This window comes from Ruegeria sp. CL6, from assembly GCF_056536465.1.
This window is the reverse complement of the sequence record NZ_JBQFPR010000006.1, coordinates 56,122-110,757: the sequence shown is the minus strand read 5'-3', so window position 1 is coordinate 110,757 and position 54,636 is coordinate 56,122. Positions and strand designations below refer to the sequence as shown.

The 54,636-nt window shown below is 58.3% G+C and carries 58 protein-coding genes (2 of these 58 cut by a window edge); 23 read left to right on the top strand and 35 right to left on the bottom strand.

Annotated features, from left to right (window positions below; translation table 11 throughout):
• From ACR0LH_RS16790 to ACR0LH_RS16770, 5 genes are all read right to left on the bottom strand, one after another.
• Positions 1-885, bottom strand: partial view of a thioredoxin family protein gene (locus ACR0LH_RS16790; RefSeq protein WP_170485766.1) — the 5' portion only. It extends 33 nt beyond the left edge of the window; only the first 885 of its 918 coding nucleotides appear in the window; the start codon lies at positions 883-885; its stop codon lies beyond the left edge, outside the window.
• Between the two features lie 76 nt (positions 886-961).
• Positions 962-1,750 carry an exodeoxyribonuclease III gene (locus ACR0LH_RS16785; protein WP_170559952.1) on the bottom strand — a complete coding sequence of 263 codons (789 nt, stop codon included), beginning with the start codon at positions 1,748-1,750 and terminating at the stop codon, positions 962-964.
• Between the two features lie 198 nt (positions 1,751-1,948).
• Positions 1,949-2,410, bottom strand: coding sequence for a hypothetical protein (locus ACR0LH_RS16780; RefSeq protein ID WP_480721766.1), 462 nt, complete (start codon positions 2,408-2,410; stop codon positions 1,949-1,951).
• Entirely contained in the window at positions 2,410-2,745 is a 336-nt protein-coding gene (locus tag ACR0LH_RS16775) for a hypothetical protein (protein WP_170485769.1), read from the bottom strand. The genes ACR0LH_RS16780 and ACR0LH_RS16775 overlap by 1 nt, the downstream gene beginning before the upstream one ends.
• A 358-nt stretch (positions 2,746-3,103) precedes the next feature.
• A complete protein-coding gene (locus ACR0LH_RS16770; RefSeq protein WP_170415695.1) occupies positions 3,104-3,790 on the bottom strand; it encodes a response regulator transcription factor in 687 nt (228 codons plus the stop codon).
• A gap of 161 nt (positions 3,791-3,951) precedes the next feature.
• Between ACR0LH_RS16770 and ribA the strand changes: the two genes are divergently transcribed.
• Entirely contained in the window at positions 3,952-5,046 is a 1,095-nt protein-coding gene (gene ribA, locus ACR0LH_RS16765; protein WP_480721764.1) for a GTP cyclohydrolase II, read from the top strand.
• The gene (locus ACR0LH_RS16760; protein WP_480721763.1) at positions 5,043-5,543 is read left to right on the top strand and encodes a L,D-transpeptidase family protein; all 501 of its coding nucleotides are present in this window, start codon (positions 5,043-5,045) and stop codon (positions 5,541-5,543) included. The genes ribA and ACR0LH_RS16760 overlap by 4 nt, the downstream gene beginning before the upstream one ends.
• On the opposite strand, the gene ACR0LH_RS16755 is transcribed toward ACR0LH_RS16760, so the two are convergent.
• Positions 5,527-6,186: a YggS family pyridoxal phosphate-dependent enzyme gene (locus ACR0LH_RS16755; RefSeq protein WP_480721762.1), complete on the bottom strand. Its 660-nt coding sequence runs from the start codon at positions 6,184-6,186 to the stop codon at positions 5,527-5,529. The genes ACR0LH_RS16760 and ACR0LH_RS16755 overlap by 17 nt on opposite strands.
• Positions 6,187-6,286: 100 nt before the next feature.
• Positions 6,287-7,348: a porin gene (locus tag ACR0LH_RS16750; protein WP_480721761.1), complete on the bottom strand. Its 1,062-nt coding sequence runs from the start codon at positions 7,346-7,348 to the stop codon at positions 6,287-6,289.
• Between the two features lie 282 nt (positions 7,349-7,630).
• On the opposite strand from ACR0LH_RS16750, the gene ACR0LH_RS16745 reads away from it, so the two are divergent.
• The 4 genes from ACR0LH_RS16745 (at position 7,631) to holA (ending at position 12,229) form a co-directional block, all read left to right on the top strand.
• Entirely contained in the window at positions 7,631-8,119 is a 489-nt protein-coding gene (locus ACR0LH_RS16745; RefSeq protein WP_170388778.1) for a DUF3576 domain-containing protein, read from the top strand.
• 72 nt (positions 8,120-8,191) lie between these two features.
• Complete coding sequence (gene leuS / locus ACR0LH_RS16740) at positions 8,192-10,726, top strand: leucine--tRNA ligase (protein ID WP_480721760.1); 2,535 nt, start codon at positions 8,192-8,194, stop codon at positions 10,724-10,726.
• Positions 10,713-11,204 (top strand): LPS assembly lipoprotein LptE, encoded by a 492-nt coding sequence (gene lptE, locus ACR0LH_RS16735; protein ID WP_480721759.1) that lies wholly within the window; start codon positions 10,713-10,715, stop codon positions 11,202-11,204. The genes leuS and lptE overlap by 14 nt, the downstream gene beginning before the upstream one ends.
• Positions 11,201-12,229, top strand: coding sequence for a DNA polymerase III subunit delta (gene holA, locus ACR0LH_RS16730; protein ID WP_480721758.1), 1,029 nt, complete (start codon positions 11,201-11,203; stop codon positions 12,227-12,229). Before lptE ends, holA begins: the two co-directional genes overlap by 4 nt.
• Here holA and ACR0LH_RS16725 read toward each other — a convergent pair.
• A complete protein-coding gene (locus ACR0LH_RS16725; RefSeq protein ID WP_480721757.1) occupies positions 12,226-13,410 on the bottom strand; it encodes a TIGR03862 family flavoprotein in 1,185 nt (394 codons plus the stop codon). The genes holA and ACR0LH_RS16725 overlap by 4 nt on opposite strands.
• Before the next feature lie 48 nt (positions 13,411-13,458).
• Here ACR0LH_RS16725 and ACR0LH_RS16720 point away from each other — a divergent pair, with 48 nt between their 5' ends.
• Entirely contained in the window at positions 13,459-13,755 is a 297-nt protein-coding gene (locus ACR0LH_RS16720; protein WP_170415711.1) for an HNH endonuclease, read from the top strand.
• Here ACR0LH_RS16720 and ACR0LH_RS16715 read toward each other — a convergent pair whose 3' ends face one another.
• The 4 genes from ACR0LH_RS16715 to ACR0LH_RS16700 are packed head-to-tail and all read right to left on the bottom strand — an operon-like array spanning position 13,756 to position 15,839.
• Positions 13,756-14,199 carry a VOC family protein gene (locus ACR0LH_RS16715; protein ID WP_480721754.1) on the bottom strand — a complete coding sequence of 148 codons (444 nt, stop codon included), beginning with the start codon at positions 14,197-14,199 and terminating at the stop codon, positions 13,756-13,758. It lies immediately after the preceding gene.
• On the bottom strand, positions 14,162-14,494 hold the full coding sequence (locus ACR0LH_RS16710) for a VOC family protein (protein WP_480721753.1): 333 nt from the start codon (positions 14,492-14,494) through the stop codon (positions 14,162-14,164). The genes ACR0LH_RS16715 and ACR0LH_RS16710 overlap by 38 nt, the downstream gene beginning before the upstream one ends.
• Entirely contained in the window at positions 14,491-15,099 is a 609-nt protein-coding gene (locus tag ACR0LH_RS16705; protein ID WP_480721751.1) for an enoyl-CoA hydratase/isomerase family protein, read from the bottom strand. Before ACR0LH_RS16705 ends, ACR0LH_RS16710 begins: the two co-directional genes overlap by 4 nt.
• Entirely contained in the window at positions 15,096-15,839 is a 744-nt protein-coding gene (locus tag ACR0LH_RS16700) for an SDR family oxidoreductase (protein ID WP_480721851.1), read from the bottom strand. Before ACR0LH_RS16700 ends, ACR0LH_RS16705 begins: the two co-directional genes overlap by 4 nt.
• Positions 15,840-15,978: 139 nt before the next feature.
• On the opposite strand from ACR0LH_RS16700, the gene ACR0LH_RS16695 reads away from it, so the two are divergent.
• Entirely contained in the window at positions 15,979-17,502 is a 1,524-nt protein-coding gene (locus ACR0LH_RS16695) for a DUF2125 domain-containing protein (RefSeq protein ID WP_480721750.1), read from the top strand.
• A 50-nt stretch (positions 17,503-17,552) separates the two neighbouring features.
• Here the strand turns inward: ACR0LH_RS16695 and ACR0LH_RS16690 are convergent, their stop codons facing one another.
• Entirely contained in the window at positions 17,553-18,479 is a 927-nt protein-coding gene (locus ACR0LH_RS16690; protein ID WP_480721749.1) for a hypothetical protein, read from the bottom strand.
• A 199-nt stretch (positions 18,480-18,678) separates the two neighbouring features.
• Here ACR0LH_RS16690 and ACR0LH_RS16685 point away from each other — a divergent pair, with 199 nt between their 5' ends.
• Genes ACR0LH_RS16685 through lpxK form a run of 4 tightly spaced genes read left to right on the top strand, consistent with a single transcriptional unit; the run spans position 18,679 to position 23,029 of the window.
• A complete protein-coding gene (locus ACR0LH_RS16685) occupies positions 18,679-20,025 on the top strand; it encodes a TldD/PmbA family protein (RefSeq protein WP_170644932.1) in 1,347 nt (448 codons plus the stop codon).
• Positions 20,012-20,812, top strand: coding sequence for an inositol monophosphatase family protein (locus ACR0LH_RS16680; RefSeq protein ID WP_480721748.1), 801 nt, complete (start codon positions 20,012-20,014; stop codon positions 20,810-20,812). Before ACR0LH_RS16685 ends, ACR0LH_RS16680 begins: the two co-directional genes overlap by 14 nt.
• Positions 20,809-22,026 carry a glycosyltransferase N-terminal domain-containing protein gene (locus tag ACR0LH_RS16675; protein ID WP_170559984.1) on the top strand — a complete coding sequence of 406 codons (1,218 nt, stop codon included), beginning with the start codon at positions 20,809-20,811 and terminating at the stop codon, positions 22,024-22,026. Before ACR0LH_RS16680 ends, ACR0LH_RS16675 begins: the two co-directional genes overlap by 4 nt.
• A 4-nt stretch (positions 22,027-22,030) precedes the next feature.
• Positions 22,031-23,029 (top strand): tetraacyldisaccharide 4'-kinase, encoded by a 999-nt coding sequence (gene lpxK, locus ACR0LH_RS16670; protein WP_480721747.1) that lies wholly within the window; start codon positions 22,031-22,033, stop codon positions 23,027-23,029.
• Between the two features lie 36 nt (positions 23,030-23,065).
• Here lpxK and ACR0LH_RS16665 read toward each other — a convergent pair whose 3' ends face one another.
• Together ACR0LH_RS16665 and ACR0LH_RS16660 are read right to left on the bottom strand one after the other, a co-directional pair.
• Complete coding sequence (locus ACR0LH_RS16665; RefSeq protein ID WP_170570905.1) at positions 23,066-23,728, bottom strand: DsbA family protein; 663 nt, start codon at positions 23,726-23,728, stop codon at positions 23,066-23,068.
• A 14-nt stretch (positions 23,729-23,742) separates the two neighbouring features.
• A complete protein-coding gene (locus tag ACR0LH_RS16660; RefSeq protein WP_480721746.1) occupies positions 23,743-24,249 on the bottom strand; it encodes a DUF721 domain-containing protein in 507 nt (168 codons plus the stop codon).
• Between the two features lie 81 nt (positions 24,250-24,330).
• On the opposite strand from ACR0LH_RS16660, the gene mutY reads away from it, so the two are divergent.
• Positions 24,331-25,386 (top strand): A/G-specific adenine glycosylase, encoded by a 1,056-nt coding sequence (gene mutY / locus ACR0LH_RS16655; RefSeq protein WP_480721745.1) that lies wholly within the window; start codon positions 24,331-24,333, stop codon positions 25,384-25,386.
• A 59-nt stretch (positions 25,387-25,445) separates the two neighbouring features.
• Positions 25,446-26,582 (top strand): alkane 1-monooxygenase, encoded by a 1,137-nt coding sequence (locus tag ACR0LH_RS16650; RefSeq protein ID WP_480721743.1) that lies wholly within the window; start codon positions 25,446-25,448, stop codon positions 26,580-26,582.
• A 72-nt stretch (positions 26,583-26,654) separates the two neighbouring features.
• On the opposite strand, the gene ACR0LH_RS16645 is transcribed toward ACR0LH_RS16650, so the two are convergent.
• The 4 genes from ACR0LH_RS16645 to ACR0LH_RS16630 all read right to left on the bottom strand — a co-directional run bounded on the left by ACR0LH_RS16645 (position 26,655) and on the right by ACR0LH_RS16630 (position 30,589).
• The gene (locus ACR0LH_RS16645) at positions 26,655-28,037 is read right to left on the bottom strand and encodes an adenylate/guanylate cyclase domain-containing protein (RefSeq protein WP_480721741.1); all 1,383 of its coding nucleotides are present in this window, start codon (positions 28,035-28,037) and stop codon (positions 26,655-26,657) included.
• Between the two features lie 145 nt (positions 28,038-28,182).
• Entirely contained in the window at positions 28,183-29,286 is a 1,104-nt protein-coding gene (locus ACR0LH_RS16640) for a site-specific DNA-methyltransferase (protein WP_170388796.1), read from the bottom strand.
• A 108-nt stretch (positions 29,287-29,394) separates the two neighbouring features.
• Positions 29,395-30,012, bottom strand: coding sequence for a ribonuclease HII (locus ACR0LH_RS16635; RefSeq protein ID WP_480721740.1), 618 nt, complete (start codon positions 30,010-30,012; stop codon positions 29,395-29,397).
• 109 nt (positions 30,013-30,121) lie between these two features.
• Complete coding sequence (locus ACR0LH_RS16630; RefSeq protein ID WP_170567255.1) at positions 30,122-30,589, bottom strand: hypothetical protein; 468 nt, start codon at positions 30,587-30,589, stop codon at positions 30,122-30,124.
• Between the two features lie 177 nt (positions 30,590-30,766).
• On the opposite strand from ACR0LH_RS16630, the gene ACR0LH_RS16625 reads away from it, so the two are divergent.
• The 3 genes from ACR0LH_RS16625 (at position 30,767) to ACR0LH_RS16615 (ending at position 33,405) form a co-directional block, all read left to right on the top strand.
• Positions 30,767-31,054, top strand: coding sequence for a hypothetical protein (locus ACR0LH_RS16625; RefSeq protein ID WP_170415737.1), 288 nt, complete (start codon positions 30,767-30,769; stop codon positions 31,052-31,054).
• Positions 31,026-31,727 (top strand): helix-turn-helix domain-containing protein, encoded by a 702-nt coding sequence (locus tag ACR0LH_RS16620; protein ID WP_170415739.1) that lies wholly within the window; start codon positions 31,026-31,028, stop codon positions 31,725-31,727. Before ACR0LH_RS16625 ends, ACR0LH_RS16620 begins: the two co-directional genes overlap by 29 nt.
• A gap of 106 nt (positions 31,728-31,833) precedes the next feature.
• Positions 31,834-33,405 carry a DUF427 domain-containing protein gene (locus tag ACR0LH_RS16615; protein ID WP_480721739.1) on the top strand — a complete coding sequence of 524 codons (1,572 nt, stop codon included), beginning with the start codon at positions 31,834-31,836 and terminating at the stop codon, positions 33,403-33,405.
• Between the two features lie 45 nt (positions 33,406-33,450).
• On the opposite strand, the gene ACR0LH_RS16610 is transcribed toward ACR0LH_RS16615, so the two are convergent.
• The 6 genes from ACR0LH_RS16610 to ACR0LH_RS16585 form a co-directional block, all read right to left on the bottom strand.
• Positions 33,451-34,242: a DUF1217 domain-containing protein gene (locus ACR0LH_RS16610; protein ID WP_480721738.1), complete on the bottom strand. Its 792-nt coding sequence runs from the start codon at positions 34,240-34,242 to the stop codon at positions 33,451-33,453.
• Positions 34,239-34,640: a flagellar biosynthesis repressor FlbT gene (flbT, locus tag ACR0LH_RS16605; RefSeq protein ID WP_170415745.1), complete on the bottom strand. Its 402-nt coding sequence runs from the start codon at positions 34,638-34,640 to the stop codon at positions 34,239-34,241. Before flbT ends, ACR0LH_RS16610 begins: the two co-directional genes overlap by 4 nt.
• Positions 34,640-35,014, bottom strand: a complete 375-nt coding sequence (gene flaF, locus ACR0LH_RS16600; RefSeq protein ID WP_480721737.1) for a flagellar biosynthesis regulator FlaF — start codon at positions 35,012-35,014, stop codon at positions 34,640-34,642. The genes flbT and flaF overlap by 1 nt, the downstream gene beginning before the upstream one ends.
• Positions 35,015-35,091: 77 nt before the next feature.
• A complete protein-coding gene (locus tag ACR0LH_RS16595) occupies positions 35,092-36,303 on the bottom strand; it encodes a flagellin (protein ID WP_170570885.1) in 1,212 nt (403 codons plus the stop codon).
• A gap of 210 nt (positions 36,304-36,513) precedes the next feature.
• The gene (locus tag ACR0LH_RS16590) at positions 36,514-36,873 is read right to left on the bottom strand and encodes a flagellar biosynthesis protein FlgN (protein ID WP_170485798.1); all 360 of its coding nucleotides are present in this window, start codon (positions 36,871-36,873) and stop codon (positions 36,514-36,516) included.
• Positions 36,857-37,138 (bottom strand): rod-binding protein, encoded by a 282-nt coding sequence (locus ACR0LH_RS16585; protein WP_480721736.1) that lies wholly within the window; start codon positions 37,136-37,138, stop codon positions 36,857-36,859. The genes ACR0LH_RS16590 and ACR0LH_RS16585 overlap by 17 nt, the downstream gene beginning before the upstream one ends.
• A 111-nt stretch (positions 37,139-37,249) precedes the next feature.
• Between ACR0LH_RS16585 and ACR0LH_RS16580 the strand changes: the two genes are divergently transcribed.
• Genes ACR0LH_RS16580 through ACR0LH_RS16570 form a run of 3 tightly spaced genes read left to right on the top strand, consistent with a single transcriptional unit; the run spans position 37,250 to position 40,036 of the window.
• Complete coding sequence (locus ACR0LH_RS16580) at positions 37,250-38,449, top strand: flagellar hook-length control protein FliK (RefSeq protein WP_480721735.1); 1,200 nt, start codon at positions 37,250-37,252, stop codon at positions 38,447-38,449.
• A 1-nt stretch (position 38,450) separates the two neighbouring features.
• Positions 38,451-39,113 carry a flagellar hook capping FlgD N-terminal domain-containing protein gene (locus ACR0LH_RS16575; RefSeq protein ID WP_480721734.1) on the top strand — a complete coding sequence of 221 codons (663 nt, stop codon included), beginning with the start codon at positions 38,451-38,453 and terminating at the stop codon, positions 39,111-39,113.
• Positions 39,114-39,166: 53 nt separating this feature from the next.
• Entirely contained in the window at positions 39,167-40,036 is an 870-nt protein-coding gene (locus ACR0LH_RS16570; protein ID WP_480721733.1) for a phosphotransferase family protein, read from the top strand.
• Positions 40,037-40,038: 2 nt separating this feature from the next.
• Here the strand turns inward: ACR0LH_RS16570 and ACR0LH_RS16565 are convergent, their stop codons facing one another.
• From ACR0LH_RS16565 to ACR0LH_RS16545, 5 genes are read right to left on the bottom strand one after another with little or no spacing between them, the layout of a single operon-like run.
• Positions 40,039-41,340 carry an NAD(P)/FAD-dependent oxidoreductase gene (locus ACR0LH_RS16565; protein WP_480721732.1) on the bottom strand — a complete coding sequence of 434 codons (1,302 nt, stop codon included), beginning with the start codon at positions 41,338-41,340 and terminating at the stop codon, positions 40,039-40,041.
• Positions 41,337-42,155: an ABC transporter permease gene (locus tag ACR0LH_RS16560; protein ID WP_170388811.1), complete on the bottom strand. Its 819-nt coding sequence runs from the start codon at positions 42,153-42,155 to the stop codon at positions 41,337-41,339. The genes ACR0LH_RS16565 and ACR0LH_RS16560 overlap by 4 nt, the downstream gene beginning before the upstream one ends.
• Positions 42,152-43,042 carry an ABC transporter permease subunit gene (locus ACR0LH_RS16555; RefSeq protein ID WP_480721730.1) on the bottom strand — a complete coding sequence of 297 codons (891 nt, stop codon included), beginning with the start codon at positions 43,040-43,042 and terminating at the stop codon, positions 42,152-42,154. The genes ACR0LH_RS16560 and ACR0LH_RS16555 overlap by 4 nt, the downstream gene beginning before the upstream one ends.
• On the bottom strand, positions 43,042-44,214 hold the full coding sequence (locus ACR0LH_RS16550; RefSeq protein WP_480682066.1) for an ABC transporter ATP-binding protein: 1,173 nt from the start codon (positions 44,212-44,214) through the stop codon (positions 43,042-43,044). The genes ACR0LH_RS16555 and ACR0LH_RS16550 overlap by 1 nt, the downstream gene beginning before the upstream one ends.
• 24 nt (positions 44,215-44,238) lie before the next feature.
• The gene (locus ACR0LH_RS16545) at positions 44,239-45,324 is read right to left on the bottom strand and encodes a polyamine ABC transporter substrate-binding protein (RefSeq protein WP_480721728.1); all 1,086 of its coding nucleotides are present in this window, start codon (positions 45,322-45,324) and stop codon (positions 44,239-44,241) included.
• Between the two features lie 140 nt (positions 45,325-45,464).
• On the opposite strand from ACR0LH_RS16545, the gene ACR0LH_RS16540 reads away from it, so the two are divergent.
• Together ACR0LH_RS16540 and ACR0LH_RS16535 are read left to right on the top strand one after the other, a co-directional pair.
• Positions 45,465-46,148, top strand: a complete 684-nt coding sequence (locus ACR0LH_RS16540; RefSeq protein WP_480721727.1) for a GntR family transcriptional regulator — start codon at positions 45,465-45,467, stop codon at positions 46,146-46,148.
• Positions 46,149-46,223: 75 nt separating this feature from the next.
• The gene (locus tag ACR0LH_RS16535; RefSeq protein ID WP_480721726.1) at positions 46,224-47,621 is read left to right on the top strand and encodes an aspartate aminotransferase family protein; all 1,398 of its coding nucleotides are present in this window, start codon (positions 46,224-46,226) and stop codon (positions 47,619-47,621) included.
• A gap of 57 nt (positions 47,622-47,678) precedes the next feature.
• On the opposite strand, the gene ACR0LH_RS16530 is transcribed toward ACR0LH_RS16535, so the two are convergent.
• The 4 genes from ACR0LH_RS16530 to dapE all read right to left on the bottom strand — a co-directional run bounded on the left by ACR0LH_RS16530 (position 47,679) and on the right by dapE (position 53,200).
• On the bottom strand, positions 47,679-48,977 hold the full coding sequence (locus ACR0LH_RS16530; RefSeq protein WP_480721724.1) for a lytic murein transglycosylase: 1,299 nt from the start codon (positions 48,975-48,977) through the stop codon (positions 47,679-47,681).
• 197 nt (positions 48,978-49,174) lie between these two features.
• Positions 49,175-51,433: a ribonuclease R gene (gene rnr / locus ACR0LH_RS16525; RefSeq protein WP_480721722.1), complete on the bottom strand. Its 2,259-nt coding sequence runs from the start codon at positions 51,431-51,433 to the stop codon at positions 49,175-49,177.
• Positions 51,434-51,483: 50 nt separating this feature from the next.
• Positions 51,484-52,059 (bottom strand): TIGR04282 family arsenosugar biosynthesis glycosyltransferase, encoded by a 576-nt coding sequence (locus tag ACR0LH_RS16520; protein ID WP_480721721.1) that lies wholly within the window; start codon positions 52,057-52,059, stop codon positions 51,484-51,486.
• A gap of 1 nt (position 52,060) precedes the next feature.
• A complete protein-coding gene (dapE, locus tag ACR0LH_RS16515; protein ID WP_480721720.1) occupies positions 52,061-53,200 on the bottom strand; it encodes a succinyl-diaminopimelate desuccinylase in 1,140 nt (379 codons plus the stop codon).
• A gap of 208 nt (positions 53,201-53,408) precedes the next feature.
• On the opposite strand from dapE, the gene ACR0LH_RS16510 reads away from it, so the two are divergent.
• On the top strand, positions 53,409-54,467 hold the full coding sequence (locus ACR0LH_RS16510) for a transporter substrate-binding domain-containing protein (protein ID WP_170485809.1): 1,059 nt from the start codon (positions 53,409-53,411) through the stop codon (positions 54,465-54,467).
• Here ACR0LH_RS16510 and ACR0LH_RS16505 read toward each other — a convergent pair.
• On the bottom strand, positions 54,464-54,636 hold the 3' portion of the coding sequence (locus tag ACR0LH_RS16505; RefSeq protein WP_170388822.1) for a hypothetical protein. It continues 172 nt past the right edge of the window; 173 of the gene's 345 nt are visible here — the last part of the coding sequence; the start codon falls outside the window, past its right edge; the stop codon is at positions 54,464-54,466. The genes ACR0LH_RS16510 and ACR0LH_RS16505 overlap by 4 nt on opposite strands.

Here is a 54,636-nt window from a genome sequence, read left to right as displayed (position 1 = left end):
CCCGTTCAGAACAATCGGGTCATTTGGCTTGAGCGCATCGAAGATCGTGAACAACTGCGCCTTGGCTGCGCCGTCGTTCCATTCGCGATCCCGACGGAACAGTTCAAGCAACTGGCTGACGGCCTCTTCCACGTCACCATTGGCGTGCAAGGCCTGCGCCAGATCGAACCGGGCCTGATGGTTGTCCGCGTCGGCCTGAACCGCCGCAGTCAGTTCGGCCACAGGACCCGCATCTGCGGCTTGTTTGGCAAGCTCCAGTTGCGCATGCGCAGCCTCTACTTCGGCAGAGGTGGAAATTTCGGCAGGGGCACCGTTCAAAATGGCCTCGGCCTGTTCCAGATCACCGGCTGCGATATGGGCACGCACCAGACCTCCATAGGCGGCCGCATGGTTCGGATCCTCACCCAGAATGGCGGCAAAGGTCTGCGCCGCGTCCGCAGCGGCCCCTTCGGACAGCATTTCTTCGGCCGCTTGAACGGCGTCATCCAGTTGCCCGCCCGGGCTTTCGCCGCCTGCCGCTTCGATGACACGGTCGACAAATGCCTTGATTTCGGACCCCGGCAACGCGCCTTGAAACCCGTCAACCGGCTGACCTTTGAAGAAGGCATAGACAGTCGGAATAGACTGGACACGCATTTGCGAGGCGATCATCTGCGCCTCGTCCACGTTGATCTTGACCATTTTCACCGCGCCCTTGGCGGCGGTCACAGCGTCTTCCAGCAGAGGGCCCAGAGTCTTACACGGCCCGCACCACGGCGCCCAGAAATCCACGATGATAGGGGTTTCTTGCGAAGCCTCTACAACGTCGGCCATGAACGTGGCCTCGGACCCGTCCTTGATCAGATCCGCGGTATCGGGGCTGGCTGCACTGTTCAAAAGGTCCATGACACTCACTCTTTCGTTCAAACTTGCGCCCTATATGCAACTGCATAGGGCAGAAACCAAGGGCTGAATTGCCAAATTAGAGATCGAAACTAGCAAAGACCGGAGCGTGGTCACTTGGCTTTTCCCACCCGCGTGCATCGCGCAGGACGCGGCTGGAATGCCCTGCGTTCGAGATATCGGGCGTGGCCCAGACGTGATCCAGCCGCCGACCCTTGTCCGCCGCATCCCAATCGCGCGCACGGTAGGACCACCAGCTATAAAGCTGCCCTTCGGGGATATCCTGCCGGGTGATATCGACCCAGCCACCAGCATCTTGCGTCTCAGCCAGCGCCTCGACCTCGATCGGCGTGTGCGAAACGACCTTGAGCAGTTGTTTATGCGACCAGACATCATCCTCGCGCGGAGCGATGTTCAGGTCGCCCACCAGAATGGATTTTTCGGGCTTTTCAGCATGGAACCAGTCGCGCATGTCGGTGAGGTAGTCGAGTTTCTGCCCGAACTTCTCATTCACCTCACGGTCGGGCACATCTCCGCCTGCGGGGACGTAGAAGTTTTGGATGGTCACGCCATTCTCCAACCGCGCGGCGATGTGACGGGCGTGTCCGAGGCTGGCGAAGTCCTTGTCGCCCACCTCCTCCATCGGGATGCGCGACAGGATCGCGACGCCGTTATACCCCTTCTGCCCGCGCGCAACCATGTGGGTATAGCCCAGTTCCGCGAAACCTTCTGTGGGGATTTTCTCGACCGGAGATTTACACTCTTGCAGGCACAGCACATCGGGGGCTTCTTCCTGCAGCAATTTCAGCACGATTGGCTCGCGCAGGCGGACCGAGTTGATGTTCCAGGTGGCAAGAGTGAAGGGCATTGGGGAATCCTCTGTCGCGGGTTGGGCAGAGGTTAGCGTGGGTTGGGATGGGGTGCCATGGGGAAAGAGACTGAACGGCAGTTATGCGGACGAAGTGTAGTTTCCTTAAGGCTGCGCGACCGAAACGCTTTCGATCCACCGCCAAAATCGGTAGTTTTGAAACGCAAAAGCACCCAATCAAAGCGCATTTTCCGTGGTTTATGTTTCGAAAGTCAATCGCAGCCGTGCGGCATCCAAAACTTCTCGAGCAAACCTCTTGGGATAACGCAGCACAACCGCTTCGGCGCTCAGATCGAGCATACCTCTCGCTTTGAGAAGGTGGTAGCCGTCGGACGGCTGACCCTGAAGAGCCAAGTCGGCCAGAGTCTTCTCCACACCAACTCTGGCGATCTTTTGCCGGGTCCGGCTCAGTCTAGTTGTCTTACCCCGCTCTTCACTAAGCTCGTTTTCCAATGCGGTGATACTTTTCCAGAAGTCCAGGACAATTGGATCATTAGGATCGTCAATGTCTTTTAAAGCTCGAACTTCGATAAGACGTCTTCGAGCCGCGTCTTCGACTTCTTTGACCTTTTCCCTGTTCGCATTGGAAATCCAATTCCGTAGCTTTTTTTCATCGTCGCAAATTGCAATGATATTGGGGAGTTTCTGACTTTTTGACATCATGAAGTCCCGTTACTCAAGGCGTAGCGAGATGCTCTGGAAAAGATGCTGTTCGCGCTGCTTATCTTCACATTGCCCTGCTGAAGAACGTATCCTCTACTCTCCATTATTTGCCTAACCATATGACCCATCATCTGCTTCATTCGATCCTGTTTCGCGAGGTCGCCAAATCGCTCAAGAAGAAAGGGCGATAGCGGCTCAATCGCGGGACGGGAAAGATATGTTGCTGTTTCCATACGGATAAGGTTCTCAGGATTGACCAAGAACTCCCAAATCTCTTTGCCGCCCTCGTTGGCAAACGTTGTACTGTAGCGTCCAGCGTTGTAGTTTATCATTTTCTCCCCCACACAAGACCCTTCTTAAATAACGCGTCTTAGGAGGTGTGTCTATAGCGATCTGTGATTTCACATCGACGATCCAACAAAACCATTGAAAAATCTTGTGCCACAAGCCTTTGACAAAACTCCCTTTTGTTTTGCCCCGTTTTTTGCCCTTGATTGATGAGCGGACATTCATGCAATCCGCAGCACCTGTCAAATTAAGCTCAAACCCGCCCCCTCCCCCAAAAAAAGCCGGGCCAAAGGCCCGGCAGTCCAACAGGGAGGTACATGTCATAACCCGGACATGCACGGGCTGGGAGTAACTTGATTTACCCTCAGAGTATCACTTTGATCCGAGTCAATCCACCAAAGGTTACGAGACCAAGCGATATCCGCCGGACTCTGTGACCAAAAGGCGCGCGTTTGAGGGATCAGGCTCGATCTTCTGGCGCAGGCGGTAGATGTGGGTTTCCAGTGTATGCGTGGTCACACCGGCGTTGTATCCCCAGACCTCATGCAGCAGCACATCGCGGGCGACCACCCCATCGGCCGAGCGGTAGAGGAACTTGAGGATGTTCGTCTCTTTCTCGGTCAGCCGTATCTTTCGGTCATCTTCGGTGATCAGCATCTTCATCGCAGGCTTGAAGGTATACGGCCCCAAAACAAAGACCGCGTCTTCGGATTGCTCATGCTGGCGCAGCTGGGCACGAATGCGGGCTAGAAGGACCGGGAATTTGAAAGGCTTGGGAACGTAATCATTGGCACCGGCATCAAGGCCCAGAATGGTATCGGCGTCGCTATCATGCCCCGTCAGCATCAGGATCGGGCTTTTGACACCCTGCTTGCGCATCAGGCGGCACAGCTCGCGCCCGTCGGTATCCGGCAAGCCCACATCCAGAATGACCAGATCGTAGATCGCTTCGCGGGCGCGCTCCATGGCGGACTGCCCGTCGGACGCCTCGAACACGTCGAAGTCTTCGGTCATCACAAGCTGCTCACTCAGAGCTTCGCGAAGGTCTTCGTCGTCATCCACCAGCAGGATTTTCTTAAGCTGTGCCATATCTGGTCCTCCTAAGCCTTTTCCACCACTTGCGCGCGAAAGATGCAATCAACAAGGTTTGCTGCAATCGTCTCACGCCCTCGTGTCCGAGGATGAGGAAATGTTTCACATTTCTGCTCGATCAGGCTACAGGAAGGGCTGATCGTTACAGGGTAACATGAATGAGTCTTATCCCGGATATCTCGGAACTGCTTGCACGCGCCCGCGCAGACCTGCGAATGGGCGTGCCTGTCGTGTTGACGGATGACAGTGGCTTTAGCGTTCTTGCAATCGCGTCAGAAACACTGAGCCCCCAACGCCTTGCGGATTTACGAGGGCTGGGAGGCGAACCTGTCGTTGCCATAACCGTGCGACGTGCGGAAACGCTCAAGGCACGGGCGTATGACGGCGACCTTGCGCGCGTCGTCATACCTGCGGACGCCGACATTGGCTGGGTACAAGCCGTCGCCGACCCGTCCGATGATCTGAACGCGCCGATGAAAGGCCCGCTGATGACGCAACGTCAGGGCGGCGCCAACCTACACCGCATCGCCATTGCACTGACCAAATCCGCGCGGCTGCTTCCTGCAGCCGTCGTAGTTCCCATTGACGACGGACGCACCTTTGCAGGCGCACATGGCCTGACCTGTATTGACCATACGCGGGCAGCTCCGCATCTGGCGGACCGCAGCACCCTGAACGAAGTGGTGGCAGCGCGCTTGCCGATGGAAGTGTCCGAGGCCGGACGTCTTCATGTCTTTCGCCCGGACGATGGCGGTGAAGAACACTACGCTATCGAAATCGGACGTCCTGACCGCAATAAGCCCGTATTGGCCCGTTTGCACTCGGCCTGTTTCACGGGTGACCTCATGGGCAGCCTCAAATGCGATTGCGGCCCTCAGCTTCGCGGTGCCCTTGCCCAGATGGGATCAGAAGGGGCGGGGGTGCTGTTGTATCTGAACCAGGAAGGGCGCGGCATCGGGCTGGCCAACAAGATGCGGGCCTATTTCCTTCAGGATCAGGGCTTCGACACGGTCGAGGCCAATCACCGACTAGGATTCGAGGATGACGAGCGGGACTTCCGTCTAGGTTCGGATATCCTTAAATCGCTGGGCTTCAGTTCTGTCCGGCTTTTGACCAACAATCCGGCCAAGATCGCGATGATGGAAAAGACGGGAATCGCGGTAACCGAGCGCGTTCCGCTCAAGGTTGGTGAAACTGCTCATAACCGCGAGTATCTGGCGACCAAGGCGGCAAAGTCGGGCCACTTGCTGTGACCCCATTTGACCTTGTGCTTACACCTCGCGGCATTCGGTTTGCAGGGCGCACCTTGCCATGTTCGATCGGCAAGGGCGGGCTGAGCAACACCAAGCGCGAAGGCGATGGTGCGACACCAACCGGTGTGCACCGTATCGTCGGGATGCTTTACCGACCCGACCGGATCACGGCGCCAACGCCCTGGGCCATTCCGATTGGACCCTGCGATCTGTGGTCAGATGACAGCGGCGACGATCGCTATAACCAACTTGTCAGCGTACCCTACCCGTTCAGCCATGAAAAACTGCGCCGCGCGGACCCGTTATACGATCTGGTCCTGCTGACCGACTGGAACTGGCCCAACGCCGTACCAGAGGGTGGCTCTGCAATTTTTCTTCATCAGTGGAGACGACCGGGCTATCCGACCGAAGGCTGCGTCGCGTTTCGTCGCGACCATCTACACTGGATCGCCCGAAGGGTGTCGCCGAACACGCGCCTGATTATTCCTGCGGTTTAACCCGTTCGCCAAAGATCGCGGACCCCACACGCACATGAGTCGCGCCCAGTGCGATCGCCTTCTCAAAATCGCTGCTCATGCCCATGGACAGCCCTGCCAGCCCGTTGCGTTCCGCAATCTTGGCAAGCAGCGCGAAATGCAGCGCAGGTTCCTCTTCGACGGGCGGGATGCACATCAAGCCCATGATCGGCAAGTCCAGAGCGCGACACTCGGCGACAAACGCATCTGCCTCAGCAGGCAGGATACCGGCCTTCTGCTCCTCCTCTCCGGTATTCACTTGTATGAACAGATCAGGGCACGTGCCAACCTCCTGCGCCAGCCGTGCAAGGGTCTTGGCCAGCTTGGGTCGATCCACCGAATGGATGGTGCTGAACAACTCTATCGCTTGGCGGGCCTTGTTTGTCTGCAATGGTCCGATCAGGTGCAGATCAATGTCGGAATAGTCCTGCATAAAGTCCAGCCACTTTCCGGCGGCTTCCTGGACCCGGTTTTCGCCGAAACAACGGTGCCCTTCGTCCAGAACACTGCGAACGCGCTCATTCGGCTGAACCTTTGACACCGCTATCAGCTTGACGGAGCCCTCCGGTCGCCCTGCGGCAGATTCAGCTTTTTGGATACGGGCGGCGATATCATGCAGCGACATGGGGGTCCTCAATCAGTTTGGGGCAGGAAAACACCATGTCAGCCCAAAAGAAAAGGGCAGGTCCGAAGACCTGCCCTTAAACCTTGCGGTTCAGATCAACTTAGAAGTTGAACTGAGCACCGAAGTCAGCACGGATGGTGCTGTCTGCGCTGCCGACTTTGGTGTCGCCGATACCACCGCGCAGCGATGCACCGCCACCCAGGTCGTAGATTGCGCCGATACCATACTGACGGGTGTCACCATCAGCCGAACCGTCACCGTAAGCGAAGGTCAGAGTGGTCGCTGCGCCAACGTTGTAAGCTGCCGACAGGCCGTAGAAGGTGTCGTCGGTTGCGTCACCATTTGCGCGAGGCGCGGTGTCGCTTTCGTCACCAACAAACAGGGTGCCCGAGAAGTCGCCCCATTCACCACCCAGGGTGAAGACCAGCAGTTCGGGGTCGATGCCGAACGAGCCACCATCGGTCTGACCGTAGGCCAGAGCAGCGGTGATGTTGTTGAAGGTGTAGGTTGCGCTGATGTCCCAGCGGTCTGCATCTTCAGGAACGCCACCGAATGCAACGGTTGCTTGGTCATACGATGCGCCGAATGCGAAGTCGCCAACTGCGTACTGGAAGAACACAGCGTTGGAACCCGAACCGGTCGACGAGTAACCCAGGAAGCTATAGTCAACACCCGAGTACTGACCAACGAAGTTTTCCAAGCCCGGCTCGTTACCGTAGTAATTTGCCAAGTTGTCAAAGGCACCTGCGACGTTGCCCGCGTCAACACGCAGACCACCGTAGATGACCGAGAAACGTGCGCCGTTCAGACCGGCACTGTTTGCTTCGCCGTTGCCGGCGTTTTCGTCAGCCTGCAAACGAACACGAGCCGAGAACTCAACGCCGCCATCAGTTTCGACGACGCCGTCGATGTTCAGACGGAAGCGCGAGATCAGGATGGTGTTGTCGGTGTCAACAGTAGTAGAGCCAGTGTTAACATTGGGGTTGATGCTGATCGCACCACTGGTGGTGGTGGTGGTGGTGGTGGTGAAGTTCGGCACCGAACCGGTGCGGTCTTCTTGGTATCCAATACCAAAGCGGCCGTAACCGCTAAAGCGTACGTCGGCCGCTGCAACACTTGCGGTTGCGATCAGAGCGGTCGATGCGAAGAGAACTTTTTTCATCTTGTTTCCCTCGGTTTCAAAGTTTTCTACTCGACATATGCCTCAGCACATGTCTCAGCACGAGAACCGTTTCGCTCTTTTTGCCCCCTTCGCGCAAGGTCGGCATAATTAGGCAGGCTGCATTGGCAACAGATTGGTGCAAGGATGCCACAGTCCGTTTTCAGCCCCAAAGCGTCTGCAATACCGTCGAAATGTGACAATAAGAGGGTTGTTGCCGAACTGGACCTTGTCTAGGAGTATCACTGAACGAACGAGACCAAGTGGAAACAGGACCAGTCGACGATGCGCCTGCAGACGATTATCGGTTTGATCATAGTGACTGCCGCGGTGTCGGCCTGCGGACAGAATCGAGGGGCCGCGCCGAACCCTGATCTGCTTAATACAGACAGCGGCCGTTCAAGCGAACGCGAACTGAACGACCCTAACCGTTCGACCATCTGGGATGTGTTCGACACCAGAAACGCAGAGCAAGTTACAAATGTGAACAGGTATCTGTGGGCAGCATCCCTTGATGTGCTGAATTTCCTGCCGGTTCAGGAAATCGATCCATTTACGGGTGTGATTGTAACGGGTTACGGGACACCTCCGGGTGGTGGACGGTCCTATAGGGCCACGGTTCACATAAGCGATCCTGCGCTGGCGGCGCGCTCGTTGTCGGTGGCCTTGCAGTCCAGCGGCGGTGCTCCGGTCAGTGCCGCGACCACCCGCGCGGTCGAGGATGCCATCCTGTCCCGCGCCCGTCAGTTGCGCATTGCGGACAACAAGCTCTAGCAACCCGCCGAAAATCACAATATTACCACGCCGGGCTCTGACCCGGCGTTTTCATTCACGAAGGACCGCACGATGTCGCGCTACTCGGCCAACGAAATCGAAGCAAAATGGCAGGAAGCCTGGGACAAGGCCGGGATTTTCACCGCCGACCACAAGGCGGACAAGCCCAAATACTATGTGCTTGAGATGTTCCCCTACCCCTCGGGCCGAATCCATATGGGACATGTGCGCAATTACACGATGGGCGACGTGATCGCGCGGCACAAGCTGGCAACTGGCCACAATGTGCTGCACCCGATGGGCTGGGACGCCTTCGGGATGCCTGCGGAAAACGCCGCGATGGCGATTGGCGGCCACCCCAAGGACTGGACTTACGGCAATATCGCCGACATGCGCGGGCAGATGAAGCCGCTGGGCCTGTCGATCGACTGGTCGCGTGAGTTTGCCACCTGCGACCCGGAGTATTACGGCCAGCAGCAGGCTCTGTTCCTGGATATGCTCGAGGCCGGTCTGGTTTACCGCAAGAACGCCGTGGTGAACTGGGACCCGGTCGATATGACCGTTCTGGCCAATGAACAGGTGGAAAATGGCCGCGGCTGGCGCTCTGGCGCTCTGGTCGAACGGCGCGAACTGACGCAGTGGTTCTTCAAGATTTCCGACTATTCCGAGGAATTGCTGGACGCGCTGGACACTCTGGACAACTGGCCCGCCAAGGTCCGCCTGATGCAGGAGAACTGGATCGGCAAGTCGCGCGGCCTGCAGTTCGGCTTTGAGCGCACCGATGGTGGCGAACCAATCACCGTTTACACGACTCGCCCCGATACGCTGCTGGGCGCTTCTTTTGTCGGTATCTCGCCCGACCACCCGATTGCCAAGCAGCTAGAGGCTGAAAACCCGGAAGTCGCTGAATTTGTTGCGGAATGCCGCAAAGGTGGCACCACGGAAGAGGCGATCGAAACCGCTGAGAAGCTGGGTTATGACACCGGCATCAAAGTAAAACACCCGCTGGACCCGAATTGGGAGCTCCCGGTCTGGATCGCAAACTTCATCCTGATGGACTACGGCACCGGCGCGATCTTTGCCTGCCCCGCGCACGACCAGCGTGACCTCGATTTCTGCCGTAAGTACGGGTTGCCCGTGGTCGATACATTCTTTGCGCTGGAGGACGATACTCCGGTCGACAAGATCGCCTTTGTCCCTCCGAAAACCGAGAAAGTCCGCTGGGTGAATCACTTCGCCGGTCTGACCGAGGCGACGGGCGACGAAGCCATCAATGCTACCGTTGATTTCGCAGAAAAGGCCGGTTGGGGCGAAGGCGTCACCAAATACCGTCTGCGTGATTGGGGTCTTTCGCGGCAACGCTATTGGGGGTGCCCGATTCCCGTTGTTCATTGCGATTCTTGCGGCGTGGTGCCCGAGAAGAAAGAGAACCTGCCGGTTCGCCTGCCCGACGATGTGACATTTGACAAACCGGGCAACCCGCTGGACCGTCACCCTACATGGCGCGACTGCACCTGCCCGTCCTGCGGAGCCCCCGCAAAGCGTGAAACCGACACGATGGACACGTTCGTCGATTCGTCCTGGTATTTCGCCCGCTTCACCGCGCCCCGTGCCGAAACGCCCACCGATTTGGCCGAGGCCGAATACTGGATGAATGTCGACCAGTATATCGGCGGGATCGAGCACGCGATTCTGCACCTGCTCTATTCCCGGTTCTTCGCGCGGGCGATGAACATCACCGGCCATCTGCCGAAAAAGGCTATCGAGCCGTTTGATGCGCTGTTTACCCAAGGCATGGTCACGCATGAAATCTATCAGACCCGCGACGCCAATGGCCGCCCGGTCTATCACCTGCCTGAGGACGTGACCGACGGTAAACTGGCCGACGGTACAGAGGTCGAGATCATCCCATCGGCCAAAATGTCGAAGTCCAAGAAAAACGTGGTGGACCCGGTCAGCATCATCTCGGCCTTTGGTGCTGACACCGCGCGCTGGTTCGTCCTGTCCGATTCGCCGCCCGAGCGGGATGTGGAATGGACCGCATCAGGGGCTGAGGCCGCGTTCAAGCACCTGAGCCGCGTGCATCGCATCGCCTCCGAGATTGCCGAGTCGAACGTTCCGGCCAATGCCGAAGACAAGGCTCTGCTGCGTGAGATGCACAAAGCCATCCATGATGTATCGGGCGGTGTTGAATCCTTTGGCTTCAACGCGTCCATCGCCAAGCTCTATGCCTTCACCAACACGCTGGCCAAATCCAAGGCAGGTGCGGATGCAAAACGTCAGGCTGCCAAGACGCTGGCTCAGTTGATGTCACCGATGACCCCGCACCTGTCCGAGGAACTCTGGCAGTTGCTGGGCGGCGAGGGCTTGGTGGCCACGGCCCCTTGGCCCGTCGCGGATGAGGCGATGCTGGTTGATGACACCGTCACTCTGCCCATCCAGATCAACGGCAAGCGCCGCGCGGAAATCAGCGTGGCGAAGGATATGGATAAGGCAGAGGTTGAAAAAATCGCGCTCAGCACCGAAGCTGTCCAAAAGGCGCTGGATGGCAATGCGCCGAAAAAGGTGATTGTTGTGCCGGGCCGGATCGTGAATGTCGTTGTTTGATCGCAGAACCCTGTTGCTGCTGCCACTGGCGCTTGCCGCCTGCGGCTTTGAACCGGTTTACGCCCCTGGCGGTTCCGGGTCGGCGCTGTATGGCAAGGTTCAGGTTTCCGCACCCAACACCGTAGAAAGCTATTTGCTGGTCCAAAATCTGGAACAACGCCTTGGCCGCAGTGCGGGTTCGGTCAAGAATTACGAACTGAACGTAAACGTGGTCACCGTGACGCGGCGCGCGGCGATCCGGACGACCAACCAAACCGACAGATATACGATTGAAGGCCAGGCCAGATTTGCCCTTAAGTCGAACGAAACAGGTCAGGTTGTGACATCGGGAAATGTTTCGGACTTTGTCGGGTATTCGGCTGCGGGTTCGACAGTTTCGACGCTGGCGGATGAGCGTGACGCCACCGACAGGTTGATGGTGATTCTGTCCGATCAGATCGTGAACCGCCTTTATGCCGCGCCGGGTCTGACCCAATGAAGCTAAGCCCACGCGAGGCTGAGGGGTATTTCGCCAAGCCAGACGCAGGCAAAACTGGCTTGTTGATTTATGGCTCGGATACGATGCGAGTGGCTCTGAAGCGCCAGCAGGTTCTGGCCGCTTTGCTGGGGGCCAATGCCGAAGAAGAAATGCGCCTGACACGTATGGCAGGCGCGGATCTGCGCGAAGATCCCGCTATGTTGTTGGACGCGGTAAAAGCTGTGGGGTTCTTTCCGGGACCGCGTGCGGTTCTGGTCGAAGACGCCAGGGAAACCGTCGCGCCGACAATCCTTTCCGCGTTAGAGGATTGGCGCCCTGAAGATGCGCAGATCATTGTCACCGCCGGAACGCTCAAAGCCAGCTCAAAGCTCCGCAAGGCGTTCGAGGCACACCCGGCCGCCTATGCAACCGGCATTTATGACGACCCACCTTCGCGGGGAGAGGTCGAGCGCATTCTAACTCAGGCCGGATTGAAGAACATCCCACGCGAATCGATGGCGGCGCTAACTGATCTGGCCCTTGCAATCAGCCCCGGCGATTTTGCTCAAACTGTTGATAAACTGTCGCTTTACAAGATTGGCGACAACACGGAACTGACCATTGAAGATGTTGAGGCCTGCGCACCACGCTCGACCGAGGCCGCTCTGGATGACGTCCTGAATGTTGTCGCCGAAGGTCGTGCCGGAGAGATCGGCCCACTGATCCGCAGGCTGCAATCGCAAGGCACCGAGGCCGTGGCCTTGTGTATTGGAGCGACCCGGCATTTTCGCACGCTATACGCTTGCGCGTCGGACCCGGGGGGGGCGGCGCAGGGTATCAACAAGATGCGTCCCCCGATCTACGGCAAGCGCCGGGACCGAATCGTTCGGCAAGCGCAAGGTTGGGGCGCGCACAAACTGCAGACCGCCTTGACGGTTCTGACCGATACTGACCTGACGCTTCGGTCCGCAGGGCAAAAGGCGCCGGCGATGGCCCTTGTTGAGCGGGCGCTGATCCGGCTTGCCATGCTCGCGCAGCCTCGTTAGCGCGCGCGCTCCAGCCAATTAGCAGCTCCGCGACCTGCCCAGCGCCCTGTCGCCAGACAAGCCGTCAACAGATACCCCCCTGTCGGCGCTTCCCAGTCCAGCATTTCGCCTGCACAAAAAACGCCTGGCACTGACCGCAACATGAGCCTCTCGTCCAGCGCCCCGAGCATGATACCTCCGGCCGTCGAAATCGCCTCATCCATCGGGCGCAAACCGGCGTGGTCAATGGGTAGACACTTGATTGCGCGGGCCAATTGATCCGTCGAACGATCGCCGCTCGTCGCCATTTCATGAAACAACGCGACCTTTTGCGGCGACAGGCGGAGCGTTTTCCGGAACCACTGCGATAGGGTGGTCTTGGGCTTTTTCGCCGACAGCCGGGTTTTCAAGACGGCTTCGTCCAGATCGGGAACCAGATCAACGAACAAAGGCGCCCCATCGCGCAATGCCGGGGTCAGCGAATACAGCCCACCACCTTCAATCCCCTTTGCCGAGATCGTGGCCTCGCCACGGCTCGTCATGTGTCCGGCCATCCAGCGCACCGACTTTAGCGCGGCCCCAAAATGAGGCTGCATGTGATGGCTCCAATTCACGGACACGGCAGAGTTCGCAGGTTGAAAAGGCGCAAGCTCAACCCCTTTTGACGCCAACAAATGTGTCCAAAGACCGTCTGATCCCAGACGCGACCAGCTTGCGCCGCCCAGTGCCAATACCGTGACATCCGCTGAGGTATTTTGACGGCCTTGCGCAGTCTCAAACACAAGAGCCTCACCGTCCCATCCCACCCATTGCCAGCGCGTTTTGATCTGAACACCTGAGCTATCGAGCCGACCCAGCCAAGCCCGCAAGAGCGGTGACGCCTTCATCGCTGTTGGAAAGACCCGCCCTGTGGACCCGGTGAACAGCTCTTGCCCCAGATCACGCGCCCAAGCCTGAACATCAGCCGCGTTGAACTCTGCGAGCATCGGGCGCAACCAATCCGCAGCCGGGCCGTAGAACGACACAAGAGTGTCCAACGGCTCGTCCTTTGTCAGGTTCAAGCCCGACTTGCCGGCCATAAGAAACTTACGCGCGACCGAGGGCTTGGCCTCAGCCACCAGAACATCATGGCCCGCGACGGCCAGTTCTTCGGCCGCCATCAGGCCAGCGGGTCCGGCCCCGATCACAACTGCCTGTGCCATTTCTGTCCCCTTGCCTTCTGCGACGTCCAGCGCAACCCTGACCGCGCCATGTCGAACAGTGACCCTATCTGCCCGCTTTGCGACCGCCCGATCCCAGACGGGGACGGCAGCCTGCACCATCTGATCCCAAAACTCAAAGGGGGCAAGGGCGGGCCGACCGTTTTACTGCATGTAATTTGCCACAAAGAGGTCCACGCAACCCTGACCGAGAGCCAGTTGGCGCGCGAGTTCAATACCGTAGAGGCTTTGCGCGCTCATCCAAGGCTAGAAAAATTCCTGAAATGGGTTCGCAAGCGCCCGCCGGGGTTTCGCTCAAAAGTGCCGGGTCGCAGGCGGGCGCGATAGTCAACCGGGCCAAACTCTGTCCCCGAACGGGTCATGTACCGGGGACGAAAGCCCGCTGACCTCCAGCCCGCGATAGTCCGGAGAGGGGGCGAAAGTTCCACCGGCAACGTGCTGAAACTCCAGCGTGGTATATGGCCTTTTCCAAAGCCATTCCCGGTTGTCGGCAGCCCACAAATCCTCATTCGGGGGCGTTTCATCCGTAAAGGCATAGAAATGCAGGTCAAACCCGTATTGCGCGACATCCTGCATCGACAACAAGCGCATCCCCTGCCCACGGCAAAACGCATCCTCGGCGGCGATATCGCCCGTGCGCAATGTGATCTGACCAAGGCGCGCTTTTGCAAACGGGTTTGACGGATTGGCCGCATTGTCCGGGCGATTGCCTTCAAAATCCCACTGCAACAGTTCAATCACGAACCCCTCGGGGTCCCTCAGATGGCACATGTAACCGATATCCAGAAATTGCTTCGGGTCCGAAACCTCCCCCCCCCTTTTGGCGCAGGAAGGCCGCAGCCAGATCCACATCCGGTACGGTTATTCCGATCTTCCAATATCGTTGCCCCTGATCGTGGCTGTATTTGCCGCCGCCCGGCATCATGACCACGTCGGCATCAGGGCCACCATAGCCCACACGCTGGCAGACGCCCTGAGCTTGGGCCGTCATGCCAAGAACATCGCGGTAAAACGTCGACAAGCGCTCCGGATCGGAAACGCGCAACCGAAGGGCGGATAACCTCATTCGCACAGCCATGCGATACCCTGCGCAATCCCGGGATCGGCCTGCACGCTGTCGGAAACCAATTCAAGCGCCGTTTGCATCAGCAGGTCAGGCTCAACAACGCGATCAACCAGACCAAAGGAATACGCCTCTTCCGCAGTGATCTTTTGCCCTGCCATCAGAATCATCTTGGTGCGGGCCGGGCCTATCAATGCCGCCATACGCTTTGGATCCGAGGGCTGTGGCAGAAAACCCAGTTTCATCACCGGGTAAAAGAACTTGGCCGATGGCACTGCGATGCGCAGATCGCAGGCCAGAACCATGCCGTTGGCACCGCCAGCCAGTGTGCCATTCAGCGCAGCAACCGTCAGACACGGCAAAGCAGCGATGGCGCCGGACAAACGCTCCCACAGGTCCGAGGTCGCAAGGCCCGCGCGCGCTTCGTCCAGATCGGCACCGGCACTGAATACCTTGCCCGCACCAGTCAGGATCAGGGCACGCGCGTCGGTTGCGTTTTCGGCTATTTCGCACAGCTCGGTCAGCATGGTCCAGGTCAACGCATTAGCCTTGTCCGGGTTATTGAGAGTGACGGTCCACAATCCGTCAGTCTTGGTCAGTTGGATCACGTCAGCCCTACCCTTTGCCGAATGTCTGCGCGCCTTAGCGAAATTTCAGTTCCCAAAAATTCATCCGCATCCTCTGAGCACATCCAAAGCAACGCGCGGGCCGGCCAGTCAGCCGGGATATGATCGCTCCAATCCAGCTGGCTTACGGCGTTGATGCCGCTTGCCTTGATGGCACGCTGCATGTCGGTGGCGACGGTTCCCGGCGACAATCCCATCGCGCGGATGCCGTGAATGGCTTCTTCAAGATGCAGACACTCGGTCAGCATCTTCGCGCCTGCTTTCGAGGCGCAATAATGGCTCCACGCCTCGATAGGGTTTGACGCCGCGCCAGAGGATACGGTCAGCACCGTACCGCCACCGGCTGCCCGCATCACGGGCAGCGCTGCGCGCATGCCGTAAAAGACGCCCTTCAGGTTGATGTCGATCGCCGTGCTCCACGCCGCGACATCGGCGCTGGACATGTGAAAGATCGGGTCGATGACACCCGCATTCCCGACCAAAACGTCCAATCCGCCGAACCGGTCCACGCAATCGGCAACGGCTTGTTCCACCTGCGCAAAATCGCTTACGTCGCATTGCAGCGCCATTGCGTTTTCGCCCAGCGCCTCGGCCAAGGTTGCAATTTGATCGCGGCTGCGCGCGACCAGAGCGACGTTTGCCCCGGCTGCGGCAAAAACACGCCCTGCCTCGGCCCCGATGCCGCGGCTGGCCCCTGTAATCAGTACGGTTTTCCCTTGCATGTGAACCCTGTATCTCCGTTGTCTTGAGAATGTGTGAACCTCTACCGCGTGAACGGGGAAAGGGTCCACCCCTTGCCCCTTGACGCCCGACGCCACAGACACGACCATGCCCGCAAGATTTATCAAGAAGGGTTCTATAATGTCCGTTTTTCTTCGCCGCAGCTGCGGCGCAGTATTTGCCTATGCCATCGTGACTCAGGGGGCGCTGGCCGATCTAACCGCGCAGGATGTCTGGGACGACTGGCAGTCCTACCTGACCCAGATGGGCTATACTGTTTCGGGTGAGCAATCCGTAAACGGCAGCGTGACCAGCGTCACTGACATGACCGTGTCGATGTCGCTGCCGGAAGAAGACGCAGCCTTTCAGATGCGTGTGCCAGAGATGATCCTGACCGAAAACGGCGACGGAACAGTCAGCATCGATTTCCCCGAAAGCTTCCCGATGACCGTATCGGGCGAAGGCGAAGGTGAAACTTTCTCGGCCGATATTCTTTACACCCATAACGGTCTTGAGATGGTCGTCTCGGGCTCGTCCGAGGATATGACCTATGACTATTCGGCGGCCTCTCTGGGCATCAAACTGGATGGCGTGAACGTCAACGGCGAGGAGATGCCCAGCGCTATCTTGGGCGCAGACATGGAAATGACGGACCTGACCGGCAGTTCACGGATGAAGGTTGGTGAAAATCGCGATGTCGATCAGACATTCAAGGCGGGTGGGCTGTCCTATAGCCTGGCGTTCGACGATCCCGAAAGCGACGAAACGGCAAAGATCGACGGCAACCTACGCCAGCTTGATTTTGAAGGCACCAGCGTGATCCCGTCGGATTTTGACGTCACGGATCCGCAAGCCTTTTACGATGCCGGGTTCGAGTTTTCGGGTCTGTTCACCTACGGCTCTGGCACAACCGCGATGGAGGGCACCAGCGATGGCGAGGCGTTCTCGATGGGCAGCGAGTCCGAGGGGGGCCGCTTTGCCGCAAGTTTTGACGCGCAACGGCTGGCCTATGACGTCGAGCAAAACAGCGCAAAACTGGCAGTGACAACCGCAGACCTTCCTTTCCCGATCGAAATTGCGATGGCCAATGCCGGGCTGAAATTCGAGTTCCCCGTGCAGCAGTCCGAGGAAATCCAGCCCTTTGGATTTGCCATCAACATGACCGACTTCACCATGTCAGATGTTTTATGGAGCATGTTCGATCCGGCAGGCGCTCTACCGCGTGATCCGGCCACGATTTCGATTGATACCTCAGGCACAGCCAAGATCCTGACCAACTTCTTCGACCCCGAAGCTGTTGAATCGCTGGAATTCGCCGAAGAAGCACCGGGTGCGCTGCACTCTCTCAAGATCAACGAACTGCTGGTGTCGCTGGTTGGCGCAAAGCTAACCGGCGAGGGGGATTTTTCCTTCGACAACAGCAACACCGAGGAGTTTGATGGCCTGCCCTCACCGTCGGGCGTCGCAAACCTGACGCTGACCGGGGCGAATGCGCTGATCGATACGCTGATCGGCATGGGTCTGCTGTCGGACAGCGACGCGATGGGCGCGCGGATGATGATGGGTCTGATGGCTGTTCCCGGCGAAGAACCCGATACGCTGAACTCGAAAATCGAGTTCACGGAAGACGGCCAGATTCTGGCCAATGGTCAACGGATCAAGTGATGATAGAGGGGCGATGCTCAGTAAAACCGGAGCTTCGCCCACTATCTGCCTCAGGTCTGCAAGTCTAACTCGTGGACCAGAGCTCGTGCTATACGCCGTCCGGTGGTTCGACCATTAAAATAGGCGGGTGTTGGCAGATCCTTGGCGATGCTCTGCATGTGGAACCGGTACATCCCTTCATAAAATTTAAAGTTGGTCTCACACAGAAAAAACCTCCCGGTTTCCGCGCATGGAAGGATGTCATGCGCGTAAAGCCCAACGCCCACAGCATCCTTGACGCTCTTCGCGATGTCACGGATTTGGTCAACATTGGGTTTGATCAGCAGGTCGTGAAAATATGTCAGCATTTCAGCATCAACCGGCGTACCCCGGGTTCGGACATTGAGTCCCTCTCCGGCTCTTATCCACGAAAACAAAACCTGCTCTCCTACTGCCATGGCGCGAATGGATATATGCCAAGGCTCACCTTTGTATTCGTATCTGCAATTGATGTAATCGGTATTGTACCGCGAGGAATCCAGTTCCCTTTCGTCACTCACGAGTTGAACCGGAACATGCGCGTTTGACACTTCGTTTGAAAAAACAGTGCGGAAACTGTCACCCGCTTCAATCAACTTGGGCATGGGAACGCCGGCGGCAGTCAAAACCTTGTTCTGGCGGACTTTGTGGCCAATGACTCGCCCATGTTCAACGGAATGCAGGACCTTGTGACCCAGAGCCGCAAGCTCTGCCTCACGCGCGCGCAGCCAGTCTACTTTTTGATGCTGAACGGCGAAAAGCTCGTTGTAGTGCAGCAAAACACAGCTTTTCGGATCGGTCGTCGGTCCGCGCTCAATCAGTTCCCGGAAAGGTAAAACTTCAGCAGGGACTTGCAGCTTTGTTAGAACCCTCGTGAACTGGCTGATAATATTGTTCGACCCTTTGCCCGTGGCAACCACATGAGGTTCATCAAAGTCGACAACAAAAAACTGGGCCAAACCGCGCACTCCTAGCTCTGAAAATTTTTGCAATTGATAGCGATCCGATGACTCCATAGTCAAACCGCCATATTGGATAGAGCGTACGACGACACCATTTGCACCACTCTTTGATTTCCTGATCCACTGATACCCGGCTTCAGGTCTTGCGAGCAGCGCAGCGCAACGCTAGGTCCAATATATACAGACCGGAGACCCCATGACCCGAACACCTGAAGACATCAGCCACGTCTTGCTTGAAGCCGCTCGTAAAGCAGGGGCCGAAGCAGCCGATACCATCGTGCTTGACGGATCCTCTGTCTCGGTCGAGGTACGTGGCGGGGCGCTGGAGCATGCGGAACGGTCGGAAGGTACCGATTTGGGGTTGCGCGTTTTTCTCGGCCAGAGACAAGCGATCGTTTCAAGCTCGGACAGTCGCCCGGAAACCCTGACGGCCATGGCCGAACGCGCCGTTGCGATGGCGCGTGAAGCACCCGAGGATCCCTATGCTGGCTTGGCGCAATCTGACCAGCTTGCGGCCAATTGGGACACTGAGGCGCTGGAACTTTTTGACCCGACACCTGAACCTTCAGCCGAAGACCTGATGCAGGACGCGCTGGCGGCCGAGGCAGCCGCGCTTTCCGTTCAGGGCGTTACGCAAGTGTCTGACGCGGCCGCCTCATACGGGACGCATCGCGTGCATCTGGCCGCCACAAACGGCTTTTCCGGCGGTTATGTACGCAGCAGCCGATCCACATCCTGCGTTGCGATCTCGGGCGAAGGCACAGGGATGGAGCGTGACTACGATGGCGACAGCCGCACGTTCCAGTCAGACCTGCGCAGCCCGGCAGATATCGGCCAGAGCGCCGGAGAACGCGCCGTACAACAGGTCGGGGCGCGCCAACCCGCAACGGGGACATTTCCGGTTCTGTTTGACGAGCGTATTTCGTCGTCGCTGATTGGTCATCTTCTGGGGGCCAGCAACGGCTCGGCGATTGCACGCGGTGCATCCTGGTTGTCAGATTGCCTGGGTGAGCAGGTTCTACCCGACCACCTGTCCCTGATCGAAGACCCGCATCGCCCGCGCATTTCAGGATCACGCCCCTTCGATGCCGAAGGTCTGCCAACCCGCCGCAGGGCCATTGTTGAAAACGGTATTCTGACCGGTTGGACGCTTGACCTGTCCAGTGCGCGCAAGCTCGATATGGCGTCAACCGGGAACGCGGCGCGCGGCGTATCCGGCCCTCCATCCCCCAGCAACTGGAACCTGAGCCTGACACAAGGTGATCAAAGCCGGGCAGAGTTGCTGCGCGACATGGGCACAGGGCTGCTGGTGACATCAATGATCGGCTCGACGATCAATCCGAACACTGGCGACTATTCCCGTGGTGCGTCCGGTTTTTGGGTCGAAAACGGCGAGATCGCTTATCCGGTCAATGAATGCACAATCGCAGGCAACCTGCGCGATATGCTCAAACGGATCATTCCGGCAAACGACGCGCGAACATACCTGTCCCGCGTTGTCCCGTCCCTGTTGATCGAAGGGATGACACTTGCCGGCAACTGACCTGCCCCTGCTCATCGACGCCGCGCTGGAGGCGGGAAAGATCGCCACCCGGTATACAGGAGGATCGGCGCGGCGGTGGGACAAGCCTGACGGCGCTGGCCCAGTGACCGAGGCTGATCTGGCCGTTAACGCGATGCTTGAACACACCTTGCCCGCGGCTCGACCCGACTACGGCTGGTTGAGCGAGGAAACCGAGGATTCGCAGGACCGGCTGAGCAAGTCTCGGGTGTTCATCATCGACCCTATCGACGGCACGCGCAGTTTTGCCGAAGGATCACGTACCTGGGCACATTCGCTGGCCATCGCAGACGAAGGCGAGGTGACGGCGGCCGTGATCTACTTGCCTGTGCGCGATTTGCTCTATGCGGCCGCCAAAGGACAAGGCGCGACGCTGAACGGAACACCGATACGGGTTTCGGGCATCACCGATTTGAAGTCCGCCGAAATACTGGCTGCAAAACCCAATCTGGACGCGCGCCATTGGCTACAGGGCCAGCCGCCCGAATTCCTGCGCAACTATCGGCCTTCACTGGCCTACCGGATGGCCCTTGTCGCGCAAGGACGGTTCGACGGTATGCTGACCCTTCGTCCAAGTTGGGAATGGGATATCGCCGCCGGGGATTTGATCATACGCGAAGCGGGCGGGGTTTGCTCGGACAGATCGGGGCAACCTTTGCGGTTCAATAATGCGCACCGGCGCCTGAGCGGAGTGATTGCAGCAGGCGCGCCCATTCATGAAAAACTGTTCGGGCAGCTTGAACCGAACAGCTCGGGCATCGCTTCATGAGCAAGCCGCGCTCGATTAGCCTGGCCGCCTATCGCATCCTGTCGTGGGGTGTACCCAACGCGACCGGCCAACCCTATGTCCCTCGTCCGACGGGCGAGGTGATCTGGATTCACATCGGAACGCAGGAAAGGCAGCGGGCTGTTGTGGATTTTTGCCAGAGATTGCAGCAAGCCCGTCCGAACCTTTCGGTCGTGCTGACTGCCCCGCCAGAGGCCGACCTGACCCGATGGGATGCCTGTATGTATCCACTGATCACCCTGCCAAGCGAGCAGACCGGGGCTGCGCGCACGTTTCTGGATCATTGGCACCCCGATATCGGGCTTTGGGTCGGCGGCGGCGTCATGCCGAACCTGATCACCCGCGCCTCAGAGCGAGAAATTCCCCTGATCCTGATCGAGGCAGAGGTCGATATCAAGGTCGCACGCGGTGGGCGGTGGCTGCCTGACATTACCCGATATACGCTGGACTGTTTCGACACCATCCTGGCGACCACTCCGGACGTGATACGGCACATACGCCGCCTGGGAGTTTCATCCTCGAAGGTCGAAGTGTCACCACCTTTGCATGTCAGCCCCAATCCACGCCCGTGGCCAGAAGACGAGCTGATCGAAATGACGCACGCTTTGTCCGGTCGCCCCGTCTGGCTCGCAGCCTGGATTCAGGACAAAGAGTTCATCTCGGTCCTCAGCGCCCATCGTCAGGCAATGCGGATGCTGCCGCGACTGGCGCTTGTGCTGCATGTGGCTGACATTTCAGAAGCTGATCCATTGCGTCAGCGCCTGGAATCCATGGACCTGCGTTGCGTCAACTGGGATGACGGGGGAACGATCGAGGATACGACCCAGGTCATTCTGTCATCAGAACCCGAAGACCTGGGTCTATGGCAGCGCGTTTCGGCTGTGACTTTCATGGGCAGCTCTCTGGAACGGGGCGCTGGCGGGCAAGACCCGCTGACCGCCACGGCGCTTGGGTCTGCCATCATTCACGGCCCGTTTGTGCATCGCCACCAGCAACTGTACGATCAACTGGACCGAGCGAGCGCGGCTCGCACCGTCAGAAGCGCCACCGAACTTGGTGACGCTGTCGTCGCGCTGCTGGCTCCTGACCGTGCGGCGGATATGGCTCTGGCGGGTTGGCAAATCGTAACCGAGGGAGCACCGCAGGCAGACCACCTAATCGACATCGTGCAGGACTGTCTGGATCAGCGGAGTTGAGATCATGCGAGCACCCGATTTCTGGAACACCGCACCCAATGAACTTTCCCTGCAGGCCCGCGTGTTGTCCCCGCTGGGGCGCATATACGCGGCGGCAACCGCGCGCCGGGTGGCCTCGGACTCTGGGCTGACACCGGGGGTGCCGGTCATTTGCGTCGGCAACCTGAATGCTGGCGGAACAGGTAAAACGCCAACAGTGATCTGGGTGATCGAACAGTTGCGCGACGCGTGGCACAAGGCACATGTCGTGACCCGAGGACATGGCGGATCGCTAGATGGTCCGGTCCGCGTTGAACCCGGCAAACACACGGCCGCAGAGGTTGGTGACGAACCGCTGTTGCTTGCAGCTTTCGCAGATGTCTGGGTCGCCAAGGACCGCGCAGCGGGTGCGCGTGCCGCGGCAGCCAATGGTGCCACCGTTATCGTCCTTGACGACGGGTTTCAAAACCCTTCCGTGGCCAAGGATTTCTCGGTCGTTGTTGTGGACGCGGAAAAAGGGTTTGGAAACGGGTTATGCCTTCCGGCTGGTCCCTTGCGCGAACCCGTCGGCGTTGGCCTTAAACGCGCCGATCTTGTGTTGTCTCTTGGCGGTGCTGTCGCGCAAAAGCAGTTCCGCGATCAATGGGGCGGCCACTTGACCGTCCCACACGCGACCGGCGCAGTCGAGCCATTGCAAACCGGGATGGATTGGAGTGACACGCCCGTTCTGGCCTTTGCTGGCATCGGCCACCCCGAGAAGTTTTTCGCAACGCTTCGCCAGCAGGGGGCCACGCTTTTGCGTGCCGAGGCACTGGACGACCACCAGCCATTGACCCCTGCGCTGATGACACGGCTTGAGAATGAAGCACGCGCTCTTGGCGCTCAGATGGTGACAACCGAGAAAGACGCGGTACGCTTGCCTGCCGCGTTTCGCAGCAAGGTGATTACCCTTCCCGTCCGGCTGGCAATCAACGAAGGCGACAAGGTCAAACAGATGCTGCTTGAAGTCGCGCCGACGCCCTGAACAGCGACCGGCCCTCGCGGACCGGTCGCGCTTGCGTTAACTGCCCAGCTCGTCTTCGATGATCTTTTTGAAATCATCGTAAGACATGTTGTCGATCTTCTTGCCGTTCACAAGGAAAGACGGAGTGGCCTGAATCCCGTCGCGCTCGGCGTTTTCTTGATACCAAGCGACCAGCGTCTGAGCGCGGGTGCCGTCCTGAAGGCAAGCCTCAAGCTGGTTTTTCCCGATACCGGCCAGACGGCCGATCTTGCGCAGCTCGTCCACAATTTCGGTCGGGCCACCGGCGCGAGTCCATTCGGACTGACCGTCATAGATCAGGTCAGAAATGGCAAAGAACTTCTCGGGCCCACCGCAGCGCGCCACCATCGATGCCCACAGGCCGTAGCGGTCGAAATACACCTCGCGGTAGATGAACTTGACCTTGCCGGTGTCGATAAAGTCCTTCTTGAGCTGCTTATACGGCCCTTTGTGGAAGCTTGCGCAATGCGGGCAGGTATAGGACGCATATTCGATAACCTCGACCGGTGCGTCGTTCGCCCCCTGCATCATCTCAACGATGGTCGAGGTGTCCAGATCAGCCTCTTGCGCTTCGGCGCTGCTGATCAGGGGATTGGCGGATTGGGAATTCGACAGCGACAGCCAATAGCCGCCAGCGGCTATGGCGACAGCCGCGCAGATTCCGGTTGCAATACGGCTCATTCAACAGCCCTTTCTCAACGTTTTTGCCTGGTTAATACGTTACGGCCCAGACGTTCAAGGGCTGCACGCAGATCGCCATCATGCACGTCCTGCGCTGCCCGGTCCGCCTCGGCCGCAATCTCTGGTTCGATCTTGGGTTTCGGCGCTTTCGGCTTGTGGTCGAAACTGGCCTGCCCCTCGGCAAATCCTATCGGAGCGGTTTGCGTGATACGCACCCGGCTGATTGCGTTATAGCCGTAGACGGCGTTCACCTTACCGCGCAACTGTTCCTTCTGCATTTCCAGCATCGGAGCCTGCGGTCCGGTGGTCAGCACGGTCAGCGTAGCCCCCATCCCGCCCTTTCCGTAGCCCACATTCACGGGCCGCGCGATGGCAGCCATGTCCTGCCCCACAATTTCAGCCCAATGAGTCAAAAGGCGCGTTACGGCGAAACCCCGGCTTTCACCGGCGTGCCTGATCTGGTCGTTCAGCAATGTCGCGGTGCGTTTGAACCCGCGGGTCGAAGAACGTCTGCGTTGCATCTGGTTTCCAACTCCTGCGCCGCTATTGTAAAGGGCAGGACACTGGGCGCCAGCGAAACCCGACACGGAGATACATAAAACTTGCGTGACTCAGCCGATTTGAACGTAAGCGAGGAATTGCTGGCCTGGTATGACCGCCATGCGCGGGAAATGCCGTGGCGGGTTGGACCGGCGGACCGGGCCGCCGGGGTGCTGCCCGATCCCTATCGCGTCTGGCTGTCCGAAGTGATGTTGCAGCAAACCACGGTTGCCGCCGTGCGCGACTATTTCCTACGCTTCACCACCCGCTGGCCATCGGTTCAGGCGCTGGCATCAGCGCCAGACGATCAAGTCATGGGTGAGTGGGCCGGGCTGGGCTACTATGCGCGCGCCCGCAACCTGCTTAAATGCGCGCGCGTGGTGACAGATGAATACGATGGAACATTCCCGAACACCTATGACGCCCTGCTGAAACTGCCCGGTATTGGCCCCTATACGGCTGCTGCGATCTCGGCGATTGCATTTGACCGACCTGAAACTGTGCTGGACGGGAATGTCGAGCGCGTCATGTCCCGCCTTTACGATATTCACGATCCGCTGCCGGGCTCAAAACCGGTATTGAAAGAACATGCCGCCTTGCTGACGCCCAACAGCAGGCCCGGCGACTATGCGCAGGCAGTCATGGATCTGGGGGCAACCATCTGCACGCCAAAGTCCCCGGCTTGCGGTATTTGCCCTTTGCGCGATCCCTGCCTTGCACGCGCGGCCGGAACTCAGGGCGACCTGCCACGTAAGACAGCGAAGAAACCAAAACCAACGCGATACGGGCATATCTATATTGCTCAGGCTGCGAATGGCGACCTGCTGATGGAACGACGTCCCGACAAAGGCCTGTTGGGTGGCATGCTGGGCTGGCCGGGCTCGGATTGGACCGACGCGCCTGAGAGTTCCCCTCCGTTTCCAGCAGAATGGCGGCAGCTATCGGGTGAGGTGCGCCACACGTTTACCCATTTCCATCTGATCCTGCGGATCTGGACCGCCTCGCTTCCGCAAGGATTGCCTCCGAATGACCTGCTTGTCGTGGACAAACACAGGTTTCAACCCAGCGACCTGCCGACCGTCATGCGCAAGGCGTACGACCTCTGGCGCGAACGGTAACCCATTGTGCGGAATATCGGACTAGGACTAATCTTGGCGCAATCGTTCGGAGCCACTCGATGACCGCAGCAGAAACCCCCAGCCGCTGGCAATCCGCCCTCCCGTTCTGGGTGTCTTTCCTGCTGATCCCGCTGATATGGATCACCGCATTTGCGGGCGGATGGTGGGTTTTACTCGTACCGCTGTCGACCTGGTGGGCCTTTGCACTACTGGACCGGCTGACAGGTCTGGAGTTGAGCAACGCGGATCCTAACACCTCTGACACTACATTGCGGTGGTACATCCTGTTGACCAAGGCGTGGGTTCCGGCGCAATTCCTGACGCTCTATGGCCTTATCTGGTACGCGACGCACACCGAGCATCTGTCATCACTGTCAAAAATCGGCCTGTTCTTTGGCATGGGGGTCCTTTCAGGCACGATCGGCATCAACTACAGCCACGAATTGATGCACCAGAAAGGGCGACTGGAACGCTGGCTGGGAGACATCCTTTTGGCGATGGTGCTGTATTCGCATTTCCGGTCCGAACATCTGCTGGTTCATCACCGGTTTGTCGGCACGCCCCGAGACCCCGTGACCGCGCGCTATAACGAAGGGTTTCATCGGTTCTACCCCCGCGTTCTGCGCCAATGCCTAGTGTCGGCATTTCGCGCTGAAAAGGACAAGCTGGCTCGTAAGGGCCGCCCCTGGACCGACCTCGCCAATTCCTTCTGGCGGTATTGGACCTTGCAGGGCGGCATGCTGTTGTTGGCGTTTCTGATTGGCGGCTGGTCGGGCTTGGCCCTATTCCTGATTCAGGCAGGTGTCGCCATCTGGCAGCTCGAGCTGGTCAACTATGTTGAACACTATGGACTGACCCGCAAACATCTGGGCGATGGGAAATACGAACACGTTCTGCCGCGCCATTCGTGGAATGCATCACATAAGGCGTCAAACTGGCTGCTGATCAACCTGCAAAGGCACTCGGACCACCACTACAAACCCAACCGCCGGTTCCCGCTGTTGCAGCACCACTCGGAAGACACCGCGCCGCAACTTCCATTTGGCTATCCGGTGATGACGGTCGCCGCGATGGTGCCTCCACTTTGGCGCCGAGTCATGAACCCGCGCGTTCGGGCCTGGCGACGGCAATACTATCCCGAAATCACCGATTGGGCACCCTACAACGCGTCGCGCAACCCTTTGCCAAGAACCTGACCGCAGCGCGCTGCCCGGCCCAACGAATTTAATTGCATCTTGGATGCACGTAAATTCGGCGGGAGCCCAACCCTAAAGCACCCAAACATCCATGGGCTTCTCGACGCCGCGCACAACCTGGTTCTCGCGTTTGGCAAAACCTCGCATCAGGTCCGGCAGGTTTTGGCCTTCTTCGGTCAGCTTCGCGCGCACCTCGTCGCTCAGAACAGCGCGCGCACTGTACTCACGGGTCAATGCCTCCAGCTTGGCCGCTACGTTGACTGCATCACCAATAACGGCGAACTCCAGCCTGTTTGCGCCGATGTCGCCCAGAACGACCGATCCATAATGAACACCGATGCCTACCTGAATCTCGGGCTCGCCCTGACGTTTCCGTTCGACGTTCCAACGGTCGACCACATGCACCATGTCCCGAGCGCAGGCCACGGCGTTTGTGGCGTCCAGCGGAGTTGGAACCGGAGTACCGAACGTGGCCATCAACCCGTCGCCCAGATACTTGTCCAACGTCCCATGATGCCGAAAAACCTCGGTCTCCATACGGGCGTGAAAACCGCGCAGAACCTCGATCACCTCATAGGGGTCGCGCCCGGCGGCGTATTTGGTAAATCCGACAATGTCGATGAACAGAACCGCAATGTTTTCCTTGCGTACCTGTTTGAGAGGTTCGTCATTCTGGCTTAGCTGATCGACCACATTCGGCGAGAAATACCGGGACAGGTTTGCGCGCTCACGCTCTAGCCCGGCATTGGTCAACAGCAGTTGATTGAGCCGCCGCATCGAAACCCCAAGCGTCACGGCGACCATCACAAACACGACCACCTGCTGAACCCGCTGCGATGGCATAAAGCTGTTGGGATCAAGCAGCTCAGCAACGTCTGGATAGCCTGACAAAGCCTGCGCGACACGCTCACTTAAACCCGGAATCGGGGTCGAGACCCACCACGCAATCAGCCAGCCCGCCGTCCACACCAATGCTGTCCACGATCCGATCGCAACGACCGTGCGCCATGAATAGGCCAGCGTTCCCGCAGCCAGAATGATGAAGAAATACTGAAAGTTGTCGAATCGGTACTGCATGGCCAATGGCCGCACATCATCGCTAAAGGGGTTGGGCACGATCATGCCCAGCGTCATGATCAGAAGGTCCACAAAGATCAAAAGAAGCTCGGTGCGCGATTGCCCGACCTGACCTGCCTTGCGGATCAGCCACCCGTTTGCGCAGATCAAAAGCAGGATGAAATGGTACCACAGCACTTCCCATTGCGGGTTCAGGAAGATCAACAAAATGCCTGTCAGACCCATCGCGATCCAGCGGGCTCTGACAGCCAGAACAAGCCCCTCGCGCTTGTGCTTCTCAAGCGCGGCTTCGGTGTATTTATTGTCCATATCGTAGCTGTCAGGGCGCGTTACGAAAAACCGTCCAAAGCGCGATTCACTGGCTGTGGTGTCCGACATTGCTAAGACTCCTTCGGTGCGCTGCAAGCTGTTAAAGGCTCATATCGGAACTGGAAAGGGAAGAAAACAAAAGACCCCGCCGGGATCGGCGGGGCAAGGCTTAGTGCCTTGTGTCAGGCCACAGGCACCGGCGGTATTCGTGAAATCAGTTATGCATCTCTGACCGGATCTGCTGACGCAGCACGTCGATCGGTACGGTCTTGCCGTCGCGCTTGAAGCACCAATAGGTCCAGCCGTTGCAGGACGGCGCATTCTCAAGCTGCGCCCCGACCTGATGGATCGAGCCTTTGACGTTGTTGCCCACCAGCGTGCCATCGGCGCGAACCTTGGCCTTGTGGCGCTGGTTCATGGAATACAGCTCCTCACCCGGGCGCAGCATGCCGCGTTCAACCAATTGACCGAACGGCACGCGCGGCTCGGCGCGTTTGCTGGCGCTGACTTCCAGCGCCTCGCGGTCGAATTTACGAACCTTGGCAATGCGTTTCTCGGCCACCTTGCGATAGCTTTCCTCACGCTCGATCCCGATAAACTCACGTCCCAGCATCTTGGCGACGGCCCCGGTCGTGCCGGTACCAAAGAACGGATCCAACACCACATCACCAGGGTTGGTCGAGCCGATCAGAACCCGATGCAACAGCGATTCCGGCTTCTGCGTCGGATGCGCCTTGTCGCCGTTTTCATCTTTCAGGCGTTCATGCCCGGTGCAGATCGGCAGCACCCAGTCGCTGCGCATCTGCACACCTTCGTTCAGCGCCTTCAGCGCCTCATAGTTGAAGGTGTATTTCGCGCCTTCGCGTTTGCTGGCCCAGATCATCGTCTCATGCGCATTGGTGAACCGCTTGCCGCGGAAATTCGGCATCGGGTTCGACTTGCGCCACACCACGTCGTTCAAAATCCAGTATCCCGCGTCCTGCAGGGCCGAGCCCACACGGAAGATATTGTGATACGACCCAATCACCCAGATCGCGCCATTGGGTTTCAACAAACGATGCGCTGCCTTCAGCCAGTCGCGGGTGAACTGGTCATAGGCTGCAAAACTGGAAAACTGATCCCAGTGGTCATCAACCGCATCCACCTGAGAGTTGTCGGGGCGATGCAACTGGCCTTTCAACTGCAAATTATAGGGCGGATCCGCGAAGATCAGGTCAACCGACGCCTCGGGCAGACTGTTCATCACATCGATGCAGTCCCCGGATAGAATCGTGTTTAAAGGGAGCGCTTTTGCGCCCTTTTTGGTGATTATTGTCATTTTACTGCCTCAAGTATCCACGGCGCTTTTGCGCTCATTTGGTTGAGACAAGGATGAGTCAAAGTCGATTCGCCGTCAATTTCTTTTTTTGAATCAGCGACTTACAATTTACCCTTGATACAAGATATTGTGTACGGGTTTGAACGAACGTCTATGGTGTGGGGTCACACCAAGATTTTGCAGCGCGTCCCTGTGTTGTTTTGACGGATAACCGGCGTTTGTCTCCCACCCATAGCCGGGATGCTGTTGCGCCAAATCCACCATCACCTGATCACGCCAGTTTTTCGCAATGATAGATGCGGCTGCAATCGACACCGAGTGCGCGTCGCCTTTGACAACGGCCTGAGAGGGGATCGTCAGCCCACGCGGAATCAAGTTTCCGTCAATCAAAAGATAGTCCGGCGGCGGGTCCAGCGCGGCCACCGCCCGCTCCATCGCAAGATGCGAGGCACGCAAGATGTTGTGCTCGTCGATCTCTGCAACCGTTGCCTCGGCTATTGCGAATTCTGTCCGCGCACGTATTTCAGCATCCAGACCGGCACGGCGTTTTGCTGTCAGTTTCTTTGAATCGTTCAGCCCGTCAGGGATGTCATCGGCGTTCAGGATCACAGCAGCCGCTACGACCGGGCCTGCCAATGGTCCACGGCCAACCTCGTCCACGCCCGCGATCCGCGTGTAGCCCTGCGCAACGGCGGCCTTTTCCAGTTCGTAATCAGGTTTCGTCATGCCTTGGAAAGACCGCGTTTCAAGCCCAACCGCAAGTAAAAAGGAAGGGGCAGACTGCGCTGCCCCCTCCCCACGGCGCTTCTGTGACGCCGCTCCTGCTCGAAACCGATTACCGGTAAACCACGCGGTATCCTTTTTGGCGCAGGCAGGCAGGCTCATAGGCACGTTTGACCTTTTTGCCGTTCCAGAAACCGACCTTGCACTCTTGCGGCAGGCTATTGGCGTGTTTGTAGTGCTTGCTCAGACAGTTCGGGCCAAGCAGGGGCCGCTTCGATGAATATTTCTCGTAGGTCCGCAGGCATTTCTGCGGCAGGTCATACTTCGCAACCCGGTGCGGCAGGGGGCGCACCGGGTAGTGCGGTTTGTTTGGGTTGGCATGGTAAACCGGCGGTTGGGTGCGGCTGACCCGCGCTTGGCTTTTCTCTTTGTTGTAATAGTGAACACCTGCGCCAATCAGCGCGATGGCGGCCAGACCTCCGAGGATGTCCCTCGCGTCCGCGGCCCGAGCCTGAGAGACCGAGACGCCGGTGATGGCAATAGCTGTGGCAACGATAAGCGCAATGAATTTCCGGTGCATAATGCTTGTCCTTTTTCGAGTGCAAAGACGATCCGACGCGGCGGTCGAATTTCTTGCATCAAACTTGGTGGCACCCCTGGAAGACACGCAATAACGGGCGGATGATATCGAATATCAATGCCCGAGACGCCCTTGCGTTATTGAATATCTGGGTGACCCATGCGCAGGATGCAGCCTATGAAACAGATCCTCCCTTCTCTGGCTGTCTTGGCCCTGATATCGGTCGGCACTGCCGCATCTGCGGCTGATTGCTATGCCGACTACAAAGCCAAGCAGGACAATCCACTGCGCCTGCACTACGGCGTCATGCAGGTTTCGGCCTGTGATAAAGGCAAGGCAAAGAAAGAGGTCTCGCAGCGCCTGCGCGGGTCGGGCTGGACCTTGCTGAACGTGATATCGGTGTTTGGGCCGGATGGGTTGGACAAAAGGAAGGCCAATGCCGGAAAATTCTATCTCCGTTACTGAGGCCCGGCGGTCAGGAGCAAGACTGGTTGGCGCAGGTATCGCGGCCATCGTTCTGATTCTGATAACAGCGGCGGTTTTCCTGTTCTGGACACTCCCCGATGCCAACGCATTTAACGCGCGCGTGGAACGTCTGTTCATCGAAAGCGACCTGACCTCGCAGGCCGAGATTCGCCTGCTGGAAATCCTAGCGCAATCCGGGACGGCCTTTGCAGATACGCTGTCCAGTTACAGAATGGTCATTTTTGTGCTGCTGGTATTTGCCACTGCCATGCTGGTCACCGCCCTGGTATTTCTGGTTATGCTCGTCCTGCTGAACCGTCGGATGGCCCAGATTGAAAGGACCGGCATTCAGGTCACGTCTCTGCTGATCAGCCGCGAAGAAAACACGGTCTATCTGAACAACATGGACTTCAAGCTGACACCCGCCGCGATGGAGACGTTGGCTGTTCTGGCCGAGTCCAGATTGGACGATGAAATGCTGTCCGGCGCGCAGATCGAGGCCGTTATTTCCGGCAAAGACGCCTCTGATTGCGAAGAAGCCGCCGGTGCCACGCGGATCAAAAGGCTGCGCGATGCTCTGGGCAACCAGATGGTCAGTGAGTTGCTGGTCAAGAACATCGCCAAAAAAGGGTATATGCTTTCCATCGAGAAGGACGTGATTCAGATGGTCTGAGCACGCGCGGACGCACACCCGTTGTTTGGAAATCTGTTGACCCAGCCCCTTGGAAATTCGGGATTGAAAGCCCATCCTTAAGGAACCCGCGCCAGGGAGGTTGATCATGAACGTCCACGCCACACCGCAATCAGCAGGTTATCGAATCTCGACAGAACGGTTAGACGGCCCGATCGCAATATACCGGGGCGATGTTCTGCTGGCCCAAAGCTCCAACGCCAAAGTTATGTACGAGACCCGGCTGCCGCCAACAATTTACATCCCCCGCGAAGACGTATGCGTGGATCTGGGTGACGAAACCGAGTTGCAGACCTTTTGCCCCTTCAAAGGGACCGCGACCTATCATGATGTCGTCCTGAACGGCGAGCGTCTGGCAAACAGCGTCTGGGCCTATGAAGAGGCGTTGCCTGAAAGCAAAACGATTCAAGGCCATATAGGGTTCATGCCCGCCGCGTATGACCGGATTGATCTTGGGCAAAACCGACTCAGGGCGCCCGAAGACGGTAATATCAGCGGGCCTTTGATAGATTGGCTAATGCGCGGCGCGTCCGAGATCGCGACCTCCGAGGACTTCACCAAGGCGCTGGCCGAGAAGATGCTGGAACATGGAATCGCGATCCAGCGCCTCAGCATTCTGGTCTGGTCGCTACACCCCCTGATCGCGGGAAAACACTATATCTGGGAAAAGGGCGTGGACGAAATCTCGACCAACGTGCCCACCTATGAGATTCACGACCACCCGGCCTATATCAACAGCCCCCTCCGGCATGTGTCGAACGGGTTGGGCGGCGTTCGCCAACGCCTGAACGACGACAACCCTCAGAACAGCTTTCCCATTATGGAAGATTTGCGGGCTAAGGGCGCAACGGACTATGTCGCAATGCCTTTGCCGTTTTCCGATGGCCGCACCAATGTGCTGACTTTGACCTGCGATCATCCCGACGGCTTTACCACCGAAAATCTTGGATTGGTGTTCGAGTGTTCATCGGTGATTGCCAGGTTTTACGAAGTTTTCATGCAGCGTGAGAACGCGCAGGTCTTGCTTGAAACCTACGTTGGAAAGCGTTCGGGCGCACGCGTGCTGGGCGGTGAAATTCGACGCGGTGACGGGGATGAGATCGACGCGGCGATCATGTTCTGCGACTTGCGCAACTCGACCAACCTGGAAGAAAGGCTGGGCCGGGCAGAGTATATTGGACTGTTGAACGAGTTCTTTGAAACCGTGTCGGGCATCGTTCACGAAAACGGTGGCGAAGTTCTCAAGTTCATCGGCGATGCGGTACTGGCTGTTTTCCCGGAAGGCGACGATTCAATTACGGCCCGCATTAACGCGCAGCGCACAGCCGTCGAAATCGTGGAAAAGCTGGGCGAGCTGCGTCGGTCAGGTTCCGACGAGCACTGTGATTGCTCTATCGGAGTCGCCTATGGGCGCGTAACATACGGCAACGTCGGCTCGCGTGAGCGGCTGGATTTCACCGTAATTGGACGTGCTGCAAATATCGCGGCGCGGCTGGGGGAATACGGAAAGACAGTCAACCACAGGATTGTCGTATCATCCGACATCGTTCCGGCCTGCGTTGACGCAGTACCGCTAGGGGACATAAGACTTCATAATGTTTCTCAGCCTGTCGCGTCCTTTGCTCTGCAAACTTCCGCGGATGGTGTACTAAATTCCTGACGCGCCGTGCTTTGACGCCGCTTTCCTTGGCTGGGGTTCGGGATTCTACGCCCCTAGCAGGATCAATGCAGTCTGGGCGGGAGAAATCGTGCTTTGAAGTTGCGCGATCTGACTGCGTGCAAGGTACTGATCGGTCAATAGATTGACTGCCGTTTCCTCTGAAAACTGCGATAAGTCATCCGAACCTGTTAGTCCTGCCAACCTATCCTTGAACACCTCAAGCTGCCTATCAATGTCCAACTGGGCAAAACTCGAAGGAGGGCCAAGTGCCGTTTCCATCATGTTCCGCAAGGGTGGAAGGCTCATCAAATCGAACCACTTGGTGTCAGCGCCACTATCCTGAACCGCCAGATCCGCCAACGCGTGCTGAGCGTAAAGCGCGATTCGCATTGTCTCGTCGCTTTGTCCCACGGCGACTTCAAACCGCGAGACCACATTGTCCTTTGCGATACCTTCCATAAAGGTGAGCAAACCCGTTTTGCGAATTTCACCTGGCCCCAAGCCAAATGCCTCGGACAATTCGCGGTATCTTTTGTCGGACAAGCGGTTTGACAACGCATCCTCGGCGGATGTGCCGTCAGACAGCACCTTTTGAATGAAGTAGCGATTGTTGATGTCGCCTTCCAAGCCGAAAGCACCCAGCGCCACCTGCAGCAAGCGGCGATCAGAAACCAAATCTTCAGCGGTCTGAACTTTTTGGATGTTGTCTAGAAAATATCTGGTTTCTCTTTCGTTTACGGTGGCGGAAGAAAAGCTTTCCAACTGCGCGTCATAGGTGCGCTGAAGAAACCTCCACCCAACAAGGCCGCCTGACGGTACAACGGGCTGGAATGTCATTGCTGAAAGGCCATCAGCCGCTCCTCTCTCGGCAAAAGAGCACGAAGGGATTTGAGGCACTTGTAATACTGCTCGGCCAGAAGTGCGTCCGTAGCTTCAGCAAGCACCTTCCGGCTATCCGTGTCCGTGAAGACCTGACTCAACTCTTCGACCCGGCGCAGCAACTGCTGCCGTGCCTGATCGGGCTCCATATCTCCGGATAGCACGAGTTGAGCTGCATAGCAGACGCGGCGGACCGGCGTGTTCACTTCGTCCGGGTGTATGGCGTCGCGAAGACGCAAAACATTCGCTTGGGGCGTCATGATCGAAAAGCGGCTGCGCCGGTCCCCGTTTTCCAGAACGACGCCATTGATCAACACCCGCTCTTTTGGGGCAAGTTTCAAAACCAAACCACCCATCAGGTTGCCCCCATCTGCCGCAATCCGCGAAGGACGGCCATATTGATCTCTAACAAGGGCTCAACGGTCGCTTTGTTGCCCAGAACCTGGCTGCTGTGCTGTTCTGTGAACTCGGCCAGATAAAATATCCGAGCGCGCAGGTCGTTGGGCAACGCATTGTCGGAATCCGTGACGCCATTAGCCAGAACAGACCACAGTCGCCGATTTTCATGCAGCGCATGCACAAACCCGCCAAAGTCGGATTTCTGTCGGGCAGCCGCGGCCTTAAGGCGACGCGTGATTTTCAAGATGGCCTCATACTCGGTATCACGCGGTGTACGCGTTGGTGCGGCCGTCTGAGCATAGGCGCGGTGCGCCAAGGTTTGCGGTGTCACTTGAAGTCCTTCCAATAATCCGGCTTTTGGCAATCAGAGCCGGGGCGTGCTTCCACGCCCCGACCAGGTTCCTGAGATTAGCGGAACAACGACAGGATCGACTGCGGAGCCTGGTTCGCAATCGACAACGACTGCGTGGCAAGCTGCTGCTGAACCTGCAGAGCCTGAAGACGCGCCGACGTCTCTTCCATGTCAGCATCCACCAAAGAGCCGATACCGGACTTAAACGAGTCCGCCAGGTTCGAGATAAACTCTTTCTGGGTTTCGATCCGGCCCTGCGACGACCCGAAAGCTGCCGATGCGTCAATCGATGTATCAATCAGTGCCTCGACCGAAGCCAGCGCAGCCGTCGCTCCTGCACCGGTCGAAACGTCGATACCCGTCAGCGCACCCAGTCCGCCCGAGCCAGCGTTCACAAACTGAGCTGAAAACGAGAGGTCCTCACCGGTGCCATTTGTCACCGACAGCGTTCCGGCTGTACCAGAGTCGTAGTCAACAGTCAGACCGGTAATTCCCAACTCTTCGATTTTTGCCTTCAGGCCCACAGCCACAAGATCACCTGTTGTGGTGGCAGCAGCGTCAGCGGTAGACACAGTATAAGAGACGACCTGATCGTCGATAGCTACGATAACCTTGTCGCCCGCCGCGAAAGTGCCGCTGGATTCATCGGTCACCAGAGCTGTGGCCGAGGTTGTGCCGTTGTCGATAGTGGCACCAACCCTGTCATTGCCGGCCGACGCGCCGGTCGAGCCGTCAAACACCTGCACTGCGGCGTAACCACCTGTGGACAGGTTCTGGCCCGACACGCTGATCGACGACGGGGTGACGGCCCCGGTGCTATCTCGATCCAGCGACGCCAGGATCGAAGCGGAACCCGTCGACCCATCCACCAGGTTCAGCCCGTTGAACTGGGCCGCGCTTACAACAGAGGCGATCTGATCCTTCAACGCAGTGACGTCGTCATTAATCTTGCCGCGATCGACGTTGTCTTCCTGAGCAGCGACAATCTTGCCTTTCATCTGGGTCAGAAGATCGGTCACGGTTTCCGACGCGTTCCGTGCGACCGCGACGGTCGATTCACCCAGCGCCAGACTGTCCTTGATTGCGTTGAAGCCTTTGACATCCGACTCCATGACTTTGGAGATCGCCCAAACCGCCGAATTGTCCTTGGCGGTCGCAACGTCCTTGCCGGTCGAGATCGCGTTCTGGGTCTGCGCCAGGTTCTTGTTGACCGATTTCAGGGTTTGCAGCGCAACCATTGCGCCATTGTTGGTCAGAATGCTGGACATAGCTTTCTTCCTTTTTCCATTCGGGCCCTTTGTGCCCATGCTGACCCCGCACCACCTGCGGGCTTTGACGTCGTTCTGATCGGTGCGACCCGCCCTCCGGCCGTTCGCGCCACCTGCTGTTTCAGGTGCCCGGCCACCTTTGCAGTTGATCCCCTAGTGGAATCCTAAAGTCCGACCCTCGGAAAATTCGGATTTGAAACAAATCGGTCGCTAGGCCCGCTTCTCCAGCTTCGCGTGGCCACGCACTGCAAACCCGCTGCGCCGCCCATCCGCCCCGTAGGTGCTGAACTCACTTCGTACGCGCCGCATCTCGGCCATGCGGTCCGCGACAGCCCGAATCCCACTTGCTGCACTATTGAGAAGCGCCTGGTTCCTTTCGACTTTCTTCTGGAGTCGAATCAATTCGTCACTTTCCCGAACCTCAAGGTCCGCAATCGCGCCGATCAGCTTTTCCTTTTCCGGCATCATGTGGCCCAATTGATCCAGGTCGCCCTGTACAAGCGCATTTCTTTCCAGGTCCAGAACTTCCTCAAGAGACCGAAGCAGATCCGGTTCAGATTTGGTCGGCATCGGTTCTCTCCATCATCGATTTGAACAGGATTTCTGAAAGGCCAACGCCACCGGATTCGGCCAGTTGGCGCGCCTGATGCTGGACGAGAAATGAAGAAAACTGATCTTCGCCGGCACCGCCACCGAAGGATTCGCGAACCTCTCCCAACCCGGCGGACTTCAGCATTTCGGCAAGAAAAGTCGCCTCAAGCTCGACCGCGGCGGAACGTAACTTGGTGGATACCAAATGAGGGGTCGTATGAAGAACGGGTGCTGTTGTTTCCATTGAATTCTCCGAAATTTACTCCGAACTTTCTCGATCAAAGGCGAAAGCGGTTAAAATAAACGTAACTTCCTGCAGGCAGATTTCGGCACACACAACCGGAGACGGAGCAAAATGCCCAACCCTCTTTTGACTGTGCTGCCAGCGTCAAGCGCACCTGCGAAACCCAATTCGGAGTCCAAGACCCCGCCGCAACACACTGCGGTTGAGTCGTTTGAGTTGGTTCTGGAAGATCACGTCAATTTGCAAACCAAAGATGTAAACGTGCCAGTTACGGCAGAGCGCATACCGGACAGCAATTCGACCGACGCCATCGAAGAACCCGACCTCACCGATCCTTCTGTAGCTCTGGCGCCCTCACTACCAGACGAAATGCGTCAGGCTGCAAAACCGGCACGGGGTGTTGGACCAACCGATCTTTCCAGCCCATTTCCTTCTGACGCCGCGACTCGACCCGAAATGACAGCGCGCCCAGATGGTGCGCCGGTTAGAACCCCCAAGACTCAAACTCTGACACATCACGAAACGCCAGCGACCTTTAGATCCGTCACCTCAAGCGAGGTAGATCGTTCTGCAAAAAATCCGGTGGAGGTCAAACAAGGGGCTGCAACCGCACAGGCGGTATTGTCCTCGCCCGAGCGTAAAACGTCCGAGCTGCCGATCCCACCTGAGACGAACGTCGCGGCACAACACCTTCCTAAAGACACATCGTCGACGCGACGGGTTTCGGCCCGACCGGAGGGCACGGCCCTCATCGAACAAATGCGTTTGTCGACCAAGACCGAGGCACGTGTTCAAACTGATGTGGCGGTGACTTCGGAAACTGAAAGAATTGCCCCTTTTGGAGAGACCAGCCCTCTTTCAAATTCGCGGGACTCAACGATCGCTGCGCAGACCTTCGCAACAAACGCACGGGTGGAAACGGCCCGCGCCATTGCAGGACAGATGGCCGCGGTCATAAACTCCCGGCCACAGGCCGGAACCATCGAAGTCGCGCTGAACCCCGAGGAGTTGGGGCGCGTCTCTATTGTTCTGAACGGCCGTGACGACGGTTTGCACCTGACAATCGCCACCGAACGACCGGAAACGCTGGAAATGATGCGTCGGCATATCTCGATCCTAGAGGCGGAATTCAAAAGCCTCGGATTGGGGGATTTGTCTTTCGATCTGGGAACACCATCTGACGCGCAAGAAAACGCCTCGGATGCGGAACACGACTCGTATTTGGAAACGGAACAGAACGACAGCCAACGGGAAAGCATCCCGGTTCCTTCACGAATGGGCGCGACTGGTCGCGTTGATATGAGGCTTTGACATGATCAATCCGACCTATACCGCCACGCAACCCGGCGTGCAGACACAGCCAACTCGAACCCAATCTGCAGGGCTTGCCTCGGATTTTGAAACATTCCTGTTGATGCTGACTGCGCAGGCAAAAAATCAGGACCCTCTGGAACCATTGGACTCGTCCGAATATGCGTCGCAACTGGCGCAATTCTCGATGGTCGAGCAACAGGTACAAACCAACGAATTGCTCTCGAATCTTGAACTGGCGACCGGTCGGGTAGGTTTGGAAGCCCTTGCAGGCTGGGTTGGGATGAACGTGCGATCCGCGTCGGCCTTCCAATTTGACGGCGCACCCATCACCCTGTTCGCCCAAGCCGACCCCGCGGCCGACGGCGCGACCCTTGTTATTCGCGACTCAAACGGTGCAGCGATCGACAGAATTGCAGTTCCAACCAATCAGGCAGAGTTCATTTGGGCTGGACAGGACAGTGCTGGCAATCCAATTCCAGCGGGCATCTACTCAGCCACCCTCGAAAGCTATGACGGAGATGAGGTGCTGTCCGAGCAAACGGTCTCGGTCTATAACCGGGTCGTCGAAGCACAAGTTGCCGACGGCGAAGTGCTTCTAATTTTGGAAACCGGCCAGCTTGTACTGGCAGATAAGGTGAGTGCCATTCGCGCTGGAGCTTGATCTGAGGGGCAAGGCAGGCCAAAGCTTTGCCACCTTCGACTCAGACTGAACCGGTGACCCCCCTGCCTGACACGACTGCCCCGCCTTCTGGTCTTGTTGACCACCTCTGCAGCACGGGCCTGATAGAGCCCGGCGCCCGGTTTCACACGTTATACGGCGGGCGCACCAATCAGGTTTGGAAAGTTCTCGGCGGTGACGGTGACAAGGTTCTGAAGGTGTACAGGACCAAGTTGTCCAATCCGTTGTTCCGCAATGACGCAAAATTGGAAGCACGCTGCCTGAGCGCGCTTGAACCGATGGGGTTCGCACCCCGCCTGCGTGCAACGGGCGCGCATGAAAACGGCCACTGGGTTTTTTACGATCACGCTCCGGGATCGCCCTGGCAATCAGAGCCTGCGCGCGTCGCGAAACTGTTGCGCAAGCTGCACGCGCTGGACATCGCCATTCAAGTACCCAAGGGCTGCAACGGCAGCGATGACCTCGCACGGCACGCCGAGCGCATTTTGGCGCAATGCGTAACCGACCAGAAAGCCCGCCTTGAGCATTTGCGCCCCAACTGCGAAGTGCCCCCCAGCCGCAGCACTTGCCTGATTCACGGCGATCCTGTCGCTGGAAATATTCTCGTGGCAGATTCGGGCTTAACGCTGATCGACTGGCAGTGCCCTGCCCAAGGCGATCCGTGCGAGGATATCGCACTGTTTCTTTCACCGGCGATGCAACAGCTTTATCGTGGGGCACCTTTAAGTCCTGCGGAAAAAGCGCAGTTCCTATCTGCCTATGATCAGCCGGACGTTACGAACAGGTACGGCGAATTGCAAAAGTGGTATGGGTGGCGGATGGCGGCGTATTGTCTGTGGCGCGTAGAAAATGGCGCGACGGATTATGCCGCCGCTTTGGATTTGGAAATCGCAGCTCTCGGATAGGGTCAGAAGTCGGCCAACGCCATCATCGCATAAGCGGGTGGCAACAAAGCACGCCGCCAGAAACCAAGCGGAAAGCGGCCGGGATTCTGACCAATCGGCTCTGGCAGTGCCGCGTCCTGCCCTAGCACCATACGCGACAATGCACGTCCACAATAGGTGCCCATCGCAACCCCATTTCCGTGATACGCAAACCCGGCAAACAGCCCGGATTGCCCCGGCACCGCCCCGGCAAACGGCGTCAGGCTGCGCGACAGGCACACCATGCCGGACCACATATGGGTGATGTCGACTCGCGCCCATGCGGGGAACATCTTGCGAAAGTCCGATTGAACCTTCTGGCGAATGGCAGCTTCGGCCTTGGCCGAAGACCGCAAACCGCCACGCATACCGAACAGGAACCTCCGGTCGGGCATGAGACGAAAGTAATGCAACAGATTGCGCGTATCGTAAGACATCTGATCCGTGGTCCAGCCCTGCGCCTGCAGCTCAGCCTCGGACATTGGGCGCGTTACAAGAACCGTTGACTGGGCAGGCATGTAGCGGCCAGCCATCCAGTCCGGGATATCTTCGCTTGAGTATCCATTGGTGCAGATTAGAACATTTTCAGCCCGCACACGACCTGCCGCTGTACGAATGTCAAAGCCCTTCGCGGATTTCTGTATGGCTTGCACACCACTTTTCTGAAACAGTTTCGTACCGGCGTTGCTTGCCGCATTCGCAAGTCCGAACAGGTATTTTCTGGGGTTCAGGCCGAATCCGACCGGATTGGTATACCCGCCATGAAACGCCCCCCCGAAGCCGAGCCCCGAAAGGTCCGCCGCCTCGTGCAATACTCCGGATGTGTCTGCGTTTCTGCGAAGGTTTTCCATCGCACGCGCGGTGTGGGCTAGTTGGGTTTCCCCTTTTGAATGGGTGTCCGCGCTGATCCCGTGGGCATCCAACAACTCAGCAACAAGGTGAACCGCCTCAGCTTCTGCCGCGCCATAGCTTTCGGCAGCCGGGGCGCCGTATATCCGAGCCATCGCTTTGTGGCTGAGTTTCGAGCCGCCGAGACAGCAGAACCCGCCATTCCGACCCGACGCGCCCCAACCGGGTGTTTCGGCCTCGAGCACGGCTACGGAAACGCCCGCCTCAGCCAAATGCAGAGCCGCAGACAGGCCCGTGAACCCAGCACCGACAATGGCGACGTCAACCTCTAGCTCGCCCTGCAGTTCCGGCCAATCCGGGGCGGCGATTGTCTCGTCCCACCAGCAGCCCTCACGCGGGCCGGGGCCGTAAGTGTATTCCGGGAACAGCCGTTTCATTCTGTACGGGCCGCTGCCATCTCATCCTGCTTTTGCCGGACCATTGCACGCTTGGTCACCAGAGACGCGGTTATGACGCCGACCGTGACAACCGCAATCATGATCGTGGACAGCGCGTTGATCTCGGGGCTGACGCCAAGACGCACGGCCGAGAATATCTTGATCGGCAGGGTTGTGGCCGACGGCCCCGAGGTAAAGGACGCGATCACCAGATCGTCTAGCGACAGGGTAAAGGCCAGCAACCAGCCCGAGATCACGGCGGGCGCGATGATCGGCAGCGTCACCAGACGGAACGCTTGCGCAGGTGAACAACCAAGGTCCAGCGCGGCCTCCTCCAGCGACTGATCGAAGGTTACAAGGCGCGAGGACACGACGACCGAGACAAAGCACATCGAAAAGGTCGTATGCGCCAGAACGATGGTCAGGATACCGCGATCCAGCCCGATCCCGATGAACAGCAGCAGCAACGACAAGCCGGTAATCACTTCGGGCATCACCAGCGGGGCGTAGATCATGCCGGAAAACAGCGTGCGGCCAAAGAACCGCCCGCCGCGCACCAGCACATAGGCGGCGGCGGTGCCCAGAATGGTCGCCAGCGTTGATGAGAACACGGCCACCCGGATCGTCACCCATGCCGCATCCAGAAACGCCTGGTTCTGGACCAGTTCGCCGTACCATTTGGTCGAGAACCCGGCCCAGACGGTGACCAGTTTGCTTTCGTTGAAGGAAAAGATGATCAGGATGATCATCGGGATGTAGAGAAACGCAAATCCCAGCGTCAGCGAGACCGCGTTGAACCAGCTTAGCCTGTTCATTGCTCGGCCTCCGTCTGTTTTTGCTGGTTGCGCTGGAACAGCACGATCGGGATCACCAGGATCAGCAGCAGCACCACCGCCACGGCGCTAGCGACCGGCCAGTCACGGTTCGAGAAGAACTCCTCCCACAGAACCTTACCGATCATCAGGGTACCCGATCCGCCCAGAAGCGAGGGGATCACGAATTCGCCAATCACCGGGATCATGACAAGGAAACAGCCCGCGATAATGCCGGGGCGCGACAGTGGAATCGTCACCAGCCAGAACGCCTGAATTCGGGAACAGCCAAGGTCTTCAGCCGCCTCGATCAGGGATTCGTCCATCCGCTCCAGCGCCGAATAGATCGGCAGGATCATGAAGGGCAGATAGGTATAAACGATCCCGATATAGACCGCCGTATTAGTGTTCAGAATGGTCAGCGGGGTCGAGATTATGCCCGTCCACAGCAGTAGCTGGTTCAGATACCCCTCGTTCGAGAGGATACCCATCCACGCATAGACCCGGATCAGGAACGAGGTCCAGAACGGCAGGATTACCAACATCATCAGCGTCGGTCGCCATTCGGCAGGCGCGCGGGCCATGCCATAGGCAATCGGATAGCCCACCAGCAGGGTCAGAAACGTCGAAATCAGTGCTATCTTGACGCTGGACAGGTAAGCCTTCCAGTAGAGGTCATCCTCGGTCAGCCAGACATAATTTTCCAGGTCAAGCTGGCTAAAGAACTCTTTGATGCCCGCCCAGCCCTGCGAAAAATCCAGCGTCGGCGTGTAAGGCGGGATCGCCAGCGCAATGTCGGACAGCGAGATTTTCAGGACGATGAAGAACGGCACCAGAAACAGCACCAGCAGCCAGACATAGGGAATGGCGATCAGGAACGCGCGGCGCATCAGTCGGCCAGCAGAACCGCGGCCGTCGCTGTCCAAGACAGCCAGACCGGGTCTTCCCAAGTGAATGAACGGCGCGAGATGCGGCGGGTATTGGCCGTTTGCGCCTTAATGATCGTGCCGTTCGGCAGCTCGACATAATAGGTGGAGAGATTGCCCAGATAAGCGATATCATGGACCTTGCCTTGCACCGCGTTGATCGCATCCGCCGGACGGTCGGCGGAAATCGTCACCTTTTCGGGCCGGATCGCCAAATGACAGGCTTGTCCTTGCGCCAGACCATTGGCCGAAGTCGCTGTCAGCGGGGCCTGCCCCTCGGCCCAGTCGATCTGATAGGTGTCTTCGCCGTTCGGCGTTGCACGCCCTTCGATGATGTTCACATCGCCGATGAAATCCGCCACGTAGACCGAGTTTGGGTTTTCATAAATCTTGTCCGGCGTTGCCACCTGCATCAGCTTGCCCTGATCCATGACCGCAACACGGCTGGCAACGGTCATCGCTTCCTCTTGATCATGAGTCACGATCACGAAGGTGGTGCCGGTCTTTTCCTGAATGTCCATCAGTTCAAACTGCGTGTCCTGCCGCAGCTTCTTGTCCAGCGCGCCCAAAGGCTCGTCCAACAACAACAGCTTAGGAGCCTTGGCCAGAGATCGCGCCAGCGCAACCCTTTGCCTTTGGCCACCCGAAATCTGATGCGGTTTGCGCCGGGCGAATTGTTCCAGCCGAGTCAAGCGCAGCATTTCCTCGACCCGTTCCTCGAGGTCATGCTTGGGCATGTTGTCCCGGCGCAATCCAAAGGCGATGTTTTCCCAGATACTCAGATGTGGAAACAGCGCGTAGGACTGGAACATCATGTTCACCGCCCGCTTGTTCGGCGGGATCGGGTCGATGTCCTGACCACCCAGCATGATGTGGCCCTCGGTGGGCGTCTCAAACCCTGCCAGCATCCGCATCATCGTGGTCTTGCCGCAGCCCGACGGCCCCAGCAGAGCGAAGAATTCTTTCTCGAAAATATCCAGAGACAGATTGTCGATCGCCGTGAACTCACCAAACCGCTTGGTGACATTCTGGAACTGGATCAAGGGTTTCGCCTGAGGGTCCTCCCACGGCGCAAAGACTTCAGAGTTCAAAACGGCCCCCGTTCGACAATCTGGAAAATGGGGCAAGGCGGACATGCCGCCCTGCCTTGGAAAATCGGATCAGGTGCCCGATTTGATCTTGGTCCACAGACGAGTCACAACCCGCTGCGTTTTCGCCGGATAGGGCGTGGTGATGTAGAGGTTCTGCATCGTCGCATCATCCGGGTAGATCGCCGGATCACCAATCACGTCTTCCTCAAGGAACTCTTGCGAGGCCTTGTTACCGTTGGCGTAATAGACGTAGTTCGACGCTGCCGCCATGTTGTTCGCGTCCAGAATGAAGTTCAGGAACTTATGCGCACCCTCGGGGTTCGGCGCATCTGCCGGAATCGCCATCTGGTCGAACCACATCAGCGAGCCTTCGGCGAACGGGTGGTATTCAATCTCGACCCCGTTTTCGGCCTCGGCCGCACGGTCACGGGCTTGAAGGATGTCTCCCGACCAACCCACGGCCACGCAGATATCGCCATTCGCCAGCGCGTTGATGTATTCCGAGCTGTGGAACTTCTGAATATGCGGACGCACGCTGGTCAGAATTTCTTCGGTCTTACCAATCACGTCCGTATCATGGCTGTCCGGGTCCTCGCCGATATATTGCAGAACCATTGGAATGATCTCGGACGGAGCGTCCAGGAAATGTACGCCGCATGTCGCCAGTTTTTCCATGTTCTCAGGCTTCAGCACCAAGTCCATGCTGTTCAGGGAAACATCCTCGCCAAGCACTTCCTTTACCTTGCCCACGTTCAAACCGATCCCGGTGGTGCCCCACATGTAGTTGATCGAATAGGCGTTGTTCGGATCGTATCCCGCAGTGCGTTCCTGAATGACATCCCACAGATTGCCCGAATTGGACAGTTGTGAAGCATCCAGTTCCTGAAACGCTCCGGCCTGGATCTGACGCTGAAGGAACGTGCCGGACGGCACGACAACATCATAACCCGAGCCACCCGCCAGCATCTTGGTCTCTAGAACCTCGTTGCTGTCGAAGACGTCATAGATGAGGGTCAGACCGGTTTCTTCCTCGAACTTGGACAGAAGGTCTTCGTCGATGTAGTCGGACCAGTTGTAAACTCGCACCTCTTCGGCGAAGGCCGCCGAAGTCCCCAGCGCGAGGACCGCTGTCATGGTCAGCGTTTTGATTGACATTTTTTTCTCCCTGCAAGTGTACGGGTATTTTCCCGTTTTTTTGGATTTGATCAAGTTTTGCGTTTTCCCCCGATCCCAAGTATGGTTTCACGAGGTCAGGCACCTGGCAAGTCAACATCATTGGAAACAGGGCAAACCACTTGGATTTGATCAAAAATAAGGCGCTCGGGTCGTCCGCATCCGATCAGAAACGACCCGCTCATGAACAGGTCTACCAGATACTCAGATCCCAGATCATGTATGGCGAACTGGTCCCCGGACAGCCCGTCACAATCCAAGGGCTGACTGATTCGCTCGCCGTTGGCATGACCCCCGTGCGAGAGGCCATCCGACGGCTGATATCGGACGGAGCGCTGGTATTTCAGGGCAACCGCAGGGTCAGCGTGCCGCTGCTAACGCAGCGCGACGTGGAGCAGATGATTTATGCAAGAATATCAATCGAATCAGAGCTTTCCAGACGAGCGGCCACAAACGTTTTACCTGCCGATGTCGACTATCTGGAACGTCTTGACCAGCAGTTGGACCAGACAATCGCCGACGGCGATGTCAGTGGGTATCTGAGACTGAACCACCAGTTTCACGAAACCCTGTACGCTCATGCCGATGCACCGATTCTCAACGATCTGGCAGAACGTCTATGGCTCAGATTCGGGCCGTCGCTGCGGGTCGTATGCGGTCGATTCGGAACTCAGAGCCTGCCGGACCGTCACAAGGACATCATTGCAGCCCTTCGCAATCAGGACGCTGATCTTGTTATGAAAGCAACCGCACAAGACATCGAACAGGGCATGGAACTGATGGCAGATGCGTTAGCGAACTCCTAGATTATCGTGATTCGATTGACAGGAAAAAATTTGATCATATTGTGATGCCCAACCGCTCTTGCAGGAGATTCACTGATGTCGACCATCACCAATCACATGCCGACCGCCGAGTTGCAGGCGCTGGACGCCGCTCATCACATGCACCCGTTTTCAGCCAACGGCGCACTTGGGAAAGAGGGCGCGCGCGTCATCACCCGCGCCAAGGGCGTCTATCTGACCGATAGTGACGGCGAAGAAATTCTGGACGCCATGGCGGGCCTGTGGTGCGTCAACATCGGCTATGGCCGCGACGAACTGGCCGAGGCCGCTGCGCGTCAAATGCGCGAGCTGCCCTACTATAACACCTTCTTCAAAACCACCCACGTGCCCGCCATCGCGCTGGCCAAGAAACTGGCCGAACTTGCGCCCGGCGATCTGAACCATGTCTTCTTTGCCGCTGGCGGGTCCGAGGCCAACGACACCAATATCCGTCTGGTGCGCACCTACTGGGCCGAAAAAGGCCAGCCCGACAAGAACATCATCATCAGCCGCCACAACGCCTATCACGGTTCGTCCGTCGGCTCGGCCTCGTTGGGCGGCATGGCTGGGATGCACGCGCAGGGCGGCATTCCGATCCCGAACATCCATCACATCAACCAGCCGAACTGGTGGGCCGAAGGCGGTGACATGTCGCCGGAGGACTTCGGTCTGGCCCGCGCGCGCGAGCTGGAAGAAGCGATCCTGGAACTGGGTGAAAACCGCGTTGCGGCCTTCATCGCGGAACCCGTGCAGGGCGCTGGTGGCGTGATCGTGGCACCTGACACGTACTGGCCCGAAATCCAGCGCATCTGCGACAAATACGATATTCTGCTGATCGCGGACGAGGTGATCTGCGGCTTCGGTCGTACCGGCAACTGGTTCGGCTCGCAAACTGTGGGCATCCGCCCCCATATCATGACGATCGCCAAGGGGCTCAGCTCGGGCTATGCGCCCATTGGCGGGTCAATCGTCAATGACGAGATTGCCGAGGTCATCGGCGGGACCGAGTTCAACCACGGCTACACCTATTCCGGCCACCCGGTCGCGGCCGCAGTCGCGCTAGAGAACCTACGCATCCTCGAAGAAGAAAAGATCGTCGAACATGTCCGCGACGTCGCCGCGCCTTACCTCAAGGAAAAGTGGGAGGCGCTGGCTGATCACCCGCTGGTGGGTGAGGCGAAAATCGTCGGCATGATGGCCTCGATCGCGCTGACTCCGGACAAGGCCAGCCGCGCCAAGTTCGCCTCGGCCCCCGGCACCGTAGGCTATGTTTGCCGCGACCGTTGTTTTGCCAACAACCTGATCATGCGCCACGTCGGTGACCGGATGATCATTTCGCCGCCGCTGGTCCTGACCCCGTCAGATATCGACGAAATGTTTGTGCGCATCCACAAATCGCTGGACGAAGCGCAGGCTGACATCATCGAACAGGGGTTGATGAAAGCCGCGTCATAAGCGGCATTTGACCTTGTTTGGAAACTGAAACGGGCGGCTCTTTGGGGCCGCCCTTTTTTAGCGCATACGTTCCAGCAGTTTCAGGCTGGGATACCCATCGGGCAAAAGCCCCTGCGCCAGTTGATAGGCGCGAACGGCATTGACCGTGTTGGGACCGGTCCGCCCGTCGATGCCCTGCGTGTCGAAACCAGCTTGGGTCAGCCGCGTCTGCAGTTCCTTTTTCTCGGTGAAACTCAGCACGCGATCCCCGCGCGGCCAATCAGCCTGAAACGGGGCGCGACCGGACAGGCGATCTGAAAGATGGCCGATACCAATCACGTAAGCATCTGCGCCGTTATAGGCCTCTATCACGCTGAAATTATCAAAAATCATAAGCGCAACGCCCTGCCCGCCTGCAGGCAGCAGGATCGCGGCCTGCCCATGATCTGCCACCGGGCTGCCATCCATTGCAGTCACACCCCGCGCCGCCCATTCAGATGGCAGCAAAGTATAGTCTCGCTTGGCGGTGGAAAAATCGAACGCGTCCGGCAGACGCACTTCAACGCCCCATGGCTGCCCCTGCGTCCAACCATGGCGCGCCAGATAAGACGCGGCAGAGGCCAACGCATCCGTCGGGTCATCTGACCAGATATCGCGGCGGCCATCTCTGTCAAAATCCACGGCGTGATCCAGATACGAGGTCGGCATGAACTGCGTATGCCCCATCGCCCCAGCCCAGCTTCCAACCATGTCGTTAGGGCGGACGTCCCCGGCCTCAATGATCTGCAACGCGGCAATCAACTGAGTTTCAAAGAACCGCGCCCGACGCGCATCAAACGCAAGCGTCGCCAGAGATCGAATGGTGTGGTCGCTTCCCCGAAAGGACCCGAAGGATGTCTCTAACCCCCAGATCGCGGCCACAACCTCTTTTTCAACGCCGTACTGCGCCTCGATCCGGGTCAGTGTGTCGCCGTGGCGCTGCAATCCTGCGCGGCCATCGGCAATACGCCGGTCCGAGACAGCGGTATCCAGATATTCCCAAATTGGTTTTGAAAACTCGGCCTGATTGCGATCCCGTTTGATGACATCCTTGTCATATGTCAGGCCTTCCAGCGAACGGTCCAGGGTCAGACCGGAAATCCCCTGCTCAAGGGCGCGCTCACGAAAGGCACCCAGCCACGCCTGAAACCGCGCGTTTCCTTCGGTAGACACCCGATACTCCTTGGCTGTAGGTCGAATGACCGGTCGGATCGAGACCGTTACATCGGCCGAAGCCAACTGCAAGACCTGCAAATTATCTGAATTGTCCTGCGATTCCGCCTGCACTATGGATGCCCATAATGCAACGGTCATGACGCCGCTTATGCATTTACGCATTCCGATTTTCCTGATTACTGCTCAGCCTCAGGATAGCGCAAAACCGCATTTCGACAAAGCGATCATGTAGACACGTCGCAATCTTTCGCCTTCAGCCCCAATCCGGCCAGACGTTAACTGGACCGAGCCGCACGACCTTGCCGTTCAGATCGGAGGAACCCGTCACCGTTGGCTTAAAAACACAAGGTCGAGACTCGTCATCTCTGACGGCGCTTGCGTTCGATCTTTCGCCTGATTTTGTCTTTCTTGCGTTTGCTGCTGACAACCTTGAGCCGTGCGCCGCGTTTGGCAGGGCCACGGCCCCGGGGCAGAGCCTGATCGTCGATGGACAACAACTCCAATTCCAACCCGCCAGTCACCGGCGTCGCCTCGGTCAATCGCACGGTAACGCGTTGGCCGATGGCGATGATCAGGCCGGTATCCGACCCCATCAACGTCCCGGCCTCGCGGTCGAAATGAAAAAATTCGCGCCCCAGAGACCGCACCGGCACCAGCCCATCCGCGCCGGTTTCGTCCATCTTTACGAAAGCGCCAAACCGGGCAATGCCGCTGATACGGCCGGTGAACTCATTGCCCACACGCTCGCTCAGATAGGCCGCCAGATAGCGGTCGGTGGTGTCGCGTTCAGCCATCATGGATCGACGCTCGGTATCCGAGATATGTGTTGCGGTCTCATCAAGCCGCGCGATTTCATCCTCGGTCAGCCCGTCCTGCCCCCACCCATGCGCCGCAATCAGCGCACGATGCACGATCAGGTCGGCATAGCGACGAATGGGTGAGGTGAAATGGGCATAGTTCCGCAGCGCCAACCCGAAATGGCCGAAATTCTCAGGGTTATAGTACGCCTGCGCCATAGACCGCAGGGTCGTCAGATTGATCAGCTCGGCATCCTCGGTCCCCGCAGCGGCGTTCAGCAGCGCATTCAGGTGACGGGTCTGCAGCACTTGGCCCTTGGCCAGATTCAGCCCGGCGGCCTGAGCCGTTTCCCGTAGACTTTCCAGCTTTTCGGGCGCGGGTTCTTCATGGACTCGGAACAGAAGCGGGCGGCGTTTGGCGATCAGCGTTTCAGCCGCGGCGACATTGGCGAGGATCATGAACTCCTCGATCAGCTTATGCGCGTCCAGCCGGTCGCGGAACGCCACGCTGGTCACTTCACCAGTGTCGCTGAGGACAATCTTGCGTTCGGGCAGGTCCAACTCCAGCGGTTGCCGAACCCCGCGCGCAGTTTTCAGCGCGGCATAGGCGGCATAGAGCGGTTTCAAGACCGTCTCCAGCAGCGGCCCGGTGCGGTCGTTCGGATTGCCATCGATGGCCTCCTGCACCTCGGCATAGTGCAGCGACGCGGCCGAGCGCATCAGGCCGCGCACGAACCGGTGGCCGATCTTGTTACCCTCGGCGTCGATCTGCATCCGAACGGCGATACAGGCGCGCGGGACGCCTTCGTGCAACGAGCACAGATCGCCCGACAGACGGTCCGGCAGCATCGGCACCACGCAGTCGGGGAAATAACTGGAATTGCCCCGCTTGCGTGCTTCGCGATCCAGCGCGGTTCCGGGCTGCACATAGGCAGCAACATCGGCGATGGCGACCCAGATCACGTGGCCGCCGGGGTTCTTGGGGTCATCATCTGCGTGGGCATAGCACGCATCATCATGATCCCGCGCATCCGAAGGGTCGATGGTCAAAAGAGGCATATCCCGCAGGTCTTCGCGCCCTTTCAGGCCGACCGGTTTGGCCTTGTCAGCCTCATCAATCACCTTGTCGGGGAAGTCATCCGGGATGCCATGCTGGTGGATCGCAATCAGCGATACCGCCTTGGGCGCGGTGGGATCGCCCAACCGTTCCACAATGCGCGCGCGGGGCAGGCCCATGCGGTTCTTGGGCCCGGCCTGTTCCGCTTCGATCAGTTCGCCATCCTTGGCCCCATGTACCGCGCCATCGGGCACCAGCCACTCGTTTTGGCCTGCCTTGTCGATGGGCACGATCCGTCCGCCCTCGGCCCCTTTGCGGAAGATACCCACGATCTTGCGCGGGTTTGTTCCAATGCGGCGGATCAGGCGGGCCTCGTAATTATGGTCTTCCTCATGCACCACGGTCAGGCGGGCCAGAATCCGGTCGCCCTCGCCCAATGCCGGGTCGCTGGCACGGGTGATCAGCAGCACGATGGGTTCGACCCCCTCACCGTGCCATTCCAGCGGGCGGGCGAACAGGTCGCCATCCGCGTTCGGCGCCTTTACTTGCAACACGCTGACCGGCGGCAGACGATCCGGGTCGCCATAGCTGCGCTTGCGCTTTTCCAGATGGCCCTCGGCCTCAAGCTCGCGCAGGATGCGTTTCAGATCGATCCGCGCCGCGCCCTTGATCCCAAAGGCTTTGGCGATATCGCGTTTCGAGGTCAGGGTGGGGTTCGCCGAGATCCAATCAAGGACCTCCTGCTTGGTGGGTATGCGACTCATACATTCGGCGTAACACGGGCGTGCGACGGCGTCATGACTAAAAAAGCGGATCAGCGTTTCAGATCAGCCACCATGTCCACATCACTTAGTTGATCCAGCAGGGCAACACGCGCGCCGGGGATCGAGGTCAGCGTGTCCGCCAGCGCATGTTCGGTAGACCAGCGCACATCTTTGAACAGGCCGCTGGGCAGCGCGCCAAATCGCTGAGCGCCTACCAGCCAATAGCCGCCGTCCGGCGCAGGCCCAAAGGCCATCTGAGAAGACCCCAGCGCCCTGAACGCCCGCGCAATATGAGCGCGGGTGATCCCCGGAATATCCGCACCGATCAGGCAGACGGGGCCAACTGGCATCCCGCGCAGCATCCGCCCCATCCGGTCGCCCAGATCACCACGCCCCTGCGCGGCGCGCGGCAGGTCCGCAGGCCAGACGCGGCTGCTCAGCCCCTCGCGATCTGGCGAGACCGCCAGCACGATCTGCCAGCGTGGATCGCGCAAGCGCCAGATCAGCGAACGAGTCTGGTGCCGGAACCACCATGCAGCCCCGACCATGCTGATATCGCGGCCTAATCGGGTCTTCACCCGCCCCGGCCGCGGTTCTTTCACCATGATCACAAGGGTGCGCTGCATGTCAGGCGAAATAATCCCGCAAAATGCGTGAATAGATCGCCTTGAGCTGCTCGATCTGGGCCACCTCGACGCATTCATCCACCTGATGCATCGTGCGCCCGACCAGACCGAATTCCACCACCGGGCAGTGATTTTTGACAAACCGCGCGTCCGAGGTGCCACCCGTCGTCGACATCTCTGGTCTCATACCCGTTTCCGCCTCAACCGACTTGGCAACCAGATCAGACAAAGGACCGGGGGGCGTGAGGAAACTTTCGCCCGAAATCTTGATCCGCACGTCGATCTCAACCCCAAACGCGTCCGCCACCGCAGCGGCCTCGGCCCGCAGCCAATCGCTGAGGCTGGCCCCGGAATGCAGATCGTTGAAGCGGATATTCACCGCGCCGGTACATTGCGCAGGGATCACGTTGGTCGCCGGGTTTCCGGTGTCGATTGTCACCACAGCCAGTGTCGAGGCGTCGAAGTGATCCGTGCCCTGATCCAGTTCGTGGCTGGCCAGCCGATCCATCAACCGCGCCATTGCGGGCATCGGATTCTTGGCCCGGTGCGGATAGGCTGCGTGCCCCTGCACCCCGGTCACGGTGAACCAGATATTCATCGAACCGCGACGGCCGATCTTCATCATCTCGCCCATCGTATTGGGGCAGGTCGGCTCACCCACCAGACAGACCGACATCTTCTCATCCGCGCTGTCCATATAGTCCAGCAACGCGGTTGTCCCGTCCACGGCATCACCTTCTTCGTCGCCCGTAATGGTCAGGATCACCGCCCCGTCCGGAGGCGTTTCGCGCACGAAATCAACCGCAGCCGCAGCAAAGGCCGCAACACCGGACTTCATGTCCGTCGTTCCGCGACCGTACATGACCCCATCTTTGATCTCGGCCCCAAAGGGCGGCATGGTCCATGCGGCCTCATCCCCGATCGGAACAACATCCGTGTGACCATTGAACCCAAAGCTGCGCGAATGCCCTTTTGCGCCCCATCGGGCAAATAGGTTGCTGATGCCGCCACGGTCTACCCGAGTGCAGTCAAATCCAGCGTCGGACAGGATTTTCTCAAGCAGTACAAGGGCGCCACCTTCTTCTGGTGTGACCGAAGGGCAACGGATCAGGTCCGCTGTCAATTGTACCGGATCTGTCATTTTCGTCTCTTTCTGACTGTATTTTCGCGGGATCGCGCACAGATTCAACGAATTGAGCAAATTGCCAACCCCTGCAGACACGATTTCAGTGGCTTTTTTGCCAATCCACCAGATTGGCGTTCCAATAAATCATGACTGTTTACCCAAAGACCATCTTGCCGCACCGTTCAAAACTGCGTTACAGGGCGGCGAAACAGGTAAATTGACGATGAAACGTGCCCTTTTCGCTTTGATCTGCCTGACTTTCGCCGTTCTTGCACAGCAAAGCCAGGCCCAGACTCTGTCGGTCGCCACCGTGACCCGCACTCCGTTTTCCTTTGTCGAGGACGGAGCGCAGACCGGTTTTTCAATGGACTTGCTCGCAGCGCTGTCTGAATCCCTGAATTGGGACTACGAGATCAGCCGCACCGAAGCCTTTAGTGACATGCTGGGATCGGTTCAGGACGGGTCTGCGGATCTGGCGATCGCCAATATTTCGATCACGGCCTTGCGCGAAACGCAGATGGACTTCAGCCAGCCGATATTCGAGGCGGGTTTGCAGATCATGGTCCCATCCGACGCGGTGCGCCGCCCCTCGCTGTTACAGGCGCTGTTGTCACCCGAACTGTTCATCGCCATCGGGCTTGCTTTTGCCATCCTTCTGGGCGGCGGGATGCTTATGTGGGTGTTTGAACGCCGCTCGCAGCCTTATTTCGACCGCAAACTGGACGAAGCGTGGTTCCCTTCGTTCTGGTGGGCGCTGAACCTGGTGGTCAATGGCGGGTTCGAGGAACGGATGCCCCGCACCCCATTTGGTCGGCTGTTGGGCGTTGTTCTGGTCGTCTCTTCGCTGTTTATCGTATCCGTCTTCACAGCGCGGATAACGTCTGTGATGACCGTGGACGCCATCAGCGGCAACGTGAATTCGGTCAACGACCTATACGGAAAGCAGGTTGGCACGATCACCGGTTCGACCGCGGCCAATTTCCTGAACCGACGCGAGATCGAGTTTGTTGGCTATGAGGGTCTGGAACCAATGCTGGAGGCGTTCAGAAACGAAGACTTGGACGCCGTTGTGTTTGATGCCCCGATCCTGTCCTACTATGCCTCGCACGAAGGGCGGCGGATCGCGTCAGTAACAGGTGGTGTTTTTCTGCGCGAAAACTATGGAATTGCCTTCCCGACCGGTTCTCCACTGGTCGAGGAGGTCAACCAAGCATTGCTGTCCTTGCGTGAAGACGGCACCTATGACGAGATTTACCGCAAGTGGTTCGGGGTTCGGAACTAAGCCGGTTCCTCATCCCCGAAAAACGGTGTCATCTGCGCGACGATAACAGCGTTCTCGTCCAGCGCGCGCTGCATCAGGGCGCGTTCATCGGGATCAATGTCGTGGCCCTGCGCCTCACGCTCGGCCAGAGTGCCATAGCCGGTCACATCCAGAGGCGCCGTATCCGCCT

What these genes read in the sequence shown, in the direction of transcription:
- rnr (WP_480721722.1), bottom strand. Translation starts at nt 51,433, where the DNA reads ATGAGTCGCATACCCACCAAGCAGGAGGTCCTTGATTGGATCTCGGCG.
- ACR0LH_RS16520 (WP_480721721.1), bottom strand. Translation starts at nt 52,059, where the DNA reads ATGCAGCGCACCCTTGTGATCATGGTGAAAGAACCGCGGCCGGGGCGG.
- flbT (WP_170415745.1), bottom strand. Translation starts at nt 34,640, where the DNA reads ATGGGTGGTTTGGTTTTGAAACTTGCCCCAAAAGAGCGGGTGTTGATC.
- ACR0LH_RS16630 (WP_170567255.1), bottom strand. Translation starts at nt 30,589, where the DNA reads ATGCACCGGAAATTCATTGCGCTTATCGTTGCCACAGCTATTGCCATC.
- ACR0LH_RS16645 (WP_480721741.1), bottom strand. Translation starts at nt 28,037, where the DNA reads ATGTCGGACACCACAGCCAGTGAATCGCGCTTTGGACGGTTTTTCGTA.
- ACR0LH_RS16640 (WP_170388796.1), bottom strand. Translation starts at nt 29,286, where the DNA reads ATGACAATAATCACCAAAAAGGGCGCAAAAGCGCTCCCTTTAAACACG.
- ACR0LH_RS16675 (WP_170559984.1), top strand. Translation starts at nt 20,809, where the DNA reads ATGAGCAAGCCGCGCTCGATTAGCCTGGCCGCCTATCGCATCCTGTCG.
- ACR0LH_RS16610 (WP_480721738.1), bottom strand. Translation starts at nt 34,242, where the DNA reads ATGACATTCCAGCCCGTTGTACCGTCAGGCGGCCTTGTTGGGTGGAGG.
- ACR0LH_RS16590 (WP_170485798.1), bottom strand. Translation starts at nt 36,873, where the DNA reads ATGCCGACCAAATCTGAACCGGATCTGCTTCGGTCTCTTGAGGAAGTT.
- lpxK (WP_480721747.1), top strand. Translation starts at nt 22,031, where the DNA reads ATGCGAGCACCCGATTTCTGGAACACCGCACCCAATGAACTTTCCCTG.
- ACR0LH_RS16700 (WP_480721851.1), bottom strand. Translation starts at nt 15,839, where the DNA reads ATGCAAGGGAAAACCGTACTGATTACAGGGGCCAGCCGCGGCATCGGG.
- ACR0LH_RS16750 (WP_480721761.1), bottom strand. Translation starts at nt 7,348, where the DNA reads ATGAAAAAAGTTCTCTTCGCATCGACCGCTCTGATCGCAACCGCAAGT.
- holA (WP_480721758.1), top strand. Translation starts at nt 11,201, where the DNA reads ATGAAGCTAAGCCCACGCGAGGCTGAGGGGTATTTCGCCAAGCCAGAC.
- ACR0LH_RS16660 (WP_480721746.1), bottom strand. Translation starts at nt 24,249, where the DNA reads ATGCAACGCAGACGTTCTTCGACCCGCGGGTTCAAACGCACCGCGACA.
- ACR0LH_RS16620 (WP_170415739.1), top strand. Translation starts at nt 31,026, where the DNA reads ATGCCGGAAAATTCTATCTCCGTTACTGAGGCCCGGCGGTCAGGAGCA.
- ACR0LH_RS16745 (WP_170388778.1), top strand. Translation starts at nt 7,631, where the DNA reads ATGCGCCTGCAGACGATTATCGGTTTGATCATAGTGACTGCCGCGGTG.
- ribA (WP_480721764.1), top strand. Translation starts at nt 3,952, where the DNA reads ATGAGTCTTATCCCGGATATCTCGGAACTGCTTGCACGCGCCCGCGCA.
- ACR0LH_RS16555 (WP_480721730.1), bottom strand. Translation starts at nt 43,042, where the DNA reads ATGCGCCGCGCGTTCCTGATCGCCATTCCCTATGTCTGGCTGCTGGTG.
- ACR0LH_RS16755 (WP_480721762.1), bottom strand. Translation starts at nt 6,186, where the DNA reads ATGTCGCTGCATGATATCGCCGCCCGTATCCAAAAAGCTGAATCTGCC.
- ACR0LH_RS16785 (WP_170559952.1), bottom strand. Translation starts at nt 1,750, where the DNA reads ATGCCCTTCACTCTTGCCACCTGGAACATCAACTCGGTCCGCCTGCGC.
- ACR0LH_RS16770 (WP_170415695.1), bottom strand. Translation starts at nt 3,790, where the DNA reads ATGGCACAGCTTAAGAAAATCCTGCTGGTGGATGACGACGAAGACCTT.
- ACR0LH_RS16560 (WP_170388811.1), bottom strand. Translation starts at nt 42,155, where the DNA reads ATGAACAGGCTAAGCTGGTTCAACGCGGTCTCGCTGACGCTGGGATTT.
- ACR0LH_RS16720 (WP_170415711.1), top strand. Translation starts at nt 13,459, where the DNA reads ATGTCGAACAGTGACCCTATCTGCCCGCTTTGCGACCGCCCGATCCCA.
- ACR0LH_RS16685 (WP_170644932.1), top strand. Translation starts at nt 18,679, where the DNA reads ATGACCCGAACACCTGAAGACATCAGCCACGTCTTGCTTGAAGCCGCT.
- ACR0LH_RS16510 (WP_170485809.1), top strand. Translation starts at nt 53,409, where the DNA reads ATGAAACGTGCCCTTTTCGCTTTGATCTGCCTGACTTTCGCCGTTCTT.
- ACR0LH_RS16530 (WP_480721724.1), bottom strand. Translation starts at nt 48,977, where the DNA reads ATGCGTAAATGCATAAGCGGCGTCATGACCGTTGCATTATGGGCATCC.
- ACR0LH_RS16585 (WP_480721736.1), bottom strand. Translation starts at nt 37,138, where the DNA reads ATGGAAACAACAGCACCCGTTCTTCATACGACCCCTCATTTGGTATCC.
- ACR0LH_RS16545 (WP_480721728.1), bottom strand. Translation starts at nt 45,324, where the DNA reads ATGTCAATCAAAACGCTGACCATGACAGCGGTCCTCGCGCTGGGGACT.
- ACR0LH_RS16535 (WP_480721726.1), top strand. Translation starts at nt 46,224, where the DNA reads ATGTCGACCATCACCAATCACATGCCGACCGCCGAGTTGCAGGCGCTG.
- ACR0LH_RS16775 (WP_170485769.1), bottom strand. Translation starts at nt 2,745, where the DNA reads ATGATAAACTACAACGCTGGACGCTACAGTACAACGTTTGCCAACGAG.
- ACR0LH_RS16625 (WP_170415737.1), top strand. Translation starts at nt 30,767, where the DNA reads ATGAAACAGATCCTCCCTTCTCTGGCTGTCTTGGCCCTGATATCGGTC.
- ACR0LH_RS16780 (WP_480721766.1), bottom strand. Translation starts at nt 2,410, where the DNA reads ATGTCAAAAAGTCAGAAACTCCCCAATATCATTGCAATTTGCGACGAT.
- ACR0LH_RS16575 (WP_480721734.1), top strand. Translation starts at nt 38,451, where the DNA reads ATGATCAATCCGACCTATACCGCCACGCAACCCGGCGTGCAGACACAG.
- ACR0LH_RS16710 (WP_480721753.1), bottom strand. Translation starts at nt 14,494, where the DNA reads ATGAGGTTATCCGCCCTTCGGTTGCGCGTTTCCGATCCGGAGCGCTTG.
- ACR0LH_RS16715 (WP_480721754.1), bottom strand. Translation starts at nt 14,199, where the DNA reads ATGTGCCATCTGAGGGACCCCGAGGGGTTCGTGATTGAACTGTTGCAG.
- ACR0LH_RS16665 (WP_170570905.1), bottom strand. Translation starts at nt 23,728, where the DNA reads ATGAGCCGTATTGCAACCGGAATCTGCGCGGCTGTCGCCATAGCCGCT.
- ACR0LH_RS16615 (WP_480721739.1), top strand. Translation starts at nt 31,834, where the DNA reads ATGAACGTCCACGCCACACCGCAATCAGCAGGTTATCGAATCTCGACA.
- ACR0LH_RS16725 (WP_480721757.1), bottom strand. Translation starts at nt 13,410, where the DNA reads ATGGCACAGGCAGTTGTGATCGGGGCCGGACCCGCTGGCCTGATGGCG.
- ACR0LH_RS16565 (WP_480721732.1), bottom strand. Translation starts at nt 41,340, where the DNA reads ATGAAACGGCTGTTCCCGGAATACACTTACGGCCCCGGCCCGCGTGAG.
- dapE (WP_480721720.1), bottom strand. Translation starts at nt 53,200, where the DNA reads ATGACAGATCCGGTACAATTGACAGCGGACCTGATCCGTTGCCCTTCG.
- lptE (WP_480721759.1), top strand. Translation starts at nt 10,713, where the DNA reads ATGTCGTTGTTTGATCGCAGAACCCTGTTGCTGCTGCCACTGGCGCTT.
- ACR0LH_RS16635 (WP_480721740.1), bottom strand. Translation starts at nt 30,012, where the DNA reads ATGACGAAACCTGATTACGAACTGGAAAAGGCCGCCGTTGCGCAGGGC.
- ACR0LH_RS16650 (WP_480721743.1), top strand. Translation starts at nt 25,446, where the DNA reads ATGACCGCAGCAGAAACCCCCAGCCGCTGGCAATCCGCCCTCCCGTTC.
- leuS (WP_480721760.1), top strand. Translation starts at nt 8,192, where the DNA reads ATGTCGCGCTACTCGGCCAACGAAATCGAAGCAAAATGGCAGGAAGCC.
- ACR0LH_RS16550 (WP_480682066.1), bottom strand. Translation starts at nt 44,214, where the DNA reads ATGTCCGCCTTGCCCCATTTTCCAGATTGTCGAACGGGGGCCGTTTTG.
- ACR0LH_RS16595 (WP_170570885.1), bottom strand. Translation starts at nt 36,303, where the DNA reads ATGTCCAGCATTCTGACCAACAATGGCGCAATGGTTGCGCTGCAAACC.
- ACR0LH_RS16580 (WP_480721735.1), top strand. Translation starts at nt 37,250, where the DNA reads ATGCCCAACCCTCTTTTGACTGTGCTGCCAGCGTCAAGCGCACCTGCG.
- ACR0LH_RS16695 (WP_480721750.1), top strand. Translation starts at nt 15,979, where the DNA reads ATGTCCGTTTTTCTTCGCCGCAGCTGCGGCGCAGTATTTGCCTATGCC.